Origin of the sequence: Mesorhizobium sp. M0074 (assembly GCF_040322975.1) — a bacterium.
Classification (GTDB): Bacteria; Pseudomonadota; Alphaproteobacteria; order Rhizobiales; family Rhizobiaceae; genus Mesorhizobium.
In genome coordinates, this window is the sequence record NZ_JAMYUM010000012.1 from 1 (window position 1) to 55,557 (window position 55,557).

Annotated in this window: 54 protein-coding genes, 2 tRNA genes and 1 riboswitch; of the genes, 23 read left to right on the forward strand and 33 right to left on the reverse strand. The window is 63.4% G+C overall.

Features of this window, described 5'->3' with window-relative positions:
* Positions 1 to 1,275 precede the first annotated feature (1,275 nt).
* A complete protein-coding gene (locus tag NKJ73_RS17350) occupies positions 1,276 to 2,658 on the reverse strand; it encodes a DUF6538 domain-containing protein (protein WP_352458233.1) in 1,383 nt (460 codons plus the stop codon).
* Positions 2,659 to 2,795: 137 nt separating this feature from the next.
* Positions 2,796 to 2,880: transfer RNA gene (locus tag NKJ73_RS17355), tRNA-Leu, on the reverse strand.
* A 175-nt stretch (positions 2,881 to 3,055) separates the two neighbouring features.
* Between NKJ73_RS17355 and lipB the strand changes: the two genes are divergently transcribed.
* A complete protein-coding gene (gene lipB, locus NKJ73_RS17360; protein WP_023676608.1) occupies positions 3,056 to 3,799 on the forward strand; it encodes a lipoyl(octanoyl) transferase LipB in 744 nt (247 codons plus the stop codon).
* A gap of 387 nt (positions 3,800 to 4,186) precedes the next feature.
* Here the strand turns inward: lipB and NKJ73_RS17365 are convergent, their stop codons facing one another.
* The 22 genes from NKJ73_RS17365 to NKJ73_RS17470 form a co-directional block, all read right to left on the reverse strand.
* Positions 4,187 to 4,870: an ABC transporter ATP-binding protein gene (locus NKJ73_RS17365; protein WP_023676610.1), complete on the reverse strand. Its 684-nt coding sequence runs from the start codon at positions 4,868 to 4,870 to the stop codon at positions 4,187 to 4,189.
* Positions 4,867 to 6,153, reverse strand: a complete 1,287-nt coding sequence (locus NKJ73_RS17370) for a lipoprotein-releasing ABC transporter permease subunit (RefSeq protein WP_352458234.1) — start codon at positions 6,151 to 6,153, stop codon at positions 4,867 to 4,869. The genes NKJ73_RS17365 and NKJ73_RS17370 overlap by 4 nt, the downstream gene beginning before the upstream one ends.
* Positions 6,150 to 7,478, reverse strand: a complete 1,329-nt coding sequence (gene proS / locus NKJ73_RS17375; protein ID WP_352570374.1) for a proline--tRNA ligase — start codon at positions 7,476 to 7,478, stop codon at positions 6,150 to 6,152. Before proS ends, NKJ73_RS17370 begins: the two co-directional genes overlap by 4 nt.
* Before the next feature lie 663 nt (positions 7,479 to 8,141).
* Positions 8,142 to 8,426 (reverse strand): DUF1467 family protein, encoded by a 285-nt coding sequence (locus NKJ73_RS17380; protein WP_023676613.1) that lies wholly within the window; start codon positions 8,424 to 8,426, stop codon positions 8,142 to 8,144.
* The gene (gene mce / locus NKJ73_RS17385) at positions 8,423 to 8,827 is read right to left on the reverse strand and encodes a methylmalonyl-CoA epimerase (RefSeq protein ID WP_023676614.1); all 405 of its coding nucleotides are present in this window, start codon (positions 8,825 to 8,827) and stop codon (positions 8,423 to 8,425) included. Before mce ends, NKJ73_RS17380 begins: the two co-directional genes overlap by 4 nt.
* Before the next feature lie 124 nt (positions 8,828 to 8,951).
* A complete protein-coding gene (locus tag NKJ73_RS17390) occupies positions 8,952 to 10,622 on the reverse strand; it encodes a ribonuclease J (protein ID WP_352450006.1) in 1,671 nt (556 codons plus the stop codon).
* A 102-nt stretch (positions 10,623 to 10,724) separates the two neighbouring features.
* Positions 10,725 to 11,546: a biotin--[acetyl-CoA-carboxylase] ligase gene (locus NKJ73_RS17395; protein WP_352570375.1), complete on the reverse strand. Its 822-nt coding sequence runs from the start codon at positions 11,544 to 11,546 to the stop codon at positions 10,725 to 10,727.
* 4 nt (positions 11,547 to 11,550) lie between these two features.
* Positions 11,551 to 12,987, reverse strand: a complete 1,437-nt coding sequence (gene nuoN / locus NKJ73_RS17400; protein ID WP_352570376.1) for an NADH-quinone oxidoreductase subunit NuoN — start codon at positions 12,985 to 12,987, stop codon at positions 11,551 to 11,553.
* An 18-nt stretch (positions 12,988 to 13,005) separates the two neighbouring features.
* Entirely contained in the window at positions 13,006 to 14,511 is a 1,506-nt protein-coding gene (locus tag NKJ73_RS17405; protein ID WP_352570377.1) for an NADH-quinone oxidoreductase subunit M, read from the reverse strand.
* Positions 14,511 to 16,484, reverse strand: coding sequence for an NADH-quinone oxidoreductase subunit L (gene nuoL, locus NKJ73_RS17410; RefSeq protein WP_352570378.1), 1,974 nt, complete (start codon positions 16,482 to 16,484; stop codon positions 14,511 to 14,513). Before nuoL ends, NKJ73_RS17405 begins: the two co-directional genes overlap by 1 nt.
* Before the next feature lie 10 nt (positions 16,485 to 16,494).
* On the reverse strand, positions 16,495 to 16,803 hold the full coding sequence (gene nuoK, locus NKJ73_RS17415; RefSeq protein ID WP_023676620.1) for an NADH-quinone oxidoreductase subunit NuoK: 309 nt from the start codon (positions 16,801 to 16,803) through the stop codon (positions 16,495 to 16,497).
* Position 16,804: 1 nt separating this feature from the next.
* The gene (locus NKJ73_RS17420; protein ID WP_023676621.1) at positions 16,805 to 17,425 is read right to left on the reverse strand and encodes an NADH-quinone oxidoreductase subunit J; all 621 of its coding nucleotides are present in this window, start codon (positions 17,423 to 17,425) and stop codon (positions 16,805 to 16,807) included.
* A 118-nt stretch (positions 17,426 to 17,543) separates the two neighbouring features.
* A complete protein-coding gene (nuoI, locus tag NKJ73_RS17425; RefSeq protein ID WP_254818109.1) occupies positions 17,544 to 18,035 on the reverse strand; it encodes an NADH-quinone oxidoreductase subunit NuoI in 492 nt (163 codons plus the stop codon).
* Complete coding sequence (nuoH, locus tag NKJ73_RS17430; RefSeq protein ID WP_352570379.1) at positions 18,035 to 19,078, reverse strand: NADH-quinone oxidoreductase subunit NuoH; 1,044 nt, start codon at positions 19,076 to 19,078, stop codon at positions 18,035 to 18,037. The genes nuoI and nuoH overlap by 1 nt, the downstream gene beginning before the upstream one ends.
* Positions 19,079 to 19,080: 2 nt before the next feature.
* Positions 19,081 to 21,162, reverse strand: a complete 2,082-nt coding sequence (nuoG, locus tag NKJ73_RS17435) for an NADH-quinone oxidoreductase subunit NuoG (protein ID WP_352570380.1) — start codon at positions 21,160 to 21,162, stop codon at positions 19,081 to 19,083.
* Positions 21,163 to 21,236: 74 nt separating this feature from the next.
* Complete coding sequence (locus NKJ73_RS17440) at positions 21,237 to 21,932, reverse strand: helix-hairpin-helix domain-containing protein (RefSeq protein ID WP_352570381.1); 696 nt, start codon at positions 21,930 to 21,932, stop codon at positions 21,237 to 21,239.
* Positions 21,933 to 22,010: 78 nt separating this feature from the next.
* Entirely contained in the window at positions 22,011 to 23,315 is a 1,305-nt protein-coding gene (gene nuoF, locus NKJ73_RS17445; RefSeq protein WP_352570382.1) for an NADH-quinone oxidoreductase subunit NuoF, read from the reverse strand.
* 10 nt (positions 23,316 to 23,325) lie between these two features.
* Positions 23,326 to 24,393: an NADH-quinone oxidoreductase subunit NuoE gene (gene nuoE, locus NKJ73_RS17450; protein WP_352570383.1), complete on the reverse strand. Its 1,068-nt coding sequence runs from the start codon at positions 24,391 to 24,393 to the stop codon at positions 23,326 to 23,328.
* Complete coding sequence (locus NKJ73_RS17455; protein ID WP_352570384.1) at positions 24,394 to 25,584, reverse strand: NADH-quinone oxidoreductase subunit D; 1,191 nt, start codon at positions 25,582 to 25,584, stop codon at positions 24,394 to 24,396.
* A gap of 9 nt (positions 25,585 to 25,593) precedes the next feature.
* Positions 25,594 to 26,199, reverse strand: coding sequence for an NADH-quinone oxidoreductase subunit C (locus NKJ73_RS17460; protein WP_352570385.1), 606 nt, complete (start codon positions 26,197 to 26,199; stop codon positions 25,594 to 25,596).
* 5 nt (positions 26,200 to 26,204) lie between these two features.
* The gene (locus tag NKJ73_RS17465) at positions 26,205 to 26,786 is read right to left on the reverse strand and encodes a NuoB/complex I 20 kDa subunit family protein (protein ID WP_023670824.1); all 582 of its coding nucleotides are present in this window, start codon (positions 26,784 to 26,786) and stop codon (positions 26,205 to 26,207) included.
* On the reverse strand, positions 26,777 to 27,142 hold the full coding sequence (locus NKJ73_RS17470; RefSeq protein ID WP_023798850.1) for an NADH-quinone oxidoreductase subunit A: 366 nt from the start codon (positions 27,140 to 27,142) through the stop codon (positions 26,777 to 26,779). Before NKJ73_RS17470 ends, NKJ73_RS17465 begins: the two co-directional genes overlap by 10 nt.
* Positions 27,143 to 27,477: 335 nt before the next feature.
* Between NKJ73_RS17470 and NKJ73_RS17475 the strand changes: the two genes are divergently transcribed.
* The 8 genes from NKJ73_RS17475 to NKJ73_RS17510 all read left to right on the forward strand — a co-directional run bounded on the left by NKJ73_RS17475 (position 27,478) and on the right by NKJ73_RS17510 (position 37,709).
* The gene (locus NKJ73_RS17475) at positions 27,478 to 28,677 is read left to right on the forward strand and encodes a winged helix-turn-helix domain-containing protein (protein ID WP_352570386.1); all 1,200 of its coding nucleotides are present in this window, start codon (positions 27,478 to 27,480) and stop codon (positions 28,675 to 28,677) included.
* Positions 28,678 to 28,706: 29 nt separating this feature from the next.
* Positions 28,707 to 28,910, forward strand: a riboswitch (cobalamin riboswitch).
* A 38-nt stretch (positions 28,911 to 28,948) separates the two neighbouring features.
* Positions 28,949 to 29,368: a DUF1636 family protein gene (locus NKJ73_RS17480; RefSeq protein WP_352570387.1), complete on the forward strand. Its 420-nt coding sequence runs from the start codon at positions 28,949 to 28,951 to the stop codon at positions 29,366 to 29,368.
* 10 nt (positions 29,369 to 29,378) lie between these two features.
* Positions 29,379 to 30,419 (forward strand): cobalamin biosynthesis protein CobW, encoded by a 1,041-nt coding sequence (cobW, locus tag NKJ73_RS17485; protein ID WP_352570388.1) that lies wholly within the window; start codon positions 29,379 to 29,381, stop codon positions 30,417 to 30,419.
* Positions 30,420 to 30,435: 16 nt separating this feature from the next.
* Complete coding sequence (locus tag NKJ73_RS17490; RefSeq protein WP_352570389.1) at positions 30,436 to 34,083, forward strand: cobaltochelatase subunit CobN; 3,648 nt, start codon at positions 30,436 to 30,438, stop codon at positions 34,081 to 34,083.
* A complete protein-coding gene (gene cobG, locus NKJ73_RS17495; RefSeq protein ID WP_352570390.1) occupies positions 34,080 to 35,549 on the forward strand; it encodes a precorrin-3B synthase in 1,470 nt (489 codons plus the stop codon). The genes NKJ73_RS17490 and cobG overlap by 4 nt, the downstream gene beginning before the upstream one ends.
* The gene (locus NKJ73_RS17500; protein WP_502896706.1) at positions 35,546 to 36,193 is read left to right on the forward strand and encodes a precorrin-8X methylmutase; all 648 of its coding nucleotides are present in this window, start codon (positions 35,546 to 35,548) and stop codon (positions 36,191 to 36,193) included. The genes cobG and NKJ73_RS17500 overlap by 4 nt, the downstream gene beginning before the upstream one ends.
* Positions 36,190 to 36,948: a precorrin-2 C(20)-methyltransferase gene (locus NKJ73_RS17505; protein ID WP_352570392.1), complete on the forward strand. Its 759-nt coding sequence runs from the start codon at positions 36,190 to 36,192 to the stop codon at positions 36,946 to 36,948. Before NKJ73_RS17500 ends, NKJ73_RS17505 begins: the two co-directional genes overlap by 4 nt.
* The gene (locus NKJ73_RS17510; protein ID WP_352570393.1) at positions 36,945 to 37,709 is read left to right on the forward strand and encodes a precorrin-3B C(17)-methyltransferase; all 765 of its coding nucleotides are present in this window, start codon (positions 36,945 to 36,947) and stop codon (positions 37,707 to 37,709) included. The genes NKJ73_RS17505 and NKJ73_RS17510 overlap by 4 nt, the downstream gene beginning before the upstream one ends.
* Here NKJ73_RS17510 and NKJ73_RS17515 read toward each other — a convergent pair.
* A complete protein-coding gene (locus NKJ73_RS17515; protein ID WP_352570394.1) occupies positions 37,673 to 38,455 on the reverse strand; it encodes a cobalt-precorrin-6A reductase in 783 nt (260 codons plus the stop codon). The two genes, NKJ73_RS17510 and NKJ73_RS17515, sit on opposite strands and share 37 nt — an antisense overlap.
* Before the next feature lies 1 nt (position 38,456).
* Here NKJ73_RS17515 and cbiE point away from each other — a divergent pair, with 1 nt between their 5' ends.
* Genes cbiE through cobT form a run of 7 tightly spaced genes read left to right on the forward strand, consistent with a single transcriptional unit; the run spans position 38,457 to position 44,797 of the window.
* On the forward strand, positions 38,457 to 39,698 hold the full coding sequence (cbiE, locus tag NKJ73_RS17520) for a precorrin-6y C5,15-methyltransferase (decarboxylating) subunit CbiE (protein WP_352570395.1): 1,242 nt from the start codon (positions 38,457 to 38,459) through the stop codon (positions 39,696 to 39,698).
* Positions 39,695 to 40,075, forward strand: coding sequence for a cobalamin biosynthesis protein (locus NKJ73_RS17525; protein WP_352570396.1), 381 nt, complete (start codon positions 39,695 to 39,697; stop codon positions 40,073 to 40,075). The genes cbiE and NKJ73_RS17525 overlap by 4 nt, the downstream gene beginning before the upstream one ends.
* The gene (gene cobM / locus NKJ73_RS17530) at positions 40,072 to 40,836 is read left to right on the forward strand and encodes a precorrin-4 C(11)-methyltransferase (protein WP_352570397.1); all 765 of its coding nucleotides are present in this window, start codon (positions 40,072 to 40,074) and stop codon (positions 40,834 to 40,836) included. Before NKJ73_RS17525 ends, cobM begins: the two co-directional genes overlap by 4 nt.
* Positions 40,833 to 41,639 (forward strand): uroporphyrinogen-III C-methyltransferase, encoded by an 807-nt coding sequence (gene cobA / locus NKJ73_RS17535; RefSeq protein ID WP_352570398.1) that lies wholly within the window; start codon positions 40,833 to 40,835, stop codon positions 41,637 to 41,639. Before cobM ends, cobA begins: the two co-directional genes overlap by 4 nt.
* A complete protein-coding gene (locus tag NKJ73_RS17540) occupies positions 41,636 to 42,985 on the forward strand; it encodes a cobyrinic acid a,c-diamide synthase CobB (RefSeq protein ID WP_352570399.1) in 1,350 nt (449 codons plus the stop codon). The genes cobA and NKJ73_RS17540 overlap by 4 nt, the downstream gene beginning before the upstream one ends.
* Positions 42,986 to 42,988: 3 nt before the next feature.
* Positions 42,989 to 43,762: an adenosylcobinamide-GDP ribazoletransferase gene (gene cobS, locus NKJ73_RS17545; protein ID WP_352570400.1), complete on the forward strand. Its 774-nt coding sequence runs from the start codon at positions 42,989 to 42,991 to the stop codon at positions 43,760 to 43,762.
* Positions 43,763 to 43,786: 24 nt separating this feature from the next.
* Positions 43,787 to 44,797 carry a nicotinate-nucleotide--dimethylbenzimidazole phosphoribosyltransferase gene (gene cobT, locus NKJ73_RS17550; RefSeq protein ID WP_352570401.1) on the forward strand — a complete coding sequence of 337 codons (1,011 nt, stop codon included), beginning with the start codon at positions 43,787 to 43,789 and terminating at the stop codon, positions 44,795 to 44,797.
* Positions 44,798 to 44,990: 193 nt separating this feature from the next.
* Here the strand turns inward: cobT and NKJ73_RS17555 are convergent, their stop codons facing one another.
* The 4 genes from NKJ73_RS17555 to NKJ73_RS17570 form a co-directional block, all read right to left on the reverse strand.
* Complete coding sequence (locus NKJ73_RS17555) at positions 44,991 to 45,473, reverse strand: endonuclease domain-containing protein (RefSeq protein WP_352570403.1); 483 nt, start codon at positions 45,471 to 45,473, stop codon at positions 44,991 to 44,993.
* A gap of 2 nt (positions 45,474 to 45,475) precedes the next feature.
* Positions 45,476 to 45,949 (reverse strand): hypothetical protein, encoded by a 474-nt coding sequence (locus NKJ73_RS17560; protein ID WP_352570404.1) that lies wholly within the window; start codon positions 45,947 to 45,949, stop codon positions 45,476 to 45,478.
* A gap of 193 nt (positions 45,950 to 46,142) precedes the next feature.
* Positions 46,143 to 46,218 (reverse strand) — tRNA-Lys (locus NKJ73_RS17565).
* A gap of 105 nt (positions 46,219 to 46,323) precedes the next feature.
* Positions 46,324 to 47,223, reverse strand: coding sequence for a PhzF family phenazine biosynthesis protein (locus NKJ73_RS17570; RefSeq protein ID WP_352570405.1), 900 nt, complete (start codon positions 47,221 to 47,223; stop codon positions 46,324 to 46,326).
* Between the two features lie 111 nt (positions 47,224 to 47,334).
* Here NKJ73_RS17570 and NKJ73_RS17575 point away from each other — a divergent pair, with 111 nt between their 5' ends.
* The 4 genes from NKJ73_RS17575 (at position 47,335) to NKJ73_RS17590 (ending at position 50,912) form a co-directional block, all read left to right on the forward strand.
* Entirely contained in the window at positions 47,335 to 48,624 is a 1,290-nt protein-coding gene (locus NKJ73_RS17575) for an efflux RND transporter periplasmic adaptor subunit (RefSeq protein ID WP_352570406.1), read from the forward strand.
* A 2-nt stretch (positions 48,625 to 48,626) separates the two neighbouring features.
* On the forward strand, positions 48,627 to 49,334 hold the full coding sequence (locus NKJ73_RS17580; protein ID WP_352570407.1) for an ABC transporter ATP-binding protein: 708 nt from the start codon (positions 48,627 to 48,629) through the stop codon (positions 49,332 to 49,334).
* A gap of 3 nt (positions 49,335 to 49,337) precedes the next feature.
* Positions 49,338 to 50,555: an ABC transporter permease gene (locus tag NKJ73_RS17585; protein ID WP_352570408.1), complete on the forward strand. Its 1,218-nt coding sequence runs from the start codon at positions 49,338 to 49,340 to the stop codon at positions 50,553 to 50,555.
* A 114-nt stretch (positions 50,556 to 50,669) separates the two neighbouring features.
* On the forward strand, positions 50,670 to 50,912 hold the full coding sequence (locus NKJ73_RS17590) for a hypothetical protein (RefSeq protein ID WP_023720771.1): 243 nt from the start codon (positions 50,670 to 50,672) through the stop codon (positions 50,910 to 50,912).
* Here the strand turns inward: NKJ73_RS17590 and NKJ73_RS17595 are convergent.
* Together NKJ73_RS17595 and NKJ73_RS17600 are read right to left on the reverse strand one after the other, a co-directional pair.
* Positions 50,909 to 51,637, reverse strand: coding sequence for a hypothetical protein (locus NKJ73_RS17595; RefSeq protein WP_352570409.1), 729 nt, complete (start codon positions 51,635 to 51,637; stop codon positions 50,909 to 50,911). The two genes, NKJ73_RS17590 and NKJ73_RS17595, sit on opposite strands and share 4 nt — an antisense overlap.
* Before the next feature lie 7 nt (positions 51,638 to 51,644).
* Positions 51,645 to 52,757: an endonuclease/exonuclease/phosphatase family protein gene (locus NKJ73_RS17600; RefSeq protein WP_352570410.1), complete on the reverse strand. Its 1,113-nt coding sequence runs from the start codon at positions 52,755 to 52,757 to the stop codon at positions 51,645 to 51,647.
* Between NKJ73_RS17600 and NKJ73_RS17605 the strand changes: the two genes are divergently transcribed.
* The 3 genes from NKJ73_RS17605 (at position 52,756) to NKJ73_RS17615 (ending at position 53,990) form a co-directional block, all read left to right on the forward strand.
* Entirely contained in the window at positions 52,756 to 52,893 is a 138-nt protein-coding gene (locus NKJ73_RS17605) for a hypothetical protein (protein WP_352570411.1), read from the forward strand. The genes NKJ73_RS17600 and NKJ73_RS17605 overlap by 2 nt on opposite strands.
* A gap of 51 nt (positions 52,894 to 52,944) precedes the next feature.
* Positions 52,945 to 53,529 (forward strand): BA14K family protein, encoded by a 585-nt coding sequence (locus NKJ73_RS17610; protein ID WP_352570412.1) that lies wholly within the window; start codon positions 52,945 to 52,947, stop codon positions 53,527 to 53,529.
* Positions 53,530 to 53,705: 176 nt separating this feature from the next.
* The gene (locus tag NKJ73_RS17615) at positions 53,706 to 53,990 is read left to right on the forward strand and encodes a PilZ domain-containing protein (protein WP_352570507.1); all 285 of its coding nucleotides are present in this window, start codon (positions 53,706 to 53,708) and stop codon (positions 53,988 to 53,990) included.
* 10 nt (positions 53,991 to 54,000) lie between these two features.
* Here the strand turns inward: NKJ73_RS17615 and NKJ73_RS17620 are convergent, their stop codons facing one another.
* Positions 54,001 to 54,624, reverse strand: a complete 624-nt coding sequence (locus NKJ73_RS17620) for a hypothetical protein (protein WP_352570413.1) — start codon at positions 54,622 to 54,624, stop codon at positions 54,001 to 54,003.
* The gene (locus NKJ73_RS17625) at positions 54,617 to 55,138 is read right to left on the reverse strand and encodes a hypothetical protein (RefSeq protein WP_023676659.1); all 522 of its coding nucleotides are present in this window, start codon (positions 55,136 to 55,138) and stop codon (positions 54,617 to 54,619) included. Before NKJ73_RS17625 ends, NKJ73_RS17620 begins: the two co-directional genes overlap by 8 nt.
* Between the last annotated feature and the right edge of the window lie 419 nt (positions 55,139 to 55,557).

Below are 55,557 nucleotides of genomic sequence, written 5' to 3' on the forward strand. Positions count from 1 at the left end.
GACCGGTGTAGCCTTGCGAACCCTGCCGATATGGCAGGACGCAAGGGGCCGGGGCCGAGGTATTGGCTGGGGTGAGTTGGCAGCCAAGTGCGAGACGCTGCGGACCGGTAACGTTCAGCGGCGGTATCGTTTGTCAGTGACTTTCTCCATCCACTCGACGGCGTCGCCATCAATTGCTTGCGCCGTCCTGCCAGACGGTTCGTTCCTTCTAAAGATGCGGCTGCATTTCAGCGGGCCAAGCAAAATAAGGAATACGTCGAACTGCTCCGGGTGCGGCAGTCATCGACCTCTTCAGCCCCGCCCGAAACGCTGAGCGTTGGAGCCGTTGCGCGTTGCCACAGGCTGATCGGATTGATCCGGCAGTTGGCGATACCTTTCTTGCGGCAACGAAGGACGAAAACGGTGTCTAGGCCATCGGTAATGGTAGCCTGTTCAAAATTTCGCCAATCGTTGGCTGATCGCCCGCACAGTACTGCATTCGGACAGCATGACCCAAGACTTTACATTAAGTATTCGAATTTGTTCGCTTTCGGCGCAGTTGGTCCCGCCCATCATTGAACCGACACGAATCTCATAACCGATTTCCTGCCAAGCGATCGCCGTGTGAAGCTTGTCAAACTCACCCCAAAGGTGCCGCAATATCGAGGAATGCTAATGATAAGGTAATCATAAGCGACCTCCCGAGATACTCGCGCTCCCACGCACTGATCCGGATCAGCTGATTGCCTCTCCTCAGGTAATTATAGCCCACCAAATCCGGCATTGCCTGCGTCCTCCGATCGGTTTGGTCGGATCGGATGAGGCATTCCGGCCCGCCGACAGCCTGTGGATCGATTCGGTCTCGTGTCCGGTTCAAGGGCATCGACCCGTCTGAGTCCGCTCAGCAATTCATGTGGCCGGATGTGGCTAGCTGCATCTGACAGTGCAGAGTTGCCGCAAGCGTGTTTTCCGATTTCTACGTCGAAGTATCGCCGCTGCACGATGCGAGAGGCAAACCGCTTTTCTCACCTGCGCCTGCTGCCATTATCTCGTCTGTGTCATCGCCGAACAGGAAACAGACGGGACAGACAATGACCTGTGTTCTGCCACAGGTAAGCACTGTTCCTGAGCCCGTGACCTTAGACAGAATTGACCGCGCTCTGGATACGCTCGCCCTAGCTATCCACAAGGCTGGCAACAAAGGACGAGCGTATCTCCCGATTTACGAGCGTCTTGAACGGGAGAAGAAGAAATTGATTGCAGAGATGGGCGCAATGCTGCGCGTCCAGGAACGGCTCAAACGATCTCGGGATCGAAAGGCAAAGCAATTTTTTTGAGTTCGTCTCGTCGCCATTGCAACGATCCGCCCGTACCATACTCTACACGCTCTATCGTATGGCCCATCAAGATTTTGCGAAGCTCGCTGTCGATACCTGCCTCCTTCATACGATCCTCGAAACTGTGCCGGAGGGAATAAATCTTGTGCTTCGGTGTCGGGAAAAGTTTGTGTGTTTTAAAGAATTTATTGAGGTTTGCAGAAAGCGCCTCTTCACGATTGCGGTAGCGCGGAAAGCCCTGCGGATTTTTCTTAAAAACTTCCAGCGCGACGCCTACCAGCGGTACATCTCGCACTGACCATTCGGTCTTGATCTCGCGCGGATCATCGGCGTCCTCTCGTGGGGTAATGCGAACATACGGAACCGGCGTGTCAAGGAAGATCACGGTCTCATCAAGATTGCATATCTCGCTTGGGCGTGTGCCTGTCTCGATCAGCGCCAGAACGCAGCGACGCGCTTGAGCATCCAGGGATGCTAAAGCGCCCGGCCTCATGATCTGATCGGTTATCCATTTGGGTTCGAATGACGGCCGTTTACGACGGCGCTTGCCACGCTCCGAAAAGCGGAGGTCATCGAATGGGGTGCCTTTTTGTTCCTCGCCCAAATGAGCGAAATAACGCCTGTAGAGATCCCGCATGTTGCCGAGGTCTCGATTGCCGGCAGACGCCGAATGTGTCGCGGCTCCGATGTCTGGCGGCGGCGCGATGCGCTTGAGCCAGAACCGGTAGAAGGTCAGTCCGTCTTCACGCGTGACGTCGCCGATCGGCTTGTCACCAACCAGGGCAACGAAATTGTTTACGGCTCTCTGCTTTACCTTCTTCCACATTCGGCGCTGCGACTGGCTCTTACCCGCGACTTCATGGGCCATGATCTCATCGGCGTAGAGATCAAAAGCTTTGGAGACTTTGACCGGCGGCACCTGCACCCCGCCGAGGAGAGCGTCGGCGACCGCGGGGGCCGCTTGAACGCGCTCCAGCGCCTCGACACGCTTTAAAATTGAATCGACATTCTGAAAGCCTGCCACCTGTCCATTTGAAAGGTAGGAAACGCCCATGGCTTCAGCCCGGCGAACGGCGTCGCGATACTGATCGAGTGCTGACCTTGTCTCGCCGCCGCAAAGAAGCACCGCCCACAGGGTCTTGTCCGCGTCTTCGAGCTTGTCGCGCATGGCACGTGCGAGGCGGCGTTCGTCCGTTCCCAGGGACTTGCGAATGAACCTGCCGCGATCGTCGATGCCGACCATCTTGGCGGGCATTCGCCGATGATAATAGAAAATTCCGTCGCGCTGGACGAGGTAGCGATCCGGGTCTCTGGCGGGCTCTGCGACGGCCTCTTTTCGCATGGGCCAAACTCGCGATGTATCTCAGTTTGTATCCCAAATTGTATCGCATTTCGGCAAGAACGCCAAGCGCCCTCATCAACGGGTGCTCTGCCGGACTGGAGTTTCAATGGCTTAGAGGGCCAAGTTCACGAATTTGATGGTGCGGTCGAGAAGACTCGAACTTCCACGGGTTGCCCCACAGCGACCTCAACGCTGCGCGTCTACCAATTCCGCCACGACCGCACGTGGTAGGAGCCGGAACCAACCGGCCCGCGGCGTGTAGCAAATCGTTTCCGGTGAAACAAGTGCGCGGCCAGCAATAATCGGCCGGACATCGGCATAACTCTTCAAGGGCCGAACGTGCCGGAACTGGACGTTTGTACCGATTGCCGCCATATGAGTGGCGAGACGAGATATCATGACAGAACGCAGCCAGATCGCCACGTCGTTCCTGCCCTTGCCCGGCTCGGCGCCGGTCGAATGGCGCATCGAGCCCGGGCTCACCGCCTATCCCGATGCGCTCGCCGTGATGGAGGCGCGCGCCGAGGCAATCCGCAGCGGCGCCGCCGGCGAGATGGTCTGGCTGGTCGAGCACCCGCCGCTCTACACCGCCGGCACCAGCGCCCGCATCGAGGACCTGATCGAGCCGGACCGTTTCCCGGTCTTTGCCGCCGGGCGTGGCGGCGAATACACCTATCATGGGCCGGGCCAGCGAGTCGCCTACGTCATGCTCGACCTGAAGCGGCGGCGCGAGGATGTCCGCGCCTTCGTCGCCGCACTCGAACAATGGATCATCGGCTCGCTGGCCGCCTTCAACGTACGCGGCGAACGCCGCGAGGACCGCGTCGGCGTCTGGGTGGTTCGGCCGGACCGCCCCGCTTTGCCCGACGGCTCGGCGGCCGAGGACAAGATCGCCGCCATCGGCATCAGGCTGAGGCGCTGGGTGAGCTTTCACGGCATCGCCATCAATGTCGAGCCGGACCTTAGCCATTTCAGCGGCATCGTGCCGTGCGGCGTCCAGCATCACGGCGTCACCAGCCTTGTCGACCTCGGCCTTCCCGTGACCATGGCCGACCTCGACCTGGCGCTGAAATCCGCTTTCGAGGACGTGTTCGGGCCCGCCGCGGTGTCGCCTGTCGAAGTGTCCCGCAAGGCCGGCTGAAACACTCGCCCAATGCCTGCGCCAATATGCGAAGGCGGCCCTCGCTCATCAGCATCGAGCCCGCCCTTGAGCTCAATCCTCACATCGCGCCGATCCAGATTGCCATGGAAATGAGGAACGTGCTCATGCACACCAGCGAGACGACATCCTGAACAAGATCGGTCATAACTCTCTCCTGTTGTTAGTATGTTCGTATTTTGTTCTAATTTTGTTCGAATGTCAACGATCGCAGTCCGGGCGTCACCCGAATTGCGCTCGGTCATTTCGACAGGGTTAAGAAAGGGTTGAGAAGGAGATGCCGAGCGTTTCGGGGCCGACAGGCGCGCGAAAGCGGCGGGACGGCGCACGGCAGCTCGCGGGCCGTCATCGCCTCAATTGCAGCGCACCCTAAAGCGGCACAACCTTGCCGTCGGACAGCGTCACGCGGCGGTCCATGCGCGAGGCGAGCTCGTGATTGTGGGTGGCGATGAGCGCCGCCAGGCCCGATTGCCGGACCAGTGCTGCCAGCGCCTCGAACACATAGGAAGCGGTCACCGGGTCGAGATTGCCGGTCGGCTCGTCGGCCAAAAGCACCAGCGGCGCATTGGCGACGGCACGCGCAATGGCGACCCGCTGCTGCTCGCCGCCGGAGAGCTCGGAGGGGCGATGCTGTGCCCGCTTGCCGATCTGCATATAGTCGAGCAATTGCGCCGCCCGCTCGGCCGCCTCCTTGCGCGGCAGCCCTTTTATCAGCTGCGGCATCATGATGTTTTCCAGCGCAGAAAACTCAGGCAACAAATGATGGAACTGGTAGACGAAGCCGACATCGTTGCGGCGGATCGCCGTGCGCTCGTCGTCGGAAAGCCGGCCGCAGGCGCGCCCCGCCAGGATCACGTCGCCGGCGTCCGGTCGCTCCAGCAGCCCGGCCGTGTGGAGCAGCGTCGACTTGCCGGTGCCCGACGGCGCCACAAGCGCCACCATCTCGCCACGCTTCAGCGAAAAATCGGCGCCGTTCAGGATGGTCAGCTTGCGCGGCCCCTGTACATAATGGCGTTCGACGCTCTTCAGCTCGATAATGGCCTCGGCCATCATTCGTACCTCAGCGCTTCGACCGGATCGAGCCTGGCAGCGCGCCACGCCGGAAACAGTGTCGCCAGGAACGACAGCGCCAAAGCCATGAGAACGACCGAGATCGTCTCGCTGGCATCCATGCGCGCCGGCAGCTGGCTCAGGAAATAAAGCTCGGGATTGAACAGCCGCTCGTTGGCCAGCCAGGAGAAGAACTGGCGGATGCGCTCGACGTTGAGGCAGATCACGATGCCGAGCAGCACGCCGGCGATGGTGCCGACAACGCCGATCGCAGCCCCGGTCATCAGGAAGATGCGCAGGATCGCGCCGCGCGTGGCGCCCATGGTGCGCAGGATGGCGATGTCGTGGCCCTTGTCCTTCACCAGCATGATCAGGCCCGAAATGATGTTGAGCGCCGCCACCAGCACGATCAGCGTCAGGATCATGAACATGACGTTGCGCTCGACCTGCAGCGCGTCGAAAAACGTCTTGTTACGCTCCCGCCAATCGACGAGGGTGATCGGCCGTTGCGCCGCCTCTTCGACCTTCGGCTTCAGCGCGTCGATATTGTCGGGATTGTCGGCGTAGATCTCGATCGTCTGCGCCCTGCCGTCCATGTTGAAATAAAGCTGCGCTTCCGAAAACGGCATGTAGACGATGGAGCTGTCATATTCCGACATGCCGACCTCGAAGATCGCGGTTATCGGATAGCCTTTCATGCGCGGCGTCGTGCCGAGCGGCGTGACGTCGCCCTCGGGCGAGATCAGCGTGATGGTATCGCCGAGCACAAGGCCGAGATTCTCGGCCATGCGGCTGCCGATGGCGACTCCCTCGCCGGTGTCGAAGCCGACGATCGAGCCCGCCTTGATGTTGTTGGCGACGATCGTGATCTTGCCGAGATCCTCGCCGCGTATACCGCGCACCAGCGCGCCGGTGCCGCCGCCGACATTGCCTTGCGCCAGCACCTGCCCGTCGATCAGCGGAATGGCATATTTGACGCCGGGCACGCCGTTGATGCGGCCGGCGACCTGGTCATAGTCCTCCAGCGGCATGTCGAGCGGCTGCACGATCAGGTGCCCGTTGACGCCAAGGATGCGCGTCAGCAGTTCGGCGCGAAAGCCGTTCATGACCGCCATGACGACGATCAGCGTGGCAACGCCCAGCATGATGCCGAGGAAGGAGATCGAGGCGATCACCGAGATCACCGTCTCCTTGCGGCGCGAGCGCAGATAGCGCCACGCCACCATGCGCTCGAAGCCGGAAAAGGGTCCTGCCGCCGAAGGTTTGGCTGCTGCCGCTTCACTCATACGGCGGCACCGAAACGCTTTTTCACGTCGCCGATCGGCAGCGTCTCGCGCTCGCCGGTCCTGCGGTTCTTGATTTCGACCTCGCCGGCGGCGACACCACGCGGCCCGACGATCACCTGCCACGGGAGCCCGATCAGGTCGGCGGTGGCGAACTTGCCGCCCGGCCGCTGGTCGGTGTCGTCGTAGAGCACCTCCTTGCCGGCGGCGGCAAAGGCGGCATTCAGCTCGCGGCAGACGCGGTCGCATTCGGCATCGCCAGCCTTCATGTTGATCAGGCCGACATCGAACGGTGCCACCGCCTCCGGCCAGATGATGCCGTTATCGTCATGGCTGGCCTCGATGATCGCCGCGACCAGCCTGGACGGGCCGATGCCGTAGGAACCGCCAGAAACGAAATGATCCTTGCCGTCCGGCCCGGTCACCTTGGCGCCCATCGGCTTGGAATATTTGTCGCCGAAATGGAAGATATGCCCAACCTCGATGCCGCGCGCCGAGACCCTGTCGCCTTCGGAGAGCTTTTCCCATGCCGCCTCGTCATGCATTTCGTCGGTGGCGGCATAGGGCGTCGTCCACGTCTTGACGATGCCGCCGATCTCGGCGTCGTTCGAAAAATCGGTATCCGCCCCCGGCACCTCAAGCGAGAGATAGTCGCGATGGCAAAACACCTGGCTCTCGCCGGTGTCGGCCAGGATGATGAACTCATGGCTGAGGTCGCCGCCGATCGGCCCGGTGTCGGCGCGCATCGGAATGGCCTGCAGCCCCAGGCGCGTAAACGTCCTGAGATAGGACACGAACATGCGGTTATAAGCGGCCTTGGCGCCTTCATAATCGAGGTCGAAGGAATAGGCGTCCTTCATCAGGAACTCGCGCGAACGCATGACGCCGAAGCGCGGGCGCACCTCGTCGCGAAACTTCCACTGGATATGATAGAGGTTGAGCGGCAGGTCCTTGTAGGACTTGACATAGGAGCGGAATATCTCGGTGACCATCTCCTCGTTGGTCGGCCCGTAGAGCATATCGCGGTCTTGCCGGTCCTTGATGCGCAGCATCTCCTTGCCGTAGTCTTCATAGCGGCCGCTTTCGCGCCACAGCTCGGCCGATTGGATGGTCGGCATCAGGATTTCGAGTGCGCCGGCGCGATTCTGCTCCTCGCGAATGATCCGGCAGACCTTGTCCAGCACCCGCTTGCCGAGCGGCAGCCAGGAAAAGCTGCCCTGCCCCTGCTGGCGGATCATGCCGGCGCGCAGCATCAGCCGATGCGAGACGATCTCGGCCTCGCGCGGATTTTCTTTGAGAATGGGCAGGAAATAGCGCGACAAACGCATGGACTGGTCCGTGAGAGAGGATGGCGGCGCCGGAATCGGCGCAGCGCAGGCTTGCTTGCCCCGGCTTCATAGCCATTTCATGGCGGAATGGAAACCCGGCCCAAGCGCTGCACAGGCGCCGCAATTGCCGCACGCGGCTTGCTGGGCGTTTCGCAAGCAACGCCTGCCGTACTATTGTGCACTGCAGCACGAGATTGCCTGTTTCCGGGCAAAATTCTTCGTGACATTTTCACCCGCCTTAGGCTAGTGTGCCCCCATAACCGAGAGGGTAGAGAAAAATCTGCCCTCCTACGCGGTCAAAGTCTTGGGAGGATGCGATCTAGGCGCGGTAACTCGCTGCCGCCGGACACCGGAAACAGATCGGACGCGTTTAAATTGCAAGGCCTCGCGCCTTGCATTTTTTTTGTGCAATCATCTGGTTAGCACGACAGATTACCAAACTACATGACGTTGCGTCAGCCCAAACCCGCCCCGGCCTTTACTTTGGATTGACCTTGCTGGCTCAGCTTGATTTCAGAGCGTCGGCTAATGCATGTCGCGCAAAAGCGTGCAGCGGTTTTGCGATAACGACATGCATCAAACAAGAACTTAAAGCGCGTCCGATGAGGCCGGTCGAACGCGACGCGCTTTAGGCTGGGATAGTCGGACACGGTAGGTAGCCGGCTAATGCGCTGGGCTCTGGTTGAAATCCGGCACGATGTGCGGGATGTCGTCGATACCGAGGCCAAGCCCTCTCGTGATGCCGTAGAAGATACCCATGAGGACCAGCGTGACGATCGTCGTGCGCAGCGCCGCGCGCAGCATGTGCGGTCCGCGCGGTGCGCTCGGAACCGTGCCAAGCGTCACGTCCCGATCCTCGTCCTGCGTCCGCATGCTGAACGGCAGGACGGCGAACAACACCACCCACCATGTGGCGAAGAACAGGGCGACAAACGAAACCCAACTCATGCTTGCTCCAGTTCGACCAGCGTGCCGAAGAAATCCTTGGGGTGCAGAAACAATACCGGCTTGCCATGTGCGCCGATCTTCGGATTGCCGTCGCCCAGCACGCGCGCGCCGCTGGCCTTGAGACGGTCGTGCGCCGCAACAATGTCGTCCACCTCATAGCAGACATGGTGCATGCCGCCGGACGGATTCTTCGCGAGGAATGCGGCGATCGGCGAGGCTTCGCCGAGAGGCTCGAGCAACTCGATCCTGGTGTTGCCGACGTCGACGAACACCACCGTAACGCCATGCTCCGGCAGCGCCTGCGGCGCGGTCACGCGAGCGCCAAGCGTATCGCGATAGACCGCCGCAGCCGCGGCCAGATCCGGCACCGCAAGCGCGACATGGTTGAGGCGTCCGAGCATAGGGTGCTCCAGGTCTGGGGTAGTGAGTAGTGAGTAGTGAGTAGTGAGTAGTGAATGGTGAATGGAATATTGCGCATTGCAAAACCGCTAACCCACAACATCCTATTCACTATTCACTATTCACTTACCTTGTGACGAACACCGTCACCAGCGGCTTCTTGCCCCAGGCTTCGTTGGCCGCGCCGCGCACCGCGCGCCGCACTGCCTCCTGGACCAGGTCGAGGTCTTTTCGGCGCTGGCGGGGGATGGAGTCCACGGCGCCGATTGCCGCATCGATCATCAGGTCTTCCAGGCTCTCGCCGCTGCCGTCGGCCTCGGCGACGCCGATGGCGACGAGATCGGGATCGCCGGCAAGCTCGTATTTGTCGTCGAGCACGACATTGACGGCGACATGGCCGGCAAAGGACAGCTTGCGGCGGTCGCGAATGCCCATCGCCTGGTCGGTGCCGATCAGCCTTCCGTCCTTGTAGATGCGGCCGAACGGCACCTGGTCGATGATGGCGGCGGCACCCGGATACAGCCTGAGCATGTCGCCGTCGCGCACCTGCGCGACCTGGCCGATGCCGGACGTCGACATCAGCGAGCCCTGCGCCACCAGATGCGCCGCTTCGCCATGCACGGGAACGCCGATCTGCGGCCGCACCCATTCATACATCTTGCGCAATTCGCTGCGGCGTGGATGGCCGGAGACATGCACCAGCGCATCGCCGTCCTCGATGATCTTGATGCCGAGATCGATCAGGCGGTTCTTGATTTCGAGGATCGCCTTCTCGTTGCCGGGAATGGTGCGCGAGGAAAACACCACCGTGTCGCCGGCCGTCAGCGCCACCGACTTCATCTCGTCGCGCGACAGCTTGGCAAGTGCGGCAAGCGGCTCGCCCTGGCTGCCGGTGCAGATGATGACGAGGTTTTCGCGCGGGATGAAGCCGTAATCCTCCTCGGCGATGAATTCCGGCAACCCGTCCATATAGCCGAGTTCATCAGCCACATCGATGACGCGCTTCATCGAGCGGCCAATCACCAGGCACTGGCGGCCGGCATCCCGCGCCGCCTTGGCGATGGAGACGATACGCCCGACATTGGAGGAGAAGCTGGTGACGGCGACCCGGCCCTTGGCGTTCTGGATGACGCTCTTGAGGCCCTCGCCCACCGCCACTTCGGACGGCGATTCCCCTTCCCGCATCGCATTGGTGGAATCGCAGACCAGCGCCAGCACACCCTTGTCGCCATAGGCTCGGAAGCGCGCCTCGTCGGTCATCGGCCCGACCGTCGGCGCCGGATCGATCTTCCAGTCGCCGGTATGGATGACGACGCCGGCCGGCGTCGTGATCGCCAGCGACATCGGTTCGGGAATGGAGTGCGCAACAGGGATGGCCTCGATCTCGAACGGGCCGACGGTGAATTTCTCGCCGGCCCGGTAGATCGTCACCGGGATCTTCGGCGCCCCTTGCTCGCCCTGCCGCTTGGCTTCCAGCAGGCCGGCGCTGAACGGCGTCATCCACACCGGCGCCTTGAGCTTCGGCCAGATGTCGTGGAGCGCGCCGTAATGGTCCTCATGCGCATGGGTGATGACGATGCCGCGCAGATTGGCGACATTCTCCTCGATGAAACGCGTGTCGGGCAGAACCAGGTCGACGCCGGGCAGGGTTGCATCGGGAAAAGTGACGCCGACGTCGACCACGATCCATTCGCGCGCATTGGCCGGCCCATAGCCGTAGAGGGCGAAGTTCATGCCGATCTCGCCGACACCGCCGAGCGGCACGAAGACAAGTTCGGCGTTTTCCGCTGTCGCCATGGTCTTTCCTTCCTTGCCGGTCAAAATTGTGGGCCGGTCAAAATTGTCGGCCGGTCAAATTCAAGCTGGTCAAATACCTGGCCAGTCAAACGTATTGGCCGGTCAAACGCCGGCCGAGGCAACCGCGCCGAAATGCACGTCGCCGGCAGCGATCGTCAGAACCGAACCTTCATCGTCGCGGATCACGAAACGGCAGTCCTCGTCAATGGTCTCGAAGGTGCCGCGCACCACATTACCGTCAATTCTGACAGCAACCTGCCCGCCAAGCCCCGCCGCACGCGCCAGCCAGCGCCGCCTGACGGCGGCAAGCCCACGCCCTTCGTTCCACAGCCGCGCATTCTCGCTCCAGGCATCCGACAGCGCCAGAAACAGCGTCTCGGCATCGCAAGCAGACCCCAGCGCGCTGAGCGACGTCGCTGGATAAGGCAAATCCTTGGGATAAGCCACCACGTTGACGCCGATACCGACAGCCACCGCGGAACGGCCACCATCCAGCATCGCCGATTCCAGCAGGATGCCGGCGAGCTTGGCGCCCGAGGCAAGCACATCGTTCGGCCATTTCAGTTCGAAACGGTTCTTGCCTTGGCTGGCCCCATCGAGGCCGATCGCGATCCTGCCCTTCGGCACGACGGCGTCGAGCGCGTCGGCCAGCGCCAGTCCGGCAACGAAGCCGAGCGTCGCGGCAAGCCGAAGCTCGGTGTTGGTGATCACCAGCAGCGTCGCCGCCAGATTGCCTTCGGGCGTCGCCCAGGCGCGGCCACGGCGGCCACGCCCAGCTTCCTGCTTTTTGGAGACGACCCAGAGTTTGCCCGGATCGCCGGCCCGTGCGTGCTCCAGCGCCAGCGCATTGGTGGAGCCGACCGTGTCGTGCGCCTCGAGCCGGAACCCGTCCGAAGCCGCGGTTGGAGCCAGCCTGAACGTCATTCCGTCAGAAGAAGGTCTTGGCTGCGGCAGCGGCGTAGGTTCCGATCGGGCCGCCGATCAGCACGTAGAACAGCACGAAGGCGCCACAGACACCGAGCACGACGCGCAGTTCGGACGCCATCGGCACGAAGCCGCCGACCGGTTCGTCGAACCACATGATCTTGATGATACGCAGATAATAGTAGGCGCCCACCACAGAGGCGAGCACGCCGATGATCGCCAGCGCGTAGAGGTTGGCATTGATGGCGGCGAGGAACACGTACCATTTCCCCCAGAAGCCGGCGAGCGGCGGGATGCCGGCCAGCGAGAACATCAGGATGGTGAGGATCGTCGCCATGATCGGATTGGTCGCCGACAGGCCGGCGAGATCGCTGATCTGCTCGACATTGCCCTCCTTGCGCCGCATGGCGAGGATGAAGGCGAAGGTGCCGAGCGTCATCACCAGATAGATCAGCATGTAGATGGCGACGCCGCGCACGCCGTCCTGGCTGTTCGCGGCAAGGCCGACCAGCGCATAACCCATATGACCGATGGAGGAATAGGCCATCAGCCGTTTGATGTTGGTCTGGCCGATGGCCGCAAAGGCACCAAGCGCCATCGAGGCGATCGAGATGAAGACGATGATCTGCTGCCAGTCGGCGGCGATCGGCTTGAAGGCGCCCATGGTGACGCGCACCATCAGCGCCATCGCCGCCATCTTCGGTGCCGCCGCCAGAAAAGCCGTCACCGGCGTCGGCGCGCCTTCATAGACGTCGGGCGTCCACATATGGAACGGCACCGCCGAGATCTTGAAGGCAAGGCCGGCCAGCACGAAAACCAGGCCGAAGACGAGCCCAAGCTGGCGCTCACCGCCGCTCAGCGCCGCGGCGATCTCCTGGAAGCCGGTGTTGCCGGTGTAGCCGTAGACCAGCGAGATACCGTAAAGCAGCATGCCCGACGACAGCGCGCCAAGGACGAAATACTTCAGCCCGGCCTCGGTCGAGCGCAGATTGTCCCGGTTGATCGCCGCCAGCACGTAGATCGCCAGCGATTGCAGCTCGAGGCCGAGATAGAGCCCGATCATGCCGTTGGCCGAGATCATCAGCATCATGCCGAGCGTGCAGAGCAGGATCAGCACCGGATATTCGAACTTGTCGAAACGCTCCGCCTGGGCAAAGCGGACCGACATGACCAGCGTCACCGCCGAGCCGACCAGCGCCAGCACCTTCATGAAGCGGGCGAACGGATCCTGGATGAAGGCTTCGCCATAGGCGTTGCCCTGTCCCGGCGAAAAGACCAGCCAGGCGCCGGCGATCACCAGCACGGCGACGGCAAGGCCGCTCACCGTGACAGTGGTGTTGGCGCGCGAATAGGCGCCGAGCATCAACAGCGCCAAGGCGCCGATGGCGAGGATCAGCTCTGGCGTCGAGAGCGACAGGCTTGAGAGAAGGTCCGGCGTCATGGTTCGCAAAACCCCCAGTCAGTTCGCCGCCGCGGTCTGCGCGGCGCCGATGGATGCGGTGACATTGGTAACGAGCGCCTTGACCGATTCGGCGGTCGCGTCGAAGATCGGCGCCGGATAGACGCCGAAGAAGATGACCAGCGCGACCAGCGGATAGATGATCACCTTCTCGCGCGTCGACAGGTCGAGCAGGCCTTTCAGGCTTTCCTTGGTCAGCGCGCCGAAGATCACCTTGCGGTAGAGCCAGAGCGCATAGGCCGCCGAAAGGACGACGCCGGTGGCGGCGAAGAACGCCACCCAGGTGTTGACCCGGAACACGCCGAGCATGGTCAGGAACTCGCCGACGAAGCCGCTGGTGCCGGGCAGGCCGACATTGGCCATGGTGAAGATCATGAACACGGTTGCATATTTCGGCATGTTGTTGACCAACCCGCCATAGGCGTCGATGTCACGCGTGTGCATGCGGTCGTAGACGACGCCGACGCAGAGGAACAGCGCGCCGGAGACCAGGCCGTGCGACAGCATCTGGAAGATCGAACCCTGGACGCCTTCCTGGTTCATCGCGAAGATTCCCATGGTGACGAAGCCCATGTGAGCGACCGACGAATAGGCGATCAGCTTCTTCATGTCCTCCTGCATCAGCGCCACCAGCGAGGTGTAGATGATGGCGACGACGGAGATCGTGAAGATCAGCGGCGCGAACATTTCGGATGCGATCGGAAACATCGGCAGCGAAAAGCGCAGGAAGCCGTACCCACCCATCTTGAGCAGGATGGCGGCCAGGATTACCGAGCCGGCCGTCGGTGCTTCGACATGCGCGTCCGGCAGCCAGGTGTGCACCGGCCACATCGGCATCTTCACCGCGAAGGACGCGAAGAAGGCAAGCCATAGCCAAGTCTGCATATTGGCCGGGAAGTTGTGGGTCAGAAGCGTCGGGATGTCGGTGGTGCCGGACTGGAAGAACATCGCCATGATGGCGAGCAGCATCAGCACCGAGCCGGCCAGCGTGTAGAGGAAGAACTTGAACGAGGCATAGACGCGCCGCTTGCCGCCCCACACACCGATGATGATGAACATCGGGATCAGGCCGGCTTCGAAGAAGACATAGAACAAGACGATGTCGAGCGCGCAGAACACGCCGATCATCAGCGTCTCGAGCAGCAGGAAGGCAATCATATAGGCCTTGACGCGCTTCTCGATCGATTCCCACGAGGCGAGGATGCAGAGCGGCATCAGGAAGGTGGTCAGGATGACGAACAGCATGGAGATGCCGTCTACGCCCATATGATAGGAGATGCCGGAATCCAGCCAGGCAAACTTCTCGACGAACTGGAAGCCGGGCTGCGAATTGTCGAAGCCGGTCCAGATGAACAGCGAAATCACAAACGTGAACGCGGTCGTGAACAGTGCTATGGCGCGGATGTTGCGGCGCGCGTTCTCGCTGTCGTCACGCACGAAAAGGATGAGCAGCACACCAACCAGCGGCAGGAAGGTGACCAGCGATAGGATCGGCCAGGCGGTCATCAGAGCATCATCCAGGTGACGAGTGCGGCAACGCCGATCAGCATGGCGAAGGCATAGTGGTAAAGATAGCCGGTCTGCAGCTTGACGACCCGGTTGGTGACGTCGACGACGCGCGCCGAAATGCCGTCCGGCCCGAGCCCGTCGATGACGGTGCCGTCGCCGGTCTTCCACAGGAAGCTGCCGAGGCGCTTTGCCGGCCGCACGAACATGAAGTCGTAGAGCTCGTCGAAATACCATTTGTTGAGCAGGAAGGCGTAGAGCAGGCGATGGTTGGCGGCGACGCTCCGAGGCATTTCCGGCGCGCGAATATAGAACTGCCAGGCAATCGCAAAGCCGATCAGCATGGCGATGAACGGTGACAGCTCGACCCACAACGGCACTTCGTGGATTTCGTGCAGGATGTGGTTGTCCGGCAGCGTGAACAGCGACGCTTTCCAGAATTCGGCATAGCCCTCGCCGATGAAGGCGCCGTAGAAGATCACGCCGGCAAACAGCGCGCCCGCCGCCAGGATGAACAGCGGCACCAGCATGACCGGCGGCGATTCGTGGACATGGTGCATGACCTCGTGGCTGGCCCGCGGCTCGCCATGGAAGGTCATGAAGATCAGCCGCCAGGAATAGAAGGAGGTGAAGCACGCGGCAATGACCAGCAATATGAAGGCAAACGCGGCGACCGCATTGTGGCCGGCAAACGCAGCTTCGATAATGGCGTCCTTGGAGAAGAAGCCGGCGGTGCCGATGATCGTCACCGGGATGCCGACACCGGTCAGCGCCAGCGTGCCGATCACCATCATCCAGTAGGTCTTCGGGATGAGCGTCCTTAGGCCGCCCATCTTGCGCATGTCCTGCTCGTCGGAGACGGCGTGGATGACCGAGCCCGAGCCGAGGAACAGCAGCGCCTTGAAGAAGGCGTGGGTGAACAGATGGAAAATCGCTGCGCCATAGGCGCCGACGCCGAGCGCCACGAACATGTAGCCGAGCTGCGAACAGGTCGAATAGGCGATGACGCGCTTGATGTCGTTCTGGACGAGACCGACTGTCGCCGCGAAGAAGGCGGTGAAGGCGCCGATGAAAGTGACCACGGTCAATGCCGAATGCGACAGCTCGAACAGCGGCGACAACCGCGCCAGCATGAACACGCCTGCCGTCACCATGGTCGCGGCATGGATCAGTGCCGAGACCGGCGTCGGGCCCTCCATGGCATCCGGCAGCCAGGTGTGAAGCGGCACCTGCGCCGACTTGCCCATGGCGCCCATGAACAGGAGCAGGCAGACGACCGTCATCGCAGCCTGTTTGTCGAGTGCATAGCCGAGGAAGGTCAGCACGGCCGCACCTTGCGGCGCGCCTTCCGCCGGAATGAACGTCGCCGCATTGGCGAAGATGGTGCCGAGATTGACCGAGCCGAACAGCACGAACACGCCGAATATGCCGAGCGCAAAGCCGAAATCGCCGACGCGGTTGACGACGAAGGCCTTGATCGCAGCCGCATTGGCCGACGGCTTCTTGTACCAGAAGCCGATCAGCAGATAGGAGGCAAGGCCGACGCCTTCCCAGCCGAAGAACATCTGCACGAGGTTGTCGGCCGTCACCAGCATCAGCATGGCGAAGGTAAACAGCGACAGATAGGCGAAGAAGCGCGGCCGGTCCGGATCGTGATGCATGTAGCCGATCGAGTAGATATGGACCAGCGACGACACCGTGTTGACAACTACCAGCATCACCACCGTCAGCGTGTCGATCCTGAGCGCCCAGGACGCCTCCAGCCCGCCCGACTGGATCCAGCGCATCACCGGCACGGTGAACACCTCTCCGCCGCCGAAGCCAACCGAGAAGAAGGCGACCCACGACAGCACGGCCGCGATCACCAGGAAGCCCGAGGTGATGTATTCGGAAGCCTTGGCCCCGAGCGAGGTGCCGAACAGGCCGACGCTCAGAAAGCCGAGCAGCGGAAGGAAGACGATGGCCTGATACATGGTGGTTCCGTCAACCCTTCATCATGTTCACGTCTTCGACCGCGATCGAGCCGCGGTTGCGGAAGAAGACGACGAGAATGGCAAGGCCGATCGCCGCTTCGGCCGCCGCGACCGTCAGCACGAACAGTGCGAACACCTGGCCGACCAAATCGCCGAGCGCCGCCGAAAAGGCGACGAAATTGATGTTGACCGCAAGCAGGATCAGCTCGATCGACATCAGGATGACGATGACGTTCCTGCGGTTCAGGAAGATGCCGAACACGCCGAGCGTGAACAGGATCGCCGATACGGTCAGGTAGTGCGCGATGCCGACGACCATCTCAGACTCCTTCGCCCGTCTTGACCTTGCGGATTTCCACTCCGGTTGCTGCCGTGCGGCCGACCTGGGCGGCGATCGACTGCCGCTTGACGCCCGGCTTATGGCGCAGCGTCAGCACGATGGCGCCGATCATGGCGACCAGCAGCACCAGCCCCGCCACCTGGAAGTAATAGAGGTAATCCGTATAGAGGATGTCGCCGAGCGCTGCCGTGTTCGAGCGCGCGGCCAGGTCCGGAATGGGTTTCGCGACCGTCGCCGCCAGTTTCGGCGCGAATGTATAGCCGCCGAGCACGACGATCAGCTCCGCCGCCAGGATCAGCCCGACCAGCGCGCCGATCGGTGCATATTGCAGGGCGCCTTCCTTCATTTCGGCGAAGTCGACGTCGAGCATCATGACGACAAACAGGAACAGCACCAGCACCGCGCCGACATAGACGACGAGCAGGATCATCGCCAGGAACTCGGCGCCGGTCAGCATGAACAGGCCGGCGGCGTTGAAGAAGGTCAGGATCAGGAACAGCACCGAATGCACGGGATTGCGCGCCGATATGACCATGAACGCCGATGCCACCGCGACAAAGGCGAAGAGGTAGAAAAAGGCCGCCTCTAGTCCACTCAGCATGGGTTCCCCCGGGTTTCCTGTCAGAACAGGACGTTCGTCCTGTTTTTTGCCACCGCCTCCGGTCGGCAAGTTGCGTGTTCCTTAAACGAGGCCCCTCGCCCCGTCCATGCGTCAAATATCAGCGGTAAGGCGCATCCAGCGAGATGTTGCGCGCCAGCTCACGCTCCCAGCGGTCGCCATTGGCCAGGAGCCTGTCCTTGTCGTAATAAAGCTCCTCGCGCGTTTCCGTCGCGAATTCGAAATTCGGCCCCTCGACAATGGCGTCGACCGGGCAGGCTTCCTGGCAGAAGCCGCAATAAATGCATTTCACCATATCGATGTCGTAGCGCACGGTGCGCCGCGTGCCGTCGTTGCGGCGTGGGCCGGCTTCGATGGTGATGGCCTGTGCCGGGCAGATCGCCTCGCACAATTTGCAGGCGATGCAGCGTTCCTCGCCGTTCGGATAACGGCGCAGCGCATGTTCGCCACGGAAGCGCGGGCTGACCGGCCCCTTTTCATGCGGATAGTTGATCGTCTCCTTCGGCGCGAAGAACTGGCGCATCGACAGGAAGAAAGCGCCGACGAAATCCTGCAAAAGCAGTGACTTGGCGGCCTGGGATAATGCTGACATCAGGCAAACCCGGTGAGTTTGAGGAAGGCGGCGGTGGCGATCACCATGAACAGCGAGATCGGCAGGAAGACCTTCCAGCCGAGCCGCATCAACTGGTCGTAGCGGTAGCGCGGCACGAACGCCTTCACCATGGAGAACATGAAGAACACCAGGCAGACCTTGAGCACGAACCAGATGAGCCCCGGCACCCAGGTGAACGGCGCGAAGTTGAAGGGCGGCAGCCAGCCGCCGAGGAACAGGATGGTGGCCAGAGCGCACATCAGGACGACGGCGACATATTCGCCGAGGAAGAACAACAGGAACGGCGTCGAGGAATATTCGACCATATGGCCGGCGACGAGTTCCGATTCGGCTTCCACAAGGTCGAAGGGCGGCCGGTTGGTCTCGGCCAACGCCGAGATGAAGAAGACGATGAACATCGGGAACAGCGACAGCCAATGCCAGTCGAGGAAGGTGTTGGGCAGGCCGAGCCGCGTGCCCAGCCCGTCCTGTTGCGACAAGACGATGTCGGACAGGTTGAGCGAGCCGACGCAAAGCAGCACGGTGACGATGACGAAACCGATGGAGACTTCGTAGGACACCATCTGCGCCGCCGAGCGCAGCGCGCCAAGGAACGGGTATTTCGAATTGGACGCCCAGCCGCCCATGATGACGCCATAGACCTCGAGCGAGGAGATGGCGAAGACATAGAGGATGCCGACATTGACGTTGGCGATCGCCCAGCCTTCATTGACCGGGATGACCGCCCAGGCGGAGATCGCCAGCACCGCCGACACCAAGGGCGCCAGCAGGAAAACGCCCTTGTTGGCGCCGGACGGGATCACCGGTTCCTTGAAGACGAATTTCAGCAGATCGGCGAAGGCCTGCAGCGTGCCCCATGGGCCAACGACATTCGGTCCGCGGCGCAATTGCACCGCCGCCCAGATCTTGCGGTCGGCGTAAAGCACATAGGCGACGAAGATCAACAGAACGACGATCAGCACGACCGACTTCAAAAGGATCAGCAGCGCCGGCAGCACGTAGAAGGAGAAGAAGGTGTCCATGTCTACTCCGCCGCCTGCCTGAAGCCGTTCTTCGCCAAAGCCGAGCATTCGGCCATCACCGCGGAAGCCCGCGCGATCGGGTTGGTCAGGTAGAAATCCTTGACCGGCGAGGTGAAGGTGCCCTTGTTCAACCGCCCGCCGAGCTTGGCAACCCTGGCGATGTCGGCCGGGTCGCCGGCCGCGACATGATCGATGCGGGCAAGATGCGGGTATTCCGCATAGAGCTTTGCGCGTAGCTGCGGCAGCGAATCGAAAGGTAGCTTCTTGCCCAGCACATCCGACAGTGCCCGAAGGATCGCCCAGTCCTCGCGCGCTTCGCCGGGCGCAAAGCCGGCCCGGTTGGTCTGCTGCACGCGGCCCTCGGTGTTGACGAAGGTGCCCGACTTCTCGGTATAGGCGGCACCCGGCAGGATGACGTTGGCGCGATGCGCGCCCTTGTCGCCATGCGTGCCGATATAGACGACGAAAGCGCCGCCGGTCTTGGCCATGTCGATTTCGTCGGCACCGAGCAGGAACAGCACATCGGTCTCGCCGAGCATGCCGGCGACATTCCTGCCGCCCTCGCCCGGCACAAAGCCGACATCGAGGCCGCCGACCCGCGCCGCCGCGGTGTGCAGTACGGCAAAACCGTTCCAGTCGGCCCTTGCGGCATTGACGGCGACGGCGAGCTTCGCCGCCTGGCCAAGCACGGCCGCGCCGTCCGGACGCGCCAGCGCACCCTGGCCGACGATGATCAGCGGATGCGTCGCCTTCTTCAGTAGCTGGAAGAACTTGCCGTTGCCGTCGGCCAGATCCTTCAGCGATTCCGGCCCGGCGCCGAGCTGCTCATAATCATAGCGCGTATCGCCGACGTCGCCGATGACGCCGACCGGCAGATTGCCGGCCCGCCAGCGCTTGCGGATGCGGGCGTTGAGCAAGGATGCCTCGAAGCGCGGATTGGCGCCGATGATCAGCACCGCATCGGCCTGTTCGATGCCTTCGATGGTCGGGTTGAACACATAGCTCGCCCGGCCGAGCGACGGATCGAGTGCGGCGCCGTCCTGGCGGCAGTCGGTGTTCTTCGAGCCGAGCGAAGCCATCAGAAGCTTCAGCGCGTAGATCTCCTCGACGGCGGCAAGATCGCCGGCAATGGCACCGATCTTTTCGGGTGCCGCATTCGACACCGCTTCCTTGATCGCGGCAAAAGCCTCGGCCCAGCTTGCCGGGGCCAGTCTGCCATCCTTGCGCACATAGGGGCGGTCGAGGCGCTGCGTGCGCAAGCCGTCCCAGACGAAGCGGGTCTTGTCGGAAATCCATTCCTCGTTCACCGCCTCGTTGGTACGCGGCAGGATGCGCATCACTTCGCGGCCCCGGCTATCGACACGGATCGCGGAGCCGACGGCGTCCATCACGTCGATGGATTCGGTCTTGGTCAGTTCCCACGGCCGTGCCTGGAAGGCGTACGGTTTGGAGGTCAGCGCACCAACCGGGCAAAGGTCGATGACATTGCCCTGCAGTTCCGAAGTCATCGCGCTTTCGAGATAGGTGGTGATCTCGGCATCCTCGCCGCGGCCGATCAGGCCGAGCTCGGATATGCCGGCAATCTCGGTGGTGAAGCGGACGCAGCGCGTGCAATGGATGCAGCGGTTCATGATCGTCTTGACCAGCGGCCCAATATACTTGTCTTCGACCGCCCGCTTGTTCTCATGGTAGCGCGAGGAATCGACTCCGAACGCCATCGCCTGGTCCTGCAGGTCGCACTCGCCGCCCTGGTCGCAGATCGGGCAGTCCAGCGGATGGTTGATCAGCAGGAATTCCATCACGCCTTCGCGCGCCTTCTTGACCATCGGCGTGTTGGTGAAGATTTCCGGCGGCTCGCCGTTCGGGCCGGGGCGCAGGTCGCGCACGCCCATGGCGCAGGACGCCTGCGGCTTGGGCGGGCCGCCTTTCACCTCAATCAGGCACATGCGGCAATTGCCGGCGATCGACAGCCGCTCGTGGAAGCAGAAGCGCGGCACTTCTGCGCCGGCGTCCTCGGCCGCCTGCAGCAGCGTGTAATGGTCGGGTACAGTGATCTCTTTCCCGTCGACCTTGAGCTTTGCCATTTCGCCTCAAACCCCTGCGGACGTTCCGCAATCTTTCCTTCCGGGCGCAGCCGAGACCGCGCACGATATTGAATTCACTTTTTGGCCCCGGCCAACGCGGCCGCCTGACCGATCCAGCCGTCACGGCCGATGCGGCCCTTCAACGACAGGTAATCTTCGACCCAGGCGATCTCTTGCGGCGTCCACGCGACGATCTGGGCGTATGTCCAGATGCCAAGGCCGTTCAGCACCTTTTCCAGTTTCGGCCCGATGCCCGATATCGCCTTGAGGTCGGCGGGCTTGGCTGGCCGATCCATCGGCCTGGGCTGCTTGAAATCTTCCGGCATCAGCCCGGCCGACGCATCCGCTGCAACGGTGCTCGCATTCGCCAAGCTCCGCGCCGCGGTGCTCGTCGCAATGTCGGTCACATCGTTGGCGAAGGACTGCGCCTCGGCAATCAGGGTTTTGGTCGCCGCGCGCGCCTTTATCGATGAGCTTTTGCCGGTCGCGGAAACGCGTTCCGTTCGCGCCTCGAAATCCTCGGCGACCGGCTGCCAAAGCCGCTGCGAGGTTTCGGCCGCGCCCGAAAGCACGCCCATCCAGATGCCAAAGGCGTGGTTGGCAAGACCGATGCCGAGTGCCGTCATCGCCGCCGCGCCCGCGACAGGATGCGCCAGGAGATTGACGGCATTGGCCATCTCCTTCGGCATCATCCTGGTCAGATCCTGGTTCATCTTCAAGAACGGGTCCATATCGGGCGTAAAATCGTCGGGTGTCGAAAACAGCGACATAGGTGGTCTCCTGGTCGTTTCCGTCTGCCCCGCGCTCGTTTCCTCGTTTCGGGCATTCGCCCGCATTTTTGAATTCTTCTATTCCGCCGCCGCCAGCACCGGTTCGGCGCGGTGCGCGTTGCGCGAAAACTCGTCGATGCGCCGCTCCACCTCGCCGCGGAAATGCCGCATCAGGCCCTGGATCGGCCATGCTGCCGCATCGCCCAGCGCACAGATCGTGTGGCCCTCGACCTGCTTCGTCACGTCGAGCAGCATGTCGATCTCGCGCTTCTGCGCTTCGCCGCGCACCAGCCGCTCCATCACCCGCCACATCCAGCCGGTGCCTTCACGGCAGGGCGTGCACTGACCGCAGCTTTCGTGCTTGTAGAAGTAGGAAAGCCGCGCGATCGCTTTCACGATATCGGTCGATTTGTCCATGACGATGACAGCCGCCGTGCCGAGGCCCGATTTCAGATCGCGCAGCGCGTCGAAATCCATCGGCGCGTCGATGATTTGCTCGGCCGGCACCAGCGGCACCGAGGCGCCGCCCGGAATGACCGCCAGCAGATTGTCCCAGCCGCCGCGGATGCCGCCGCAATGCGCCTCGATCAGTTCGCGGAACGGGATCGACATCGCCTCTTCGACGGTGCACGGATTGTTGACGTGGCCGGAGATGCAGAACAGCTTGGTGCCGACATTGTTGGGCCGACCGAAGGACGAGAACCAGGCGGCACCGCGGCGCAGGATGGTCGGCGCGACAGCGATGGACTCGACATTGTTGACCGTCGTCGGGCAGCCATAGAGGCCGACATTGGCCGGAAATGGCGGCTTCAGCCGCGGCTGGCCCTTCTTGCCCTCGAGGCTTTCGAGCAGCGCCGTTTCCTCGCCGCAGATATAGGCGCCGGCGCCATGATGCATGTAGATGTCGAAATCGTAGCCGGAGGTGTTGTTCTTGCCGATCAGCTTGGCCGCATAGGCCTCGTCTATGGCGCGTTGCAGCGCCTCGCGCTCGCGGATGAACTCGCCGCGCACATAGATGTAGGCGGCGACCGCGCCCATGGCGAAGCCGGCAAGCAGGCAGCCTTCGACCAGCGTGTGCGGGTCGTGGCGCAGTATGTCGCGGTCCTTGCAGGTACCGGGCTCGGACTCGTCGGCATTGACGACGAGATAGCTCGGCCGGCCGTCGCTTTGTTTGGGCATGAACGACCATTTCAGCCCGGTCGGGAAACCGGCACCGCCGCGGCCGCGCAGGCCCGATGCCTTCATCTCGTTGACGATCCACTCGCGCCCCTTGGCAACGATGCCGGGCGTGTTGTCCCAGGCGCCGCGCGCCATGGCGCCGGCCAGCGACTTGTCGAAGCGGCCGTAGATGTTGTTGAAGATGCGGTCTCTGTCCTGAAGCATTGCTCGTTCCTCAGACCGGCTTCTTGCCGGTCGGCCGGCTCCTGTTTCCGGGCGACGGCTTGGCCGCCTTGGCGGCAGCCTTCGCCGGTTTGACCTTGGCCTCCGGCGCCTTGAAAGCAGACGCCGGCTCGGCCTTGTTCTTTGGGCCCTTGCGCTGTTTCGAGACGTCCTCGACCTGCGGTTCGGCCTTGTTGGCATTGGCGGCCGAATGCAGAGGCGCTGCGACGCTCGCCGCCCTTTCCGCCGCAGGCGCGACTTTCGTCGCCGACGGCGATTTCAGCGCCGGGCTGGTCTCGACCGCATCGGTTTTCGGCTTGCTGGCATTCGAGGGCGCAACCGGCGCCGGTGCAGGCGCGGCCGAAGCCGCTGGCGGAACTGGTGCTGCGGCGGCAGCCGCCGGCTCTGCATCCTTGGCGGCCTTGGTCGCCGCCCTGGTTTCCCGGTCGCGGGTCGCCTTGAGGATCGCCTTTTCGCTCTTGAGGGTCGTCAGGCCGCTGGCCGGCTCCGAGGTGATGCGGCCGTTTTGCGGTCCTGGCGTCACCGAAGCACCTTTGCCGGCGTCATAGAGGTCGATGATCTCGGCAAGCCGCTCCGGCGTCAAATCCTCATAGGTGTCCTTGAATATCATCACCATCGGTGCGTTGACGCAGGCGCCGAGGCACTCGACCTCCTCCCACGACAGCGTGCCCTTGTCGTTGGTGTGGAATTGGTCGTGATGGATTTTCGAGCGGCACACATCCATCAGCGCTTCCGAGCCGCGCAGCATGCAGGGCGTGGTGCCGCAGACCTGGATATGCGCGCGGGTACCGACCGGATTGAGCTGGTACTGCGTATAGAAGGTCGCGACTTCGAGCCCACGGATACGGGGCATGCCGAGCATGTCGGAGATCGTCTCGATCGCCGCCTTGGTCACCCAGCCTTCCTGTTCCTGCGCCAGCATCAGCAAGGGAATGATCGCGGACTGTTCGCGCCCCTTCGGATATTTCTTGATCCACTGCTTCGCCGCCGCCGCATTCGCCCGGTTGAAGGCGAAGGAGGCTGGCTGGAGGCTGGCTTCTGCGAGACGGCGGACTGACATTTAGCGATCGACCTCACCAAACACGATGTCGAGGGAGCCGAGAACGGCGGTAACGTCGGCCAACATGTGGCCGCGGCAGAGGAAATCCATGGCTTGCAGATGTGCAAAGCCTGGCGCGCGCAGCTTGCAGCGGTAGGGCTTGTTGGTGCCGTCCGAGACCAGATAGACGCCGAACTCGCCTTTCGGCGCCTCGACGGCCGCATAGACCTCGCCGGCCGGCACGCGGTAGCCTTCGGTATAGAGTTTGAAGTGATGGATCAGCGCTTCCATCGAGCGCTTCATCGCCTGGCGCTTTGGCGGCACCACCTTGCCGTCGAGGTTAGACACCGGTCCGCTGCCTTCCTTGCCGAGCAACAGGTCGACGCACTGGCGCATGATTTTTGCCGACTGCCGCATCTCTTCCATGCGCACCAGATAACGGTCGAAACAGTCGCCGTTCTTGCCGATCGGAATGTCGAAATCCAGCTCGGCATAGCATTCGTAAGGCTGCGATTTGCGCAGGTCCCACGGCGCGCCCGAGCCGCGCACCATGACGCCGGAAAAACCCCAGGCCCAGGCGTCCGCCAAGGAGACGGTGGCAATGTCGACATTGCGCTGCTTGAAGATACGGTTGCCGGTCAAAAGCGCGTCGAGATCGTCGACCGATTTCAGGAATGGGTCGATCCACTTGCCGATGTCCTCGATCAGCTTCTGCGGCAGATCCTGATGCACGCCCCCGGGGCGGAAATAGGCAGCATGCATGCGCGAGCCCGAGGCGCGCTCATAGAACACCATTAGCTTTTCGCGCTCGACAAAGCCCCACAGCGGCGGCGTCAGCGCGCCGACATCCATCGCCTGCGTCGTCACATTGAGGATGTGCGACATGATGCGGCCGATCTCGGAGTAGAGAACTCGGATCAACTGCCCCCGCTTCGGCACCTCGATACCGAGCAGCCGCTCCGCGGCAAGCGCGAAGGCATGCTCCTGGTTCATCGGCGCGCAATAGTCGAGCCGGTCGAGATAGGGCACGGCCTGCAGGTAAGTCTTATGCTCGATCAGCTTTTCCGTGCCGCGATGCAACAGCCCGATATGCGGATCGACGCGATCGACGACTTCGCCGTCGAGTTCTAGAACCAACCGCAAAACACCATGGGCAGCAGGGTGCTGAGGCCCAAAGTTGATATTGAAGTTGCGAACGGAAGTCTCAGCCATTTTGGCGTCTCAATTCGTCTTGGCTTTTTCGTCGCCTGGAAGGACGTAATCCGTCCCCTCCCAAGGGCTGAGAAAATCGAAATTGCGGAATTCCTGTTTGAGCTCGACCGGCTCGTAGATGACGCGCTTGGCTTCGTCGTCGTAACGCACCTCGACGAAGCCGGTCAGCGGAAAGTCCTTGCGCAGCGGATGGCCTTCAAAGCCGTAATCGGTCAGAATCCGCCGCAGATCCGGATGGCCTGAAAACAGCACGCCGTAGAGATCGTAGGTCTCGCGCTCGAACCAGTCGGCGCCGGGATAAATCCCGGTGATCGACGGCACGAGCGTCTCTTCGTCGGCCTGGACCTTGATGCGGACGCGGATATTCTGTCTCGGCGACAGCAAATGATAGACCACGTCGAAGCGCTTTGCCCGCGACGGATAATCGGCGCCGCAAACGTCGATGATCGAGATGAACTGGCATTTCGGATCGTCGCGCAGGAAGGTGACCACCTCGATCAGGTCGCGCGGCTCGACTGGGATGGTGAGTTCGCCATAGGCGAATACCGCCTCGCCGATCCGGCCGACCAGTTTCTCGCCGAGATAGGTCGAGAGATCATTCAACGCCTGGGTCATGCCGCTCACCGCTCTATCGTGCCGGTGCGGCGGATCTTCTTCTGCAGCAGAAGGATGCCGTAGAGCAGTGCTTCGGCGCTCGGCGGACAGCCGGGCACGTAGATGTCGACCGGCACGATGCGGTCGCAGCCGCGCACCACAGAATAGGAATAATGATAATAGCCGCCGCCATTGGCGCAGGAGCCCATCGAGATGACGTAGCGCGGCTCCGGCATCTGATCGTAGACCTTGCGCAGCGCCGGCGCCATCTTGTTGGTCAGCGTGCCGGCGACGATCATGATGTCCGACTGGCGCGGGGACGCGCGCGGCGCGACACCGAACCTCTCCGAGTCATAGCGCGGCATCGACGTATGGATCATCTCGACGGCGCAGCAGGCGAGGCCAAACGTCATGAACATCAGCGAGCCGCTGCGCGCCCAGGTGATCAGCGCCTCGGTCGAGGTGACGAGAAAGCCCTTGTCGGCGAGCTCGTTGTTGATCTCCAGGAAGAATGGATCGTCGGACCCGACCGGCCTGCCGGTGTTGGGGTCGATGAGGCCCTTGGGCTTCGGCGCGACGAGCGTACCGGAACTGTCGTTCAATCCCATTCCAGCGCTCCTTTTTTCCATTCATAGGCAAAGCCGATGGTCAGCACCGCCAAAAACACCATCATCGACCAGAAACCGAGCATGCCGATCTGACTGAACGACACCGCCCAAGGAAACAGGAAGGCCACCTCCAGATCGAAGATGATGAACAGGATCGACACCAGGTAGAAGCGGATATCGAACTTCATGCGGGCGTCGTCGAACGAGTTGAAGCCGCACTCATAGGCGGAAAGCTTTTCCGGATCGGGGTTGCGATAGGCCACCAGGAAGGGTGCGGCGAGCAGCGCCAGTCCGACGACCAGCGCCACGCCGATGAACAGGACGATGGGCAGGTACGAACTCAACAATGCGTTCATTCTGCAGCTTTCCGTTGCGGCCAATCCACTCTGATTACAGCACCGGACCCACTTGCGGAAGCGTGACAGTTTAACCACTGAACCGTTTTAAGGGGGCTCTATGCTGCAACGCGGCGAGGGTTAGCGCAGCGCTTTCGGCGAAGCAAGTCAAACCTTGTTCAAATCGCGGTGCTGGACGGCATATCCGGGAAAACTGGTCCGATCCGCTCCTGTTTGATTTCCTTCACTTTTTACTCCACTTTTCTCTCCTGACATGGATGCCGCCAAAACCCTGCTAGCATGGCACGGAATCGCAGGTCATTTTCTCTGTCCAAAATCGTCCGGATGCCGCCTTCATGAAGGAAAAAATCTCGCTTGCCATGGCCCGTCGCATCGCGCTGGCGGCACAGGGATTCAATGACCCGCGACCCACCGGTACACCCGACCGCCGGCATCTGGCCCGCGTGCTTGCCCGTACCGGCCTGCTGCAGATCGATTCCGTCAGCGCCGTGGTGCGCGCCCATTATATGCCGCTTTATTCGCGGCTTGGCCCCTACAAGCTGGCGTTGCTCGACAACGCCGCCGTAACGCGCAAGCGCATGGTCTTCGAATATTGGGCGCATGAAGCCTCGTTCTTGCCGGTCGAGACCTATCCGCTGATGCGCTGGCGCATGCAGCGGGCCCAGCGCGGCGACGAAATGTACAGCGGGCTGGCCAAATGGGGCCGCAAGCACGCCGCCTATATCGAAGACATCTATCGCGAGGTCGCCGAACGAGGCCCGATCGCGGCGTCGGCTTTCGAAGGGCAGAAGGGTTCGGGCGGCTGGTGGGGCTGGAGCCATGCCAAGCATGCCTTCGAGTGGCTGTTCTGGGCCGGCCGCATCACCACTGCGCATCGCCGCGGCTTCGAGCGGTTCTACGATCTGCCGGAGCGCGTGCTGCCGCCAACAATACTGAGTCTGCCAACGCCCTCCCCCGAAGACGCTCACCGCGAATTGCTGCGCATCTCCGCCCGCGCCCATGGCGTCGCCACGGCAAGCGACCTGCGCGATTATTTCCGCCTCTCGCCCGCCGACATCAAGGGCCGCATCGAGGAGTTGGTCGAGGCCGGCGACCTGTTGCCGGTGAGCGTCGAAGGCTGGAACAAAACAGCCTATCTCCACAAGGACGCCCGTTTGCCGCGCAAGATCGAGGCGCGCGCGTTGCTCGCGCCGTTCGATCCTGTCGTCTTCGAGCGGTCGCGCACCGAGCGGTTGTTCGACTTCCACTACCGCATCGAGATCTACACGCCGGCCGAAAAGCGCCGGTATGGCTATTACGTGCTGCCGTTCCTGCTCGGCGACAGCATCGTCGGGCGTGTCGACCTCAGGGCCGACCGCCCGGCCGGCGTCTTGCGCGTCCATGCCGCCTATGCGGAGCCCGGCGCCCCGCCGCAAACTGCAGCCGCCCTTTTCGAGGAATTGAAGCAGATGCAGGGCTGGCTCGGGCTTGAGCGCATCGAGGTGACGGCTGCCGGCGACCTCGGCCGGCCGCTCGCGGATATCGCCGCGTCATAGACGTGCGTTGACACGACTACCCCCACAAGCCTAAATCCGTTCCAGACGGTCCCCTGCCCGCAACGGCAAGGGCCAAGAGGGAATGCGGTGCGAAATCTCGATTTCAAATCCGCGGCTGTCCCCGCAACTGTAAGCGACGAGCCTCGGCCGAAAACCACTGGGATGTTCCCGGGAAGGCGGCACCCAGGCGATGACCCGCGAGCCAGGAGACCTGCCGTCTAGGACATAAGAATCCGATCGCCTGGCGGGTTTTCCGGGCAAGGAGCCTGATTTGGAACGCGACAGCAGTTTTCCGGCTGAGACAGCGGATTTATTGTCCGGCCATGGTGATTCCCCGGCCGGCGTTACCGTCATCGTCTGCTCGTCCTGCCGTGACGAGACCGGTTCGGACGCTCATCCGCGCGCCGGCGAACTGCTCGCAGAGGACACGCGCCGCGCCGCTGGCGGCGAAAACATCAAAATCCGCACCGTCGAATGCCTCGGCAATTGCAAGCGCCGGCTCAGCGCGGCCATGCTGCGCGACGGCTGCTGGAGTTACGTCTTCGGTGATCTGACCACGACCAGCGGCGCCGATCTCGTCACCGGGGCAAAGCTGTTCGCCACCTCGACGGATGGGCTCATTCCATGGCGCGGCCGTCCCGATTGCCTGAAGCGCGGCCTGGTTGCCCGCATCCCTCCCCTTGACCTTTGAAGGACCTGACATGACCGCTGCCTCCCTTTCGCGCGTTCCCTGCACCGTGGTCACCGGCTTTCTCGGCGCCGGCAAGACGACGTTGATCCGCCATTTGCTCGAAAACGCCAAAGGCAAGCGCCTGGCCATCATCGTCAACGAGTTCGGCGACATCGGCATCGACGGCGATATCCTGAAGGGCTGCGGCATCGACACCTGCCCCGAGGAAAACATCGTCGAGCTGGCCAATGGTTGCATCTGCTGCACCGTCGCCGATGATTTCGTCCCGGCGCTGGACCAGATCCTGTCGCTGACGCCGAGGGTCGACCACATCCTGATCGAGACATCCGGCCTCGCTTTGCCCAAGCCGCTGGTCCAAGCCTTCCAGTGGCCGTCGGTGAAAAGCCGCGTGACGGTCGACGGCGTCATTGCCGTGGTCGACGGACCGGCGCTGGCTGATGGCCGCGTAGCCAACGACATGGACGCCCTGCAGGCGCAGCGCGCGCAGGACGAGACGCTTGACCATGACGATCCGGTCGAGGAGGTGTTCGAAGACCAGCTCGCTTGCGCCGACCTGATCATATTGTCGAAGAGCGACCTGATGGACGCCGCCGGCTCGGCCCGCGCCAATGCCGTCATCGGCAAGCACGTGGCGCGCGCGGTGAAGATCGTACCGACTTCGCAAGGCAAGGTCGACCCGTCGGTGCTGCTCGGCCTCGGCCTCGCCGTCGAGGACGACATCGAGAACCGCAAGACCCATCACGACGACGAACTCGACCACGAGCATGACGATTTCGATTCGTTCGTCATCGACATCGCGTCGGTGTCCAACCCGGACGAGTTGGCACAGCGCGTCGCCACGGCTGCGGAGGAAGAAAACGTGCTGCGCGTCAAGGGTTTCGTCGAGGTCGGTGGTAAGCCGATGCGGCTCTTGCTGCAGGCGGTCGGTCCGCGCGTCAACCATTATTACGACCGCGCCTGGACCGCAGAAGACGATCGCCGCTCGCGCCTCGTCGTCATCGGACTGAAAGGGCTGAACCGCCCGGCCATCGAGCGTATCCTCGCCGGCTGACAAAGCACGAACCGCGATGCACATCCTCACCACCACATCCGCCTCGCTCGACGATCTCGCCGAGCCTGTCGATCTCAGGCAAACGCCTGCGGATGTCGTGGCGCTGTCCCTCACCGACAGCGACCTGGCCGGGCTGGCGGCGGCGTGGAAGGCAGATGCGCACCGCCTGCCGTCGATGCGGCTCGCCGCCTTGCGCGACCTGCGCCATCCGATGTCCGTCGATCTGTGGATCGACAGCGTCGCCCGCCACGCCAAGGTCATTCTGGTCCGCATCCTCGGCGGCTATGACTGGTGGCGCTATGGCTGCGACCAGCTCGCCGTTATCGCGCGAAATCGCGGTATCAAGCTGGCGCTCCTACCGGGCGAGAGCCACGACGAGGATTTGCGACTGATCGAAGGCTCGACGCTGCCGCGCGAGGAGTTGGACGCCCTGCTTGGCTATTTCCGCGAGGGCGGGCCGGCAAATATGACGGCGCTGGTGCAGAGGCTGGCAAGTCTCGCTGGATCGGGTGCGGCGGTAGCCGAACCTGTTAGCGTGCCAAAGGCGGGATTTTACGAGCCGGGACTGGGGGTCGTAGAACGCGGCGTCCCCCTCCCCCTCGAGGGGAGGGTCCGGCCGCAGGCCGGGGGTGGGGGCCTCTCCGAAGCGCGCCTACACAAAACGTCGCGCACTGCCGTGACGACCCCACCCGGCCCTGCGGGCCACCCTCCCCTCGAGGGGGAGGGGGACGTCGTGCCAATTCTCTTCTACCGTTCGATGCTGCTCGCCGCCGATGTCGCGCCCATCGACGCGCTTTTCGAAGCCCTGCGCCATCGCGGCATGGCTCCCGTGCCTATGTTCGTCTCCAGCCTCAAGGACCCGGCGTCGCTCGCCTTTGTCGAAACCGCGCTCGCAACCCTGAAGCCTGCCGCCACCATCACCGCCACAGCTTTCGCCTCGGGTGCCGAGCCCGGTGTCGAAACCCTGTTCGACCGCGCCGGCGTGCCGGTGTTCCAGGTCATCGTCGCGACCACCCGCCGCGACATCTGGCAAACCAATCAGCGCGGCCTGGCGCCCGCCGACCTTGCCATGCATGTCGTCCTGCCCGAGCTCGACGGCCGCATCCTGGCCGGCGCCATTTCATTCAAGGGCGAAAGCGAAACCGACCCGGCGCTGGCCTTCCGCGCCTTCGCCAACCGGCCTGAGCCCGACCGCGTGGCGCAAGTGGCGAACCGTGTCGAGGCCTTCGTGCGCCTGCAGCGGACGCCGCGTTCGGAGCGCAAGCTCGCCATCCTGATCCCCGACTATCCGAGCGCCCCCGGTCGCACCGGCTACGCGGTTGGTCTCGACGTGCCGTCCAGCGTGCTGGCAATGCTGCACGACCTGAGCGAACAGGGCTACGCCGTTGAAAGGATTCCGCAAACGCCGCGCGAGTTGCTAGAGGTGCTGGAGCGTGGAGGTGAAGGGTTGGGGTTTGAGGACTATCTCGGGTACTCGGCGGAATTGCCTGCTGAAGCGATAGCTGCCGTGACGGCCGCATGGGGGAATGCGGCAGATGAGACAAGTTTGTGCGAGGCACCCCCCTCTGTCCTGCCGGACATCTCCCCCTCAAGGGGGGAGATTGGCAGTTCCGCCACCGGCTCTCCCTTAAGGCCCTCGGTAATTGGCGAAAGCAGAGACAACAGCGCAATCTCCCCCCTTGAGGGGGAGATGTCCGGCAGGACAGAGGGGGGTGTTCAAGCGCCTGCCGCCGCAAAATTCGCCTTCCGCGCAGCCACCTTCGGCAACGTCACCGTGGCACTCGCACCTGACCGCGGGCGCTCAGCCGACCGCCGCGCCGACTATCACGACCCGACGCTGCCGCCGCGCCATGCGCTGGTCGCCTTTGGCCTCTGGCTGCGCAAGTCGCTCGGCATCCATGCAATTGTCCATGTCGGCGCCCATGGCACGCTGGAGTGGCTGCCCGGCAAGACCGTGGCGCTCAGCGAAAACTGCTTTCCCGAGATAGTCACCGGTCCCCTGCCCGTCATCTATCCCTTCATCGTCTCCAACCCGGGAGAGGCAGCGCAGGCCAAGCGGCGCATTGCCGCCGTCACGCTCGGCCATCTGCCGCCGCCGCTGACCGGCGCCGGGCTGGACGAAAACCAGCACAGGCTTGAACGACTGGTTGACGAATATGCCCAGGCCGACGGGCTCGACCGCCGCCGCCGCGACCGCCTGGCGAAGCTGATCGTCGAGACGGCGGAAAAGACCGGCCTCGCCTCAGAGGCAGGCGTCGCCAGGACCGACGCAGCCGACGAGGCCTTGCGCCGCATCGACGCCTGGCTCTGCGATCTCAAGGATTTCGCCATCAAGGACGGCCTGCACATTTACGGCCGCTCGCCGGAAGGCGAGGCTGATCCGGTACGGCGGCAAAGTGCGGCAGCTGAAAAAACCGCGCTGCTTGCCGCCCTCGATGGCCGCCACGTCGCTGCCGGTCCGGCCGGTGCGCCGGCGCGTGGCCGGAGCGATGTGCTGCCCACCGGCCGCAATTTGTTTACCGCCGACCCGCGCACCATGCCGACGCCGACCGCCTATGATCTGGGCAAGGTGGCAGCGGAAGAAGTGGTCCGCAGCTACATGCAATCGCATGGCGACTGGCCGCGCTCGCTGGTCATCGACCTGTGGGGCTCGGCCTCGCTGCGCACCGGCGGTGAGGAGATCGCGCAAGGCCTGGCGCTGATGGGCTGCCGGCCGCAATGGGATTCCGCCACCGGCCGCATCACCGGCATAGATGTGCTGCCGCCGGCAACACTCGGCCGTCCGCGCATCGATGTCACCTGGCGCATATCGGGCCTGTTCCGCGACATGTTCCCGACCCAGATCGCGCTGATCGACGCCGCGGCCAACGCGGTGGCGACCCGCGACGAGGATGATTCGGAAAACCCGCTCGCCGCTAGGACCCGCATCGACGGCAAGATCAGCCCGCGCATTTTCGGCACCTCGCCGGGCACTTACGGCGCGGGCGTCGAGGACTTGTTGTCGAGCGGCGACTGGGCCGCGCGCGAAGAGATCGGCCGCACCTATCTCGCCGCCACCTCGCACGCCTATGGCGGCTCCGAGGGCAAAGGCATTTCGGCGCCCGGCGCGTTCGAGGATCGCCTCGCCGAGGCCGATCTTCTGGTTCATACCGGCGACGACCCCGGCCGCGACATCCTCGAAGGCTCGGCCGACGTCGCCTTCATCGGCGGCTTTTCGGCAGCACTTGCCGCGCTCGGCAAAAACGCCGACGTGATCGTGCTCGACACCACGGACCCGCAAAGACCGAAGCCGCGCTCGATCAGTGAGGCCGTGTCGCGCGTCGTGCGGGCACGCGCCGTCAATCCGCGCTTCATCGCCGGCCAGATGCGTCATGGCCCGCGCGGCGCCTCGGAATTCGCCGAGACGGTCGACCGGCTTGTCGGCTTTGCTGAGACTACCCATGCCATATCGGGCACGCTGATCGAGGCGGTGCACGACGCCTATCTTGGCGACCCCGTGGTGCGCGCCTTCATACTGCGCGAGAACCCGGCGGCGGCGAAGGTGATTGCCGAGCGTTTGCTGTCGGCACGGCGGCGCGGGCTCTGGCATCCGCTGCGCAATTCGATCGATGACGATCTCGCCGCACTGATTGCCGAAGCGCAAGCTCTGGGAGTGGCGGCATGAACGCTTTCTCGCGCCGTGGCGCCTGCCCTGCCTTGTCCGCGCCGATGCAGACCGGCGACGGGCTGCTGGTGCGGCTCAATCCGGTCGCTGGAGGACTGTTGCCGAAATCGTTGATCGGACTCTGCGAATCTGCCTTGCGCCATGGCAACGGTATCATGGAAGTGACCGCCCGCGGCAGCCTGCAGATCCGCGGCCTGACGTCGGCAAGCGCGCGGCTGCTGGCGATGGAGGTCGATGCGCTCGGCATCGCGGTGCGCACCGGCGTGCCGGTCGAGACCGGCCCGCTGGCCGGGCTCGACCAGGAGGAGATAGCCGACCCGCGCCCAATGGCGCAGCGGATTCGGGCGGCAATTGAGGACGCCGGTGTTACGCAACGGCTTGGCCCGAAGGTGTCGGTGATTGTTGACGGCGGCGGGCAGCTGACAATGGATGCGGTTACGGCCGATGTCAGGCTGGTCGGGGTGCGGGCCGCCGACGGAATTAAGTGGCGGGTATCGCTCGCCGGAGATGCGCAGGGTGCCACGCCGCTGGCGATGTCCGAGGAAGATGCGGCTTGTGACATCGCCGTCGCCATTCTCAGGATGGTTGCCGAAAAGGGCCGCGATGCCCATGCGCGGGATTTGACGGCGAGGCAGCTGAGATCTCTCGCAAGTTGGCGATCCGTCGCGCCCCCCTCTGTCCTGCCGGACATCTCCCCCACAAGGGGGGAGATCGGCAGCTTCGCCGGCGGCTTCCCCCCAGCACCTTCGGCGATTGGCGAAATCGGAGACGAAGGCGCAATCTCCCCCCTAGAGGGGGAGATGTCCGGCAGGACAGAGGGGGGCGCGAAGGATCGCCGGCCCATCGGAGTTTTCGATCTGGCAGCCGGCAGTACCTCCCTCGGCATCGGCCTGCCGTTCGGCAGCATACCAGCGCAAAAACTTATCGATCTCACCCAATACGCCCTCATCCTCGGCACCACCGAAATCCGTCTGGCGCCGGGTCGCACGCTGCTTTTGCTTGGCCTCTCCCCAGCCGCATGTCTTTCACTCCAGAAAACCGCCGCAACCCTCGGCTTCGTCACCGACGCAGCCGATCCGCGCACCAGGATCGCCGCCTGCCCGGGTGCTTCCGCCTGTGCCTCGGGCCGCATCGCGACACGCAACATCGCCGAGACCATCGCCGTGGAAGACCGCGATATCCTCGATTCCTCGCTGACGCTGCACATCTCCGGCTGCGCCAAGGGTTGCGCCCATCCCGGTCCGGCGGCGCTGACCCTGGTCGGTGGCGAAAACGGAGCCGGACTTGTCGTGGACGGGACGGCAAAGGCATTGCCCGCCGGATACAGGCCGGGCTACGACGCCGCGCACGGCATCGGCCGCGTTGCAGCGATGATCCGCAGCGCACGACATTCCGGCGAAACCGCTGCCGCCTGCCTGGCAAGGCTCGGCGCGGCCGGCATCACCGAAATCTACCGACAGGAATGAGCATGCCCGCCCAGAACGCCTACGACTACATCCATGACGGCACGGCGATCTACGAGCGCTCCTTCGCCATTATCCGCGCCGAGGCCGACCTGTCGCGCTTTTCCGAAGCCGAGGCCGAAATCGCTATCCGCATGATCCACGCCTGCGGCCAGGTCGATGCTTGCAGGCACTTCGTTTTCTCGAGCGATTTCGTCGCCGCTGCGCGCACGGCGCTGGGGGCCGGCGCGCCGATCTTCTGCGACGCGCAGATGGTCTCGCATGGCGTCACGCGCGCCCGGCTTCCGGCCGGCAACGAGGTGATCTGTACGCTGCGCGATCCGCGGACCGCCGACATCGCGAAAAAGATCGGCAACACCCGCTCGGCCGCGGCGATCGACCTGTGGGGCGAGCGCATGGCCGGTTCGGTCGTCGCCATCGGCAATGCGCCGACAGCCCTTTTCTATCTGCTGGAGAAGCTGCGCGACGGCGCCCCGAAGCCGGCGGCGATCATCGGCATGCCGGTCGGGTTTGTCGGCGCCGCTGAATCGAAGGATGCGCTGGCCGAAAATTCCTATGGCGTGCCTTACGCCATCGTGCGCGGCCGGCTGGGCGGCAGCGCCATGACCGCCGCCGCCCTCAATGCATTGGCGAGGCCGGGCCTATGAATGCGATTGCAAAAGGCAGGCTTGTCGGCGTCGGCACCGGACCCGGCGACCCGGAACTCTTGACGCTGAAGGCAGTGCGCGCGCTGGCCGAGGCCGATGTCGTCGCGCATTTCGCTAAGCGCGGCAACAACAGCAACGCCCGGGCCATCGTCGAAACCCATTTTCGCTCCGATTTGATTGAACTGCCGCTGCTCTATCCGGTGACGACCGAAATCGACAAGGATCACAGCGATTACCGCTCGCAGATCACCGATTTCTACGAGGAATCGGCCGAAAAGGTCGCCGCGCACCTCAGCGCCGGCAGGATGGTCGCTGTGCTTTCGGAAGGCGACCCGCTTTTCTACGGCTCCTACATGCATCTCCATGTCCGGCTGGCGCACCGCTTCCCGACCGAAGTCATTCCCGGCATCACCGCCATGTCCGGCTGCTGGTCGGCGACCGGCCTGCCGATCGTCCAGGGCGACGACGTACTGACCGTATTGCCCGGCACCATGAGCGAATTCGAGCTGATGCGCCGCCTCGCCGACACCGACGCCGCCGTGATCATGAAGGTCGGCCGCAACCTGCCCAAGATCAAGCGCGCGCTGGAGGCAACCGACAAGCTGGCGCGGGCCATCTATGTCGAGCGCGGCACCATGCCGGGCGGTGTCTCGATGCGGCTTGCCGACAAAAAGGATGGCCAGGCGCCTTATTTCGCCATCGTGCTGGTGGCCGGCTGGTCGGGCCGGCCAAACGCATTGAGAGCCGAAGCATGAGCGGCCGCCTCACCGTCATCGGCCTCGGGCCCGGCGACGCCGACCAGGTGACGCCGGAGGCAAGCCGCGCCGTTGCCGAGGCAAAATTCTTCTATGGCTACAAGCCTTATCTTGACCGGCTCGATCTGCGCCCCGACCAGATTCGCGTCGCTTCCGACAATCGCGAGGAACTCGCGCGCGCCAAGGACGCGCTGCTGAAGGCTGCGGAAGGCCACGATGTCGCCGTCGTGTCGGGCGGCGATCCCGGCGTCTTCGCCATGGCCGCGGCCGTCTGCGAGGCGATAGAGGCGGGCCCACCCGAATGGCGCGCGGTCGACATCGCCATCGTGCCCGGTATCACCGCCATGCTCGCCGTCGCCGCCCGCATCGGCGCGCCGCTCGGCCACGATTTCTGCGCCATATCGCTGTCCGACAATCTGAAGCCGTGGGACCTGATCGAGCTACGCCTGCTGGCGGCAGCGGGCGCCGGCTTCGTCATCGCGCTCTACAACCCGATCAGTAAGGCGCGCCCATGGCAGCTAGGCCGCGCCTTCGAATGCCTTGCTGCGATCCTGCCCGGCACCACGCCGGTGATCTTCGGCCGTGCCGCCGGCCGTCCCGACGAGCGCATCGAGGTTTTTCTGCTGGCGGACGCCGATGCCGCGAAGGCCGACATGGCGACCTGCATCATCATCGGCTCGCCGGAAACCAGGATCATCAAGCGGGGTGACAAGGCCGCGCTGGTCTACACGCCGCGTTCGGCAGCTGGCCCAAGAACATGACCGACCAGAAAATGATCGACCATCGCGGCAAGAGATTCGACGGTCTCAGCCGACGTGACGTCCGGCAGCGCCGGCCTGCGGATCATCACCACCTCGATTCCCAGCGCTCGCGCGGCCGCGATCTTGCCGTAGGTTGCCTCGCCGCCGCTGTTTTTGGAAACAACGACTTCGATGTGGTGTTGCAGAAGCAGGGCATGTTCGTCGACTTCCCGAAACGGCCCGCGCGCCAAGAGATAGGTCGCGTCGGGCACAGCGAGCCTGGGCTCGACCGGGTCGACACTGCGGATGAGATAATGATGCTGGGGAGCGGCCTTGAAGGCAGCGACCTCCTGTCGCCCGAGCGCCAGGAATACGCGGCGCGGCACCGATCCCAAAGCCGTCACCGCGCTGGCAACGGTGTCGACCAACATCCAGCGATCACCTTCGACCGCCTCCCATCCGGGACGCCTGAGCGTAACGATAGGCACGCCGGTCATGCGCGCTGCTTCCGCCGCATTGGCGGAGATTCGCGCCGCATAGGGATGCGTGGCGTCGATCAGCAGGTCGATCTTGTTCTGGCGGAGATACGCCGCCAGCCCGCCGGCACCGCCGAAGCCGCCGACCCGCACCGGCACCCCCTGCGCGGCCGGGTTTTCGGTGCGGCCGGCCAGCGACAGTATGACCGAAATATCCGGGCGCGCGGCCAGCTTTCCGGCCATTTGCCGGGCTTCGGTGGTTCCGCCGAGGATCAGAATGCAGTGGGTCATCATGCCTGCTGAAGCTCCGCGCGGCGCCAAGCTCACCTCAAAGTGGCTCACGATCATCGGCATCGGCGAGGACGGTGTAGCGGGTCTCGGCGACAAGGCCAAGCGGTTGATCGCGGAGGCCGAATTCGTCTTCGGCGGCAAGCGCCACCTTGCCCTCGTCGCGTCGCTCGCCAAAGGTGAAGCGCGCGCCTGGCCGACACCTTTCGATGCCGAGCTGCGCGACGTGCTGGCGCTCTCCGGCAGACGCGTCTGCGTGCTGGCCTCCGGCGATCCCTTCTACCACGGTGTCGGCGTCACCCTCGCCCGCAAGGTCGCGGCGGAGGGTATGCGGGTGATCGCCGCGCCCTCGGCCTTTTCGCTGGCCGCCTCACGCCTGGGCTGGGCGCTGCAGGACGTCGAGACCATTTCGCTGCATGGCCGCTCGCTCGACCTGATCCGGCCGTTGCTGCATCCTTGCACCCGCATTCTCGCGCTGACCTCGGACAGCGATGCACCGGGAGCGATTGCCCCTCTCATGACCGAACTTGGCTTCGGCGCTTCGCGGTTGACGGTGCTGGAGGCGCTGGGTGGGCCGAACGAAAGGCTGCGCTCGGCGAGTGCCGGCACTTTCGATCTCGAAAAGATCAACCCGCTCAACGTGCTCGCGATCGAAGTTGAATCGACTTCGCAAGCACGCATCCTGCCGCTGACAGCGGGACTTGCCGATTATTTGTTCGAGCATGACGGCCAGATCACCAAGCGCGAAGTGCGCGCCGTCACCCTGTCCGCTCTCGCGCCAAGACGCGGCGAACTGCTGTGGGACATCGGCGCCGGATCGGGCTCCATCGGCATCGAATGGATGCTGGCCCATCCTTCCATGCGTGCGATCGCCGTTGAGGCCGATCCGGCGCGCGCCGCGCGCATCCGACGCAACGCCGCGGCTTGCGGCGTTCCCGGTCTCGCCGTCGTTGAAGGTTCGGCACCGCAAGCTCTTGCCGGACTGGAAACGCCGGCGGCGATCTTCATCGGCGGCGGCGGCAGCGATGCCGGCGTGCTGGACGCAGCAATCGATGCCTTGCCGGATGCCGGCCGACTTGTCGTCAACTCCGTGACGCTGGAGATGGAGGCCGTGTTGCTTTCCCGGCACGCCGCGCACGGAGGCGACCTCACCCGCATCGCTGTATCCCGTGCTTCGCCGGTTGGTTCGATGCAGGCCTGGCGGCCGGCTATGCCGGTCACCCAATGGAGATGGGTCAAGCCATGATGGTCGCGGGCATCGGCAGCCGCAAAGGCGTCAGCGCACGCGACGTGCTTGCTGCGGTAGAAACCGCGCTGGAGGCGCACGGGCTTGCCCTGCCCGCGCTTTCAGCCCTCGCGACCGCGTCTCTCAAGCAGGATGAAGCGGCAATCTTCGCCGCCGGACGCGAACTCCGCCTTCCGGTGATCGTCGTCGAGCAGGATGAACTCAAAGCCGCATCTACGACCAGCCGTTCCGACCTATCGCAGGAGCATGCCGGCACGCCGTCGGTTTCCGAAGCCTCGGCGCTTGCCGCCGCCGGCCAAGGCGCAAAACTGCTCGGGCCGCGCACCGTGCTCGGTGCTGTCACTTGCGCCATCGCCATCAGCGGAGATGCGGCATGACCGTTCACTTCATCGGTGCCGGCCCGGGTGCTGCCGACCTCATCACCTTGCGCGGCAGCCGCCTGCTCGGCAGTTGTCCCGTCTGCCTCTATGCCGGATCGATCGTCGCGCCGGAGCTGTTGCAGCACTGCGCGCCCGGAACGAGGTTGATCGACACCGCGCCGATGTCGCTCGACGAGATCGAGGCCGAATATCTGGCAGCCCACGCGGCCGGCAATGATGTCGCCCGCCTGCATTCCGGCGATCTTTCGGTGTGGAGCGCCGTTGCCGAACAGATCCGCCGGCTGGAAAAGCACGGCATTCCTTACACGCTGACGCCGGGCGTGCCGTCCTTCGCCGCTGCGGCGGCAGCGCTGCGCCGCGAGCTGACCATTCCAGAAGTCGCGCAAAGCCTGGTGCTGACCCGCATCTCCGGCCGCGCCTCGAAAATGCCTCCCGGCGAAACGCTGGCCGGCTTCGGCCGCACCGGCGCCACGCTGGCCATCCACCTTGCCATCCACGCTATCGACCGGATCGTCGCCGAACTGACGCCGTTCTATGGCGCCGATTGCCCGGTGGCGGTCGTCTTCCGTGCTTCCTGGCCGGACGAGCGCGTGCTGACCGGCACGCTGGCCACCATCGAGGCACAACTGGCCGCCGATCCGATGGAACGCACGGCAATCATCTTCGTCGGCCGCTCGCTGGAGGCGGAGGGCTTTGGCGAAAGTTCACTGTACGACGCGCACTACCAGCGACGCTTTCGCGGACGGGACGGATTGTGAGCGGCAGCAACAGAAACACTACGGTCGAGCAGGCGCTCACCCGGCTGAACTTCAAGCCGCGCCAGCTGGAGCCCGGTCATGTCTGGCTGGCCGGTGCCGGCCCTGGCGATCCCGGCTGCCTGACGCTGGAAGTGCTGGCCGCCCTCGGACAGTGCGACGCGCTGGTTTATGACGCGCTGGTCTCGCCCGCGGTCGTCGCCGTCGCCGAGGGCGCGGAACTGTTCTATGCCGGCAAACGCGGCGGCAAGCCGTCGATGAAGCAGGACGACATAACCGCTCTGCTGGTCCGGCTGGCGCGCGCGGGCCGGCGCGTCGTCAGGCTCAAGGGCGGCGACCCCTATATTTTCGGGCGTGGCGGCGAAGAGGCGCTGGCGCTGGCCGGGGAAACTATCCCGTTCCGCATCCTGCCTGGCCTGACGTCCGGCCTCAGCGCGCTGGCCGCGACCGGCATTCCCGGCACCATGCGCGGCATCAACAAGGCGCTGATCCTGGCGACCGGCCATGCCGCCGGCACCGATGATGATCTCGACTGGGCGGCAATCGCCCGCACCGGCCAGCCGGTGGTCATCTATATGGGCATGGCCAATCTGCCGCTGATCGCCGCCTCGCTGCTCGAGGGCGGCCTGCCGTCTTCGACGCCCGCCGCGGTCATCGTTGCCGCGACGACGCCGCAGGAGCGTATCGTCGTCGCCACGCTCGCCACGATTGCGGAAGAGGCAGCGGCCGCCGGTCTGACCTCGCCGGCGCTGATCGTCGTCGGCGGCATCGTCGGGATGCGCGCGGCACTGGCTGGTGAGCCATGACCCGCGCCATCATCATCGGCGCGCCGCGCTCGGGCTCGGGCAAGACCAGCGTCACCATCGGCATTTTGCGCGCACTTGCCCGGCGCGGCCTGAAAGTGCGCGGCGCCAAATCCGGCCCGGACTATATCGATCCTGGCTTCCACACCGCCGCCACAGGCTTGTCCGGCATCAATCTCGACAGCTGGGCAATGCCGCCCGCCCTGCTCAACGCACTGGCCGGCGAAGCGACCGAAGATGCCGATTTTATCTTCCTCGAAAGCGCCATGGGCCTGTTCGACGGGATTCCTGCTGCTCAAGGGCGCACTGGTTCGGCCGCCGACCTTGCCCGGCTCTACGGCCTGCCGGTGCTGCTGGTGCTCGACGTCTCCGGCCAGTCGACCACGGCAGCGGCGGTCGCCAAGGGATTTGCCACCTACGATCCGGATGTACGCATGGCCGGGGTCGTGCTCAACCGGCTGGGCAGCGAACGCCACCGCCGGCTTTGCGGTGATGCCATCGAAGCACTCGGCCTGCCTGTCGTCGGCGCTATCCTGCGCGATCCTTCGCTCAACCTGCCCGAGCGCCATCTCGGTCTCGTCCAGGCCGGCGAATATGAGAATCTGATGGCGCACCTCGACCGGCTGGCCGACATGGTCGAGCGCTCGCTCGACCTCGAGGCCATCATGGCGCTGGCGGCGCCATTCACGCCCGCGCCGGGCAATTTCGGCGATGCGCTGCCTCCCCCCGGCCAGCGCATTGCGCTCGCCGAGGACGCCGCCTTCACCTTCCTCTATCCGCATGTCGCCATGCATTGGCGCAAGGCCGGCGCCGAAATCGTGCCGTTCTCGCCGCTCGCTGATGTGGCGCCTGGCGACGATTGCGATGTCTGCTGGCTGCCCGGCGGCTATCCCGAGCTTCACGCCGGCCGCCTCGCCGCCGCCGCGAATTTCAGGGCGGGCATGGCGAGGTTCGCCGCCACGCGGCCGGTGCATGGCGAGTGCGGCGGCTTCATGGTGTTGGGCGAAGCGCTCGAGGACGCGTCGGGCGAGACGCATCGGATGCTTGGCCTCCTCGGCCATTCGACCAGCTTCGCCAAGCGCAAGATGAATCTCGGCTACCGCGAGGCGCGGCTGCGGTCCGGCTGTCCGCTCGGCGGCCGAGGCACGCTGGTCCGCGGCCATGAATTCCACTACGCGCAGATGATTGCGACCGGCACTGACGAGCCGCTGGCCGACCTCGCCGACGGACAAGGCAACCCGCTCGGCGCCTCCGGCTACCGGCGCGGCAATGTCAGCGGCACGTTCTTCCACGCCATTGCGAGGGGCGAGAGCATGATCCCGAAAAGTGGTAGCCGGTTTTCGGAATAGATCATGCTCAACCTCCAGATCCCCTCGCAACAGCAAATTCTCGATGATATCGCGCTTTGCCTCGTCTTCTTTACCCGGCTGCCGCTGCCGAGAGCCGACTTCCGTGGCCGCAGCCTTGCCGCTGCGATCTGGGCTGCACCCGTTGCCGGTCTCGCCGTCGCTCTGGTCGGTGCGCTGGTTTACGCCATCGGCACAAGGCTCGGCCTAGCCGCAGGTCCTGTTGCCGCGTTGGCCCTTGCCGCGATCTTGCTCGCTACCGGCTGCCTGCATGAGGACGGGCTTTCGGATGTCGCCGACGGTTTTGGCGGCGGCAAGACACGCGACAGAAAGCTGGAGATCATGCGCGACAGCCGCATCGGTGCCTACGGCGCTTGTGCACTTGCTGTCTCGCTGCTGATCCGCTGGAGCGTACTCTCTGGATTCGCCGGCCCGGCTCATGTCTTCTGGGCTCTCATTGCCGCGCATGCCGCTTCGCGCGGCCTGCTCGGCGCCTTCATGCACCTGCTGCCGCCGGCCCGCAGCGACGGCCTTTCGGCCGAAGCAGGCACCGTCTCGGCTAAAACAGCTGGCATCGGTGCCGTACTCGGTGCGGTCGCGCTGCTGGCGCTTGGGTTCGGCGCTGCCGTTTTCGCGATCATCCTGCTCGGTCTGTTATTCGCCGCCTTCCGCGCGCTTTGCCTCAACCAGATCGGCGGCCAGACCGGCGACACCGTAGGCGCCCTTCAGCAGCTCGGCGAGATCGCAATCCTGCTCGTCGCTTCCGTTTCCCTGTCTTGACTCTGTTTCGGAGATTTTGCCCCCATGCCTTTCAAATCGCTCGATAAACTGCGCACCGCCTGCCTCGACCTGCCCAATGGCAGCGACGCCGCGGCCAACGCCGTCGCCCACCGCCAGGACACGCTGACCAAGCCGCAAGGCAGCCTCGGCCGGCTGGAGACAGTAGCCGCCTGGCTGGCGCGCTGGCAGGGCCGCGACATACCAAAGCTCGACCGCGTCAAGGTTTTCGTCTTTGCCGGCAACCACGGCGTCACCGCGCAAGGCGTGTCGGCCTTCCCGTCGGAGGTCACCGTGCAGATGGTGGCGAATTTCGCCGGCGGCGGCGCCGCCATCAACCAGCTTGCCCGCATCGCCGGCGCGGAGCTGGACGTCATCCCGCTCGACCTCGACCGTCCGACCGGCGACTTCACGCAAGAGCCGGCGATGGACGACGAAGCCTTCCTCGCCGCCGTCTCGGCAGGCTACGACGCGATCAGCAGGGATCTCGACCTTGTATGTTTCGGCGAAATGGGCATCGGCAACACCACGCCGGCGGCGGCCATCTCGACCGCGCTGTTCGGCGGCGGCGCGGAGCGATGGACAGGGCGTGGCACCGGCGTCGACGACGCCGGCCTCGTGCGCAAGATCGTCGCCATCGAGGCCGGCCTGAAGCGCCACGCCCCGGCGCTAGCCGACCCCCTGAAGATAGCGGCAGCCCTCGGCGGCCGCGAGCTCGCGGCGATCCTTGGTGCGACGCTGGCTGCGCGCCACCTAGGCGTCCCGGTGCTGCTCGACGGCTTCGTCTGCACCGCCGCCGCGGCACCCTTGGCAGCGCTGCACCCTGCTGGCCTCGCCCACACTCTGGCAGCCCATGTCTCGGCCGAATCCGGCCACCGCCGCCTGCTCGAGGCGCTGGGCCTGCCGCCCTTGCTCGACCTCGGCATGCGGCTCGGCGAAGGCTCCGGCGCCTGCCTCGCCATCAACATCGTCCGCTCGGCACTCGAATGCCACGCCCGCATGGCAAGCTTTGGCGAGGCTGGGGTGTCTGAGAAGTAATCCAGTTCAACATCGGCCTATGAGCTTGATCCGCAAGAGGTCGCGGCTGGCATTCTGGGACCGCAGCATGGATCCTGGTTCGCAGATCACAGTGACCCGCTAGATTGCCATGAAGGTCAAGTTCAAGCCCGGCCTTGGCAAGCCCGCACATAACACAGCTGTGGCCGGCCGGGCCTGCACATTCTACCGCGCTCTATTGGGACTTACTTACACGCTCGATGCCAACCAACGTGCATATTTCGTCAAGGCAGTGGTCCAAGTTCTGATGAATTTCCGTCCCTGTAAATCGTAAGACGGTCCATCCTTGGCCATACAACCAGCGGTCTCGTTTTGCATCGTGGGTACGCTGGTACTTGGTCTTATGATATTCATGTCCATCGAGTTCGATGGCTATGCGCTTGTCGGGGATCGCAAAGTCCAAGCGATATTTCCCGACAGGATGCTGTGGATATATATGCAGGTCTAGAAAGGCGAGCTCGTAGAACATCTGCTCAAGGGGAGAATCGAAGATATTCGGAGAAAAGGCATGGCGAACGGACGGGTCGCGCGTCAGCATCTTCGAAATAATTTCTTCGCCCTCAAAGATCGGAAGAATCAATTCTCCTTCTGCAGAAGCCCTCCCCTCTGAGATATCCACCGCAGGTGTGATATGGCCGGGCGCCTTGGTGTACCACATATCTACGATCCGGCATCCGACGCATGGGCAGTGCGGTGTTGCCCGGCAACCCCGTGATATGACACGCCCATCCACGGTCGGCGAAACATAAGAATGGGTAAAAGTGCCGTCCTCCTCACGTTTGATGATGACAACGGCATCTGGAAATCTGAAAATCTTGTCAAGCTTCTCTTTGTTAATGTACCCTTGTAAGCCTTGTACTTGTGCTTAAGGCCGAAAAGAAAGGTTTCTCCTTCCTCTGTGAATGAATAAGCCATCAGATTTTCATCCAGAGCCTTCGATCCATCAAGGTCAAGGACCGAGAATTCGGCTTCGCCAATCAGCACTTTTGACGAGAACATCATGCAGCCGATGCAGCCGCAATTCGAGCCGGAACAGCTCTTGGTAAGGACAAAATCACCGAAAATCTCAGAAATTATCACGAAGATTCTTCGCGTCTCTTCCGTATAAACGATGGCATAGTGATCGGGTACCAAGCGTTCTCTTTTCAATGACTAGAAGACAGCAAGCTCGGAAATTGCCATCCGTCTTTCCGTACGTCTAGCCAAGAGAAAAAATTTACTGCTGCTTCGCAGCCGAGCATCAAACCCGCGCCTTATCGCCACAGGCCCGAGACGGGTCAACGCGTCTCGCATTCCAGGGTCTTTTCCACCAAATTTTTGAAATCTTTGGTGGGTGCGCACAGGATTGAACTGTGGACCCGCTGATTAAGAGTCAGCTGCTCTACCAACTGAGCTACGCACCCACTCGGCCGGCAAAACCGGCGTTGGCGGGCATATAGCCGCCGACATCCGCCATGTCCAGCCCCGTGGGATTCATTTCCCGACAAATCGCCGAAGTGCCGAGGTCGTCAAACAAAAAGCCTGCCTTCAGCCACCTTCACCGCATGGCCGCCGATGCGGGCGGCCGCCAGTTTGCCGCCTTCGACATTCAGTTCGAGGCGAATGCGCGAAGGCCGGCCCATCTCCAGCCCCTGCTCGATCCACAGTTGTGAAACGCCGTCGGTCGGGCCGTCGAAATGCATGATCGCGCCAGCGAACGCGGCCGCCGCTGAGCCGGTCGCCGGGTCTTCGTAGGACGGATTGCCGGGCACCATCATGCGGACATGGAAGGCACTGTCATGGTGCACCGTCTCGCGGCAATAGACATAGGGGCTGGCGAAGGCCCATTCGCTCTTGCGTGGTGCGAGCTCCGACCAGGCCTGGTTGTCCAGCCTGATCCGGGCGGCCGCCTCCAGATTGGCGACGGGGATGGTCACGTAGGGCACGCCCGCCGACCAGAACGAAACGCGGTGGTTCTCGAAGCCGATCTCGTGCGGCCCAAGGCCAAGGGCCGCGCCGATCGCCTCGGGATCGGCCGACAATGCCAGCTGCGCCGGCAGTTTCGCCAGGTCGAACTCGGCAAAGGTCGAACCGTCGTGCTTGCTGACAGCGCAGCGCACCGGGCCAATATTCTCCTCGAGCACGAAGATGCCGGCTCCCGCCATTTCGGCGAGCGCTATCGCCGAGCCGACGGTTGGGTGGCCGGCGAACGGCATTTCATAGTCGGGCGTGAAGATACGGATGCGGGCCCGGTGCTTCGGGTTGTCCGGCGGCAGCACGAAGACGGTTTCGGACAGGTTGAACTCGCGCGCCACCGCCTGCATCGCCGCAACGTTGAGCCCGTCACAGTCGAGCACGACGGCCAGCGGATTGCCGGCCAGCCGGTTGGTGGTGAATACGTCGTAAAGCAAGTAATTCCGCGGCTGCATCTCAGTAAGTCCTCTGCCTCATTCCAAACATGAGCGAAATTTAATTTGAATTTTGAACCATAAGGCCTGATTTGTGCACTGATGGGATATCACTGAACATAGGGGTCCGGCGTGGACCAGATTGTCAATCTGCCAAAGACGGAATCCGCCTCCGCCATCGAGACGGCGCTCGGGCTCGACCACCAGGGCCTGAAGACAAAACGTCGCGGTTGGCTTTACGCAGTGTTCGCACTGCTTGCCGTCGCCGCGAGTGTCGTCGGCTACCAGTGGTATGCGGGCTCGCCCGCCAAGATCGAGTATACCACGACACTGGCCGCCATGGCCGACCTTACCGTCGCGGTTTCGGCTACCGGCACGCTGCAGCCTCTCACCCAGGTCGATATTTCCAGCGAACTCTCCGGCGTCGTCCGCTCGGTTTCGGTCAACGAGAACCAGCTGGTGAAGAAGGGCGATGTGCTGGCCGCGCTCGACACCGCAAAGCTGGAGGTGCAGATCGAGCGCGCCCAGGCCTCCGCCAAGGCAGCGGCGGCGAGCGTCGAGGACGCCACCGTGACCCTGGCCGAAAACGAAAAGGCGCTGGTGCGCGCGGCGCAACTGACCAAGCGCGGCATGGCGACGGACCAGTCGCTTGAAGCGGCAACCGCCACGCGCGACCGCTCGAAGGCAGCGCTCGATATCGCCAAAGCCAACCTCGCCATGGCCAATGCCGATCTCAAGGCGCAGCAGACGGATCTTGCCAAGAGCACAATCTACGCTCCGATCGATGGCATCATACTGACGCGCTCGGTCGATCCCGGCCAGACGGTCGCCTCCTCGCTGCAGGCGCCGGTGCTGTTCGTCATCGCTGCGGATTTGAAGAACATGGAATTGAAGGCTGCGGTCGACGAGGCCGATATCGGCGCCGTCAAACCCGGCCAGCATGCGCGCTTCACCGTCGACGCGTTCCCCGAACGGCCATTCGACGCCGAAATCCGCGACATTTCCTATGCCTCGGTCACCACCGACGGTGTCGTTACCTATGATGCAAGGCTCGACGTCGACAATAGCGAGCTTCTGTTGCGGCCCGGCATGACAGCCACCGTCTCGGTCGTCACCAAGCAGGCCAAGAACGTGCTCACCGTGCCATCGATCGCCTTCCGCTACCGGCCGGCGCAAACGGCAGAGCGCGGCTGGAGCCTCACCGACCTGTTCACCGGCCGCATGGGGCGCCCGGGCGGCAACCGCCAGCGCCAGGCGGCGACGAAGCCCAGCGACGGCTCGCGCACGCTTTACGTGCTGGAGAATGGCCGGCCGCATCCGGTCAACGTCAGGGTCGGCTCGACAGATGGCGAACTGACCGAGATCGTTTCCGGCCTGGAGGAAGGCGCGCAAGTCATTACCGCCTCGCAGCCGCGGAGCTGATCGTGGCATCGGGCGCGACCCTCATCGGCTTCGACAAGGTCTGGAAAAGCTATGGCCAGGGCGAGGCCCGGGTGCATGCGCTGGCCGGCGTCGACCTCGCCATCAGGCGCGGCGAATTCGTCGCCATCATGGGCCCGTCCGGTTCGGGCAAATCGACGGCCATGAACATCATTGGCTGCCTCGACACGCCGACCGCTGGGACCTACAGCTTCGAAGGCATCGACGCCGGCCGTCTCGATCGCAACCGCCGCGCCGTGCTGCGCAACCTCTATGTCGGCTTCGTCTTCCAAGGCTACAACCTCTTGCCGCGCACCACGGCCGCCGAGAATGTCGAACTGCCGCTGATCTATCGCGGCGTTGGTGCCCGCGAGCGCCGCGATCTTGCCATGCAGGCGCTTGCCGAGGTCGGCCTTGTCGGCCGCGAGCATCATACGCCGGCCGAGCTCTCCGGCGGCCAGCAGCAGCGCGTGGCCATCGCCCGCGCCATCGTCACCAGGCCGACGCTGCTCGTCGCCGACGAGCCGACCGGCAATCTCGACACCGCCCGCACGCACGAGATCATGGAGCTCCTGACGCAGTTGAACAGCGAGCTCGGCCTGACCATCGCCATGGTCACGCACGAAGCCGATGTTGCCGGCTATGCCCAGCGCACGATCCGTTTCCTCGATGGCCATGTCGCCTCCGACACAGCCAATCTCGAGATGGCCTAAATCATGATCTGGGAAACCGTCCGCCTCTCGCTTCGCTCCATCCGCCGCAACGTGCTGCGCTCGTTCCTGACGCTGCTCGGCATCGTCATCGGCGTTGCCGCCGTCATCGCCATGCTGACCATCGGCTCGGGTACCACCGAAAAGGTCAAGTCCGATATTTCCAAGCTCGGCAGCAATCTGCTCGTCATCCGTTCCGGCCGTCCGGCCGGGCCTGGCGGACCTGGAGGGCTCGACCAGGTGGTCCGGCCTCTTGCCTACAAGGATATCACCGCGCTTGCCGCGCATCTGGACGGCTCGCGCGCCATCTCGCCGGCGTCGCAAAAGCAGGTGCGCGTCATTTTCGGCACCGAAAGCCTGACCTCGGGCGTCACCGGAACCGACAGCGCCTATCTCGATGCCCGCGACTGGAAGCTGGTTTCGGGCCGCCCGTTCAGCGATTCGGAAACCCGCTCGGGCACCGACGTCTGCCTCATCGGCGAGACGGTGCGCCAGCAGTTCTTCGGTGCCGGCGACCCCGAAGGCGAGATCATCCGCGTCAACCGCACCTCCTGCAAGATCATCGGCTTGCTCGAACCGAAGGGCTATACCGGTTTCGGCCAGGACCAGGACAATGTCGTGCTGATGCCGCTCGCCGCCTATCAGCGTCGCATTGCCGGTAATCGCGACATCGACTCGATCTATGTCGCCGCCGACGACCGTACGCCGACTACGGTGCTGCAGCAGCGCGTCGAGGACATCTTGCACGACACACGCCGCATCACGCCCGACCGTGACGATGATTTCTCGATCCGCGACATGACCCAAATCGCCGATGCCATGGCCAGCGCGACCACCACCATGACTGGCATGCTCGGCGCCGTCGCCGGCGTCAGCCTGCTCGTCGGCGGCATCGGCATTATGAACATCATGCTGGTGTCGGTAACCGAACGCACGCGCGAGATCGGCATCAGGCTCGCCATCGGCGCCCATGAAAAGCATATCCTCATCCAGTTTCTGGTCGAGGCAACCGTGCTGTCGCTGCTTGGCGGCATCATCGGCATCCTGATCGGCCTGGCGCTGGCCGGCCTCGCCTCGGTGACGCTGACGATCCCGTTTGCGCCAAGCCCGGCGGTCATCCTGCTTGCGGTCGGCTTCTCCGCGCTGATCGGCATGGTGTTCGGCTTCTTCCCGGCGCTGCGCGGCGCGCGGCTTAACCCGATCGACGCGCTGAGGCATGAATAGGCATTGCAGCAAGTGTCGCCTCCAGACGCTGCCAATTTTTTATGCAACCTGCCCTTGTCGCAGCACATTCTGCAATGATAACAATGCTGTTGGGGATTAAGGGGGGAACAATGGATGAGCAAGAAAGCGCGACTGGCTTTGGCGATTGTGATCGTCGAAGCCGCCTTGGCAGGGCTTTGGTGGAATTTGATCCTTTATGGGATGGAGAATCCCGATCGCGTCACCGCTGACTTCCAGCAGGTAATTGGGCAGACGATGGGAACGGCGATGGGCGCGCTCCTGGGTCTCGGCGTGCTGTTGTATTTTGTCGCTGCCCGCAACGACCGCAAGGCTATTGAAGGTAGGCTACGACGTTAGAGTTGGAAACCTTGCTCGCTCGCAAAGTGCCATTCGATCAGCGGTCTCATATGCGGCATCAGCCCGTCCGGCAGGTCGGCTGCATTGCGGATGATTACGGGGCCTTCGATTTCAGGCTCTGACTCGGCCGCGACGAAAGCGCTGATCCGCTGTGCCAGGTCGTCGGCGGAGGCCGTCTCGCGGTAGCGGCGAAAGATCACCGTGCCGCTTGCCGTCGACAGGGCGTAATGGCGCCTGCCGCGTGTCGCGCCTGACAGGTCGAGACCGGTCTCTTCGCGCACCTCGCGGATCATGTTGAAGTCGACGTCGACAAGGCCGTCGCGGAAATCGGTTGGCTCGAACGAACCGGCGGCGAAGTAGATGCGGCCGGCATTGACCGTATGCGGCGCCATGCGGATCGCCACAAGCGCATTGTCGCCGGCGACCAGCATGGCATGGGCATAGGCGTGCTCGGCCCCGGCCACCTGTCGATTGCCGCGCCAAAGCATGAAGGTCGAATATCGCACCGCATGGCAGCGGCCAACGAGGCGATTGTCGCGATAGCTGAGAGCAGAAAGCAGCACCACGGTGCCGTCGAAAAGCGCCGGCTTGGCCGCGGTCTCACGCCGCCAGTTCTCGGCGATCGCGTCGGCATGATCGCGCTCGAACGGATGCGGGCCGGAATCGAGCCTGACGTCGATGGCATCGACCGGCAGGATGACGTTGCGCGGCAGATCGAAACTCACGCCTGTCTCACACCATGTCGAGGGCAATTGCTACCGGGCAATGGTCGGATGCCTTCGGCCGGTCCCACCCGGCACGCGGGAAGCGCTCGACCTCCTGGCCCGCTGGAAATATGGTGCGCCAAGGCTGACCGTTGCGGATGATATCGGGAACCGCGGTGGCGTTCTGCCTGGCCAGCGCGCTCGACAAAAGGATGTAGTCGAGCTGGCAGAGATGCCGCTCTTCCGGTCCGCGCGTGTGATAGAAAGTCCAGCGGTCCATTTCCGGCCGCCGCTCGACCGCGTTTTCGCAAAAACCGCCGGCAGTGAGCACATCAATGCAGGACCGGGTCTCGTCGATCACCTCGAAGCGATAGCCGTCGAAAACATCGCCAGTGATCTTCACGCGCTGCCGGTAGTCGTTCATATCGCCGCAGATTGCCCAGCGCTTGTCGGCGGCATGGTCCGTGCCGAAGCGCTCCTCGATGATCCGGCGCACTGCTTGAGCTTCGGCGATGCGCAGCGGCATTGTCGCTTCACGGCCGTCGAGGCCGTTGCGGGGCGAGCCCATCGACTTGAAATGAACGAGGTAGAGCGTCAACGGCGCGCCAGCCACCGTCAGATCGATTTCCAGGCAGTCGCGCCGGAAGATGCGCTCATTGGCCTGATACCCAAGCGCTGCCAATTCCGGCGTGTGCAGGCCGAATTGCTCGAACGTGACATAGGCGTAGCTGGTCATGCGCACGAATTCGATCGGCTGGCCCTGCGCGGTCTCGTTGCGCATCATCACGGCGACGTCGATGCCGCGCGAATCATTGCCGGCGGTGGTGTATTTCTGCCGGTAGCCTTGCCCCACCATCTTGAACAAATAGCCATATTCGAAGGCCCTCAGCGCCTCGATATTGTCGACCTCCTGCATGCAGATGATGTCGGCGCGGGTGGCCGCGATCGCCAGCGCCGTCAACTGCCGCGTGTCGTCGGACTGCGCGATGGCCCGCGCCTGCTCGAGCATCTTGTATTCGGCCTCGCTCTGGATGTCGAAAAGCGCCAGCGTGCGATCTTCGTTGAGCTGATTGCGGTATCCGGAATAATCAAACCTGTTCATCAGGTTTTCGACGTTGAAGGTGGCAAGGCGCAGCGACATGGCTTTGACCTTTGCCCGCAAGCGCGCCCGAAAACAAGGGCGCAGAAATCAGGCGGCTCTGATTGATCGCGCGCTCGTTATGGTTGACGGAACCTTTTTGTTCATCTTCCGTTCAGATGGAAAGTTCCATCAATAGGCCCTTCCCCGGGGTATTCTGGGCGTGGGGCCTGAATCTTCGGAGAGTGCGATGAAACCGCTCTTTTTATCTTCCGCCAGATCCGGGCTGATGGCCCTCGGTCTGATCGCCGGCCTCTCGGCCCCGTCGCTTGCCGGGCCGATGCCCAAACCTCTGCTGCCGGTGGCGGGCAATGCCGCCGACATCGTGCAAATTCGTGAAGATTGGGCAGGCGGCAATGACAGGCAGATCTGGCGTTGGCGCAATCACGGCGTTCGGCAATGGCGCGGCGACGATGGTTGGAGATGGCGGTCCAACAATTTCCGCGGCCGTCATTTCTCGAGACACTGGGACAATGGCGGCTGGAATGACAACTGGCGTTGGCGCCATCACCGCCGCCATTACCGCGGCGGTTATTACGATGATGGTGCCGGCGCCGCGATTCTTGGGCTGGGCCTGGGGTTTGGCCTCGGCAGCCTATACAACAATTACAACTACTACGATGCGCCCGCACCGCGGCGCTACTACCGGACACAGCGGCTTTCCAGCGCGCATGTCCAATGGTGCTACAATCGCTACCGGTCGTACCGCGCCTGGGACAACACGTTCCAGCCCTATAACGGGCCGCGCCAGCAATGCTACTCGCCCTATAGCTGAGCAGGCCGGTAATAATATCGTCTGGCGCCGCGCGTTGCGGCGCCGATTTTTTCTTACGGCCAGCAACCGCGAAAAATCGCCAGCCTCCACTGGTGATAACGTTATTTTTATCAGGCAGGTCTAATAATCCTCCCGATCAGAACGCCCGAGACGCGAAGATGGCTGGATTGCGTGCGATGGCCGAGGACGAACAGAGGGACAAACACCGGCAGCGCGTCTTGAAGGGCGCGGCGATCCTGACCGGCATGACCAACTCCGAGGTCACATGCACACTGCGCAACATGCATGCGGGCGGTGCCGAATTGAAGGTCTCGATCGACGCGCGCGTGCCCGATGAGTTCCTGCTCTATGTTCCGACCGACGGCATTGCCTACAAGGCGGTGGTTCGCTGGCGCCGCGAGGACCGAATTGGGGTGATGTTCACCGGCACCGAACCAAAGCCCAGCTGGCACTACGGCTGAGATCCCGGCGCTATCCGGGTGGCAGGACTCGCAGTGTCTGCTCGTCAAACAGCGGCTCATCCTGGCCGACGCGAACGAATAGAAGCTTTCGCAGTTCGGGTGATTGCACCTCGAAATACTGAATGCCGTCCGGGGCTTCGCCCCATTCGCCGCAAGGCGGTTCGCCGACCTCGTCAGGGTCGGCAACGGCTTTCAATTCACTGAGATAAACGGCATCGGGACTGAAGACATACCGCAGGGTGCGCGTGGGCGCGACCCCTTCGGTGTAAGGCATGAGCACGCAACGTGTGCTGATGGCTTTCTCGGTCTTCTGCGTAAAAATGCGCTGCAACGCAGCGTCAGCGGCCTCGCCCGGCAGCATATCGAAGACTTCGACGACGGGATCGGCCGGCCCGCCGTCGCTGTATTTGATGGCAAGAGCATTGCCGCCAAGCTCGAAATGAATCCGGCGAAAACCGAAATCGCAGCGCTGCACCCAGGCAGCCAGCCCGACATCCTTGTCCGCCAGCCGTTCCCAAGCGCATTTGTCGACAGGCGGACGCGACGGCTTGCTTTGGTCGGCACGAGCGCCGGTTGCCATGGCCATAAGGACCGGCAGGGCGAAGATGCAGGCCGGCAGTCTCTTGCTATTCATCGCTACAACCCGTCAAGCTAAAGGCGTCCCAGGCTGAACCATCGGGATTGGCTTTGGCGAAATCGGGCCATTCGGTAAAAATCGCGCCGAAGTCAGGCAACAGCAACCCTGCCGGCGCCGGCGAGGCTTCGCGGGAACTCAACTGCTCGGCACCGCCTGCATTGAACGCATAGACCTGCCCATCCCACACTCTGCACAGCCCGGTGCCGTCCTCGAGACCAGCCTCACGATCGTCGTCGGTGCAGGTGTGCCGGATCGTGCCCACAGGAAACGAGTACTTGCCATTGGTCCAGGTAATGTCCGACGGCAGACGAATGTCGGTGTTGGGCACGATCAACGAAAAGACCTCGGTCGTCAGCGCGGCCGGCTCGTTGTTGGTTGGCCGGAACTGTATCGTCGCTCCCGAACGCGGCTCGCGATAGGTCGCATGGCTGAGCGAACATTCTGTTGCGTTCGCTGCTTGCAACAGGCTCAGCATGCTCAGAAAAATAGCTGCTGCTTTGTGGATGATCATTTAAGTCCCTTGGAGCAGCATCATTGTGAAGTCTGAGCACCGATGCTTTAGCATGGCCCAAGGCCACGTCGAAAAGAAGAAACGATGATGCGAAATCTCTTGATGCTCATTTCGATCTTAACATTTTCGTGCGGCAGCGCCTTTGCCGCGGAACAGTATGTGGGCATATGGTCCGGGAACAGATCGAACTGTACCGCCGTTGCGGATGTTCAACGCCAGACTGTCTACACATTATACCGCGACGCGCTGTCGGTCCCTGCTCTCGGCTGCGAACACGCAACGTTCCTCAAGACGCCCACGGGCTGGGTGGCGCGGGCCAGCCAATGTTACGGATCCGACCCGTCGGCCGAAGAGCCGTTCTCCCGTGTCATCCATATTGTGGTCGACGGGGCGACGTTGAGACTGACATGGCCGGGCTT

What these genes read in the sequence shown, in the direction of transcription:
- nuoG (WP_352570380.1), bottom strand. Translation starts at nt 21,162, where the DNA reads ATGGCAAAGCTCAAGGTCGACGGGAAAGAGATCACTGTACCCGACCAT.
- NKJ73_RS17470 (WP_023798850.1), bottom strand. Translation starts at nt 27,142, where the DNA reads ATGAACGCATTGTTGAGTTCGTACCTGCCCATCGTCCTGTTCATCGGC.
- NKJ73_RS17390 (WP_352450006.1), bottom strand. Translation starts at nt 10,622, where the DNA reads ATGGCGACAGCGGAAAACGCCGAACTTGTCTTCGTGCCGCTCGGCGGT.
- NKJ73_RS17620 (WP_352570413.1), bottom strand. Translation starts at nt 54,624, where the DNA reads ATGAATAGCAAGAGACTGCCGGCCTGCATCTTCGCCCTGCCGGTCCTT.
- NKJ73_RS17615 (WP_352570507.1), top strand. Translation starts at nt 53,706, where the DNA reads ATGGCCGAGGACGAACAGAGGGACAAACACCGGCAGCGCGTCTTGAAG.
- cbiE (WP_352570395.1), top strand. Translation starts at nt 38,457, where the DNA reads ATGCCTGCTGAAGCTCCGCGCGGCGCCAAGCTCACCTCAAAGTGGCTC.
- NKJ73_RS17405 (WP_352570377.1), bottom strand. Translation starts at nt 14,511, where the DNA reads ATGACCGCCTGGCCGATCCTATCGCTGGTCACCTTCCTGCCGCTGGTT.
- NKJ73_RS17525 (WP_352570396.1), top strand. Translation starts at nt 39,695, where the DNA reads ATGATGGTCGCGGGCATCGGCAGCCGCAAAGGCGTCAGCGCACGCGAC.
- NKJ73_RS17590 (WP_023720771.1), top strand. Translation starts at nt 50,670, where the DNA reads ATGAGCAAGAAAGCGCGACTGGCTTTGGCGATTGTGATCGTCGAAGCC.
- NKJ73_RS17460 (WP_352570385.1), bottom strand. Translation starts at nt 26,199, where the DNA reads ATGACCCAGGCGTTGAATGATCTCTCGACCTATCTCGGCGAGAAACTG.
- NKJ73_RS17625 (WP_023676659.1), bottom strand. Translation starts at nt 55,138, where the DNA reads ATGATCATCCACAAAGCAGCAGCTATTTTTCTGAGCATGCTGAGCCTG.
- cobS (WP_352570400.1), top strand. Translation starts at nt 42,989, where the DNA reads ATGCTCAACCTCCAGATCCCCTCGCAACAGCAAATTCTCGATGATATC.
- cobG (WP_352570390.1), top strand. Translation starts at nt 34,080, where the DNA reads ATGAACGCTTTCTCGCGCCGTGGCGCCTGCCCTGCCTTGTCCGCGCCG.
- nuoN (WP_352570376.1), bottom strand. Translation starts at nt 12,987, where the DNA reads ATGACGCCGGACCTTCTCTCAAGCCTGTCGCTCTCGACGCCAGAGCTG.
- NKJ73_RS17365 (WP_023676610.1), bottom strand. Translation starts at nt 4,870, where the DNA reads ATGATGGCCGAGGCCATTATCGAGCTGAAGAGCGTCGAACGCCATTAT.
- NKJ73_RS17395 (WP_352570375.1), bottom strand. Translation starts at nt 11,546, where the DNA reads ATGACGTTCAGGCTGGCTCCAACCGCGGCTTCGGACGGGTTCCGGCTC.
- NKJ73_RS17515 (WP_352570394.1), bottom strand. Translation starts at nt 38,455, where the DNA reads ATGACCCACTGCATTCTGATCCTCGGCGGAACCACCGAAGCCCGGCAA.
- NKJ73_RS17380 (WP_023676613.1), bottom strand. Translation starts at nt 8,426, where the DNA reads ATGAGTTGGGTTTCGTTTGTCGCCCTGTTCTTCGCCACATGGTGGGTG.
- cobT (WP_352570401.1), top strand. Translation starts at nt 43,787, where the DNA reads ATGCCTTTCAAATCGCTCGATAAACTGCGCACCGCCTGCCTCGACCTG.
- nuoH (WP_352570379.1), bottom strand. Translation starts at nt 19,078, where the DNA reads ATGGACACCTTCTTCTCCTTCTACGTGCTGCCGGCGCTGCTGATCCTT.
- nuoI (WP_254818109.1), bottom strand. Translation starts at nt 18,035, where the DNA reads ATGTCAGCATTATCCCAGGCCGCCAAGTCACTGCTTTTGCAGGATTTC.
- NKJ73_RS17475 (WP_352570386.1), top strand. Translation starts at nt 27,478, where the DNA reads ATGAAGGAAAAAATCTCGCTTGCCATGGCCCGTCGCATCGCGCTGGCG.
- NKJ73_RS17570 (WP_352570405.1), bottom strand. Translation starts at nt 47,223, where the DNA reads ATGCAGCCGCGGAATTACTTGCTTTACGACGTATTCACCACCAACCGG.
- cobM (WP_352570397.1), top strand. Translation starts at nt 40,072, where the DNA reads ATGACCGTTCACTTCATCGGTGCCGGCCCGGGTGCTGCCGACCTCATC.
- mce (WP_023676614.1), bottom strand. Translation starts at nt 8,827, where the DNA reads ATGCTCGGACGCCTCAACCATGTCGCGCTTGCGGTGCCGGATCTGGCC.
- NKJ73_RS17490 (WP_352570389.1), top strand. Translation starts at nt 30,436, where the DNA reads ATGCACATCCTCACCACCACATCCGCCTCGCTCGACGATCTCGCCGAG.
- NKJ73_RS17465 (WP_023670824.1), bottom strand. Translation starts at nt 26,786, where the DNA reads ATGGGATTGAACGACAGTTCCGGTACGCTCGTCGCGCCGAAGCCCAAG.
- NKJ73_RS17610 (WP_352570412.1), top strand. Translation starts at nt 52,945, where the DNA reads ATGAAACCGCTCTTTTTATCTTCCGCCAGATCCGGGCTGATGGCCCTC.
- proS (WP_352570374.1), bottom strand. Translation starts at nt 7,478, where the DNA reads ATGCGTTTGTCGCGCTATTTCCTGCCCATTCTCAAAGAAAATCCGCGC.
- NKJ73_RS17350 (WP_352458233.1), bottom strand. Translation starts at nt 2,658, where the DNA reads ATGCGAAAAGAGGCCGTCGCAGAGCCCGCCAGAGACCCGGATCGCTAC.
- nuoF (WP_352570382.1), bottom strand. Translation starts at nt 23,315, where the DNA reads ATGCTTCAGGACAGAGACCGCATCTTCAACAACATCTACGGCCGCTTC.
- cobW (WP_352570388.1), top strand. Translation starts at nt 29,379, where the DNA reads ATGACCGCTGCCTCCCTTTCGCGCGTTCCCTGCACCGTGGTCACCGGC.
- nuoL (WP_352570378.1), bottom strand. Translation starts at nt 16,484, where the DNA reads ATGTATCAGGCCATCGTCTTCCTTCCGCTGCTCGGCTTTCTGAGCGTC.
- nuoK (WP_023676620.1), bottom strand. Translation starts at nt 16,803, where the DNA reads ATGGTCGTCGGCATCGCGCACTACCTGACCGTATCGGCGATCCTGTTC.
- NKJ73_RS17605 (WP_352570411.1), top strand. Translation starts at nt 52,756, where the DNA reads ATGGCTTTGACCTTTGCCCGCAAGCGCGCCCGAAAACAAGGGCGCAGA.
- NKJ73_RS17505 (WP_352570392.1), top strand. Translation starts at nt 36,190, where the DNA reads ATGAATGCGATTGCAAAAGGCAGGCTTGTCGGCGTCGGCACCGGACCC.
- nuoE (WP_352570383.1), bottom strand. Translation starts at nt 24,393, where the DNA reads ATGTCAGTCCGCCGTCTCGCAGAAGCCAGCCTCCAGCCAGCCTCCTTC.
- NKJ73_RS17585 (WP_352570408.1), top strand. Translation starts at nt 49,338, where the DNA reads ATGATCTGGGAAACCGTCCGCCTCTCGCTTCGCTCCATCCGCCGCAAC.
- NKJ73_RS17555 (WP_352570403.1), bottom strand. Translation starts at nt 45,473, where the DNA reads ATGTGGTACACCAAGGCGCCCGGCCATATCACACCTGCGGTGGATATC.
- NKJ73_RS17510 (WP_352570393.1), top strand. Translation starts at nt 36,945, where the DNA reads ATGAGCGGCCGCCTCACCGTCATCGGCCTCGGGCCCGGCGACGCCGAC.
- NKJ73_RS17420 (WP_023676621.1), bottom strand. Translation starts at nt 17,425, where the DNA reads ATGCTGAGTGGACTAGAGGCGGCCTTTTTCTACCTCTTCGCCTTTGTC.
- NKJ73_RS17600 (WP_352570410.1), bottom strand. Translation starts at nt 52,757, where the DNA reads ATGTCGCTGCGCCTTGCCACCTTCAACGTCGAAAACCTGATGAACAGG.
- lipB (WP_023676608.1), top strand. Translation starts at nt 3,056, where the DNA reads ATGACAGAACGCAGCCAGATCGCCACGTCGTTCCTGCCCTTGCCCGGC.
- NKJ73_RS17370 (WP_352458234.1), bottom strand. Translation starts at nt 6,153, where the DNA reads ATGAGTGAAGCGGCAGCAGCCAAACCTTCGGCGGCAGGACCCTTTTCC.
- NKJ73_RS17455 (WP_352570384.1), bottom strand. Translation starts at nt 25,584, where the DNA reads ATGGCTGAGACTTCCGTTCGCAACTTCAATATCAACTTTGGGCCTCAG.
- NKJ73_RS17500 (WP_502896706.1), top strand. Translation starts at nt 35,546, where the DNA reads ATGAGCATGCCCGCCCAGAACGCCTACGACTACATCCATGACGGCACG.
- NKJ73_RS17440 (WP_352570381.1), bottom strand. Translation starts at nt 21,932, where the DNA reads ATGTCGCTGTTTTCGACACCCGACGATTTTACGCCCGATATGGACCCG.
- NKJ73_RS17540 (WP_352570399.1), top strand. Translation starts at nt 41,636, where the DNA reads ATGACCCGCGCCATCATCATCGGCGCGCCGCGCTCGGGCTCGGGCAAG.